We start from the raw sequence: 57,671 nt of genomic DNA on the forward strand, positions 1-57,671 counted from the left end.
GCATCGCTGGGGACCGTCCGCCTGACCACTGGCTTGCCTTGCCTCTACCGTCAAGATGGGATGGCTGGCCGCTTACGTACTCCCAGCGGATATCGACCTTGTCGTTGTTCGAGTCAGGTTCAAGTGTGACGGCAGACCAAGTTGTGTCCGTCCACAATGAGTCGAGCAGGCATATGAGAGTCTGCACGGCAAAGCCGCGAATAGCTTCTCGTCCCCCCATGGCTAGGTCTCAACTTCGAAAAAGTCCATGGCCATCCGGCCCCACTGATTGCGGGTATCTTCTAGGACTCGCAGTTGCTTTTCACTGCCTGCTTCATCTTCCATGCGGGCCCAGGCCGCCACAAGAGAGAGGACCTCTCTCGCATACTTCCCTTCAGGCCCGTCTTCTTCTGCTCTCAGGGCCTCGAAGAGCCTGGCGTGAACCGGGTGACGGGTGTTGAGTGTGATTAGGATGACGCCGCCGGCCGTAGAGACGTCGAAGATCAGAGAGCCAGGCAAATCGGCATGCCGAAAACGGAACTTGATCTTCTTGCTGACGTAATCGACGGCGATTGCTTGTGCTTTCGCCTCTTCAACGCCGTCCTGAACGATGCCAGCGGTCAGTGCCGACGCGCGGTCGCTTGGAGGCGCATGCTCCTCTTTGTCACTTTTGCCAGTGTCGCCGACCCGCTCTCGACGCCTCGCAACCGAGTCAGTAGCCGCTTTCTCAGCTCTGTTCTCTGGGCGCTCCCTCTTCGTGTGGAGGCGCTCGCCCTCTCGCATCGTGGCCACCAGCGTACGCATTGACTTCAGGACCTTGTCGATTTCAAGAGTAATGCGATACATGGCAAGCCTCGGATCACGGTCCTGCTCCAGCCGCTCTTGGTAATCCTTGACGCTAAGCCCTTCCTCAAAGGCGTCATCCTCGAGGCTCAAGCGTGTGAATCCTGTGGCCGTTTGCTTGTTGTTGGTGACGCCGAAAACGTCATCCAGGCCTGGCTCGAATTGAACCTCAACCCCCCACCACCTTTCGCGGGTGTCGTAGGAGTTCGTGAAGCTGAGATTGAGCTCCAGTTCTCGCCTAGCTCTCACGACGGATACGCCCTGATTCCTGTGCGCGTGCTGCCCGATGGCTTTACTCCCCCCTTCCCGTCTCGTCTCCGGTTTGCAGATCGAAGCGACGATGGTCACAGGGTGCTCGGCACCACCGTATGCCACATTCAAGATAATTGGCTGGCCGAAAGGCACGAAGGCAGGGTTCTGGTTGAACGGTTCGGGCGCATTCGTCCCAGACATGAGGTAGAGCGGATCGTTCTGCCGGACGTAGCTTTGATAGAGGGTCAAGTTCGTTTTTCTCTCGTACGCGGCGAGACGGATTCGAACGGATTCGTCGTTCAGGAAGTGCCTATAGACCCGACCACTGATGAATTCGGTGTGTCTAAGCAAAGTCGTACTCTGCTTCCAGGAGATACGGTCCAGCTCACTCCAGACGACCAAGGTACCATGCTCTTGGATATCGCCAGCGATCAGCGTTAGCCAGTCTTTCGGGATCTCGGAAACCTGCGGCTCCGGAACATCAACCAAGGCGCCGGCCTGAATCTTCTCCACGTCCAGGTAGGCATGATGGACTTCTCCGCTCTGCCAAGTCCAAACATCCACTCTCTTGCACTGGGATATCGAGGAATTGGGGAGCCCCATACCAAACTTGCCAATGCCCTTCTGGTTGGCCTTGTCTAGCCGCGATCCGTTGCCAAACTGAAGAGCCTTCCTAAGAGAGCTCTTACTCATGCCACAGGCGTTGTCATATACCGCGATGCGGGAGATTTGACGACGCCCTTTAGCCGAAGCCTCCTCGATGCAGAGAACCTCGACCTCAGTTCGGATTCCGGTTTCTTCTCCTGCTTGGATCGCGTTGTCGATTAGCTCCGCTAGCGCGTGTGCCGTGTCCCGATAGCCGGAGCTTCGCATTGCCGAGATGGAAAGATTCTGAGGAATGATTGGGAAAGTCATTGGCGTCTTATGGGTTCAAAGTTGACCATGTGTTCAGAGCCTCCACCCAGGCCACATCGGCTTGTGAGTCGGCTGTCACGATCAGTTTGAGGGGCGGCAGACTGGGGGAACGGCCCTGAACAAGCCTTCCAATCGTCGAGATCATTGCTGCGCGTGACTTTGTCGGCGCGGCCATCACACAGGCTGAAATTGAGATGTGCTCGTTTGCGCTTCCAACAAGTTGAAATCCATGAATGCACAAGACCTTTCCATATCTCCCGACGAACCTCTGTAAAGCTAGATCGCGGGCCGCAGCAGACGACTCTGACGTGATCGCTATAGCCTTTACGCCGTGGACGAGCAGAAGACCGGCAAACAACCTTGCTTGCTTGGCCGTTGTCGCATAGAAGACAACGTGCCCTGGGCCGTTGCCCTCCCGCTCCAAGATTTCCAGCAAACGCTCGTTGCGTTCGACGTTGTCGGCGAGCTCGCTTGCATAGGCTGGATCCACTTCAAGAGCGCATTCATCGATTAGCGCTGCCGGGGGGCTTTCAAGAACGCTGGTCCCCGATGGCCCCGTCAAGTTCACGACCGAGCCGTCAATGGCCCTGAAATCTCCAGCAGTGCGGAGCAACTCCAAGTCGTTCCCGGGTTCGACAGTGATGCTTTCGTCGGGAAAGGCTTGCTTCAAGGAAGTCCGCACAGGTCCCTCAGGAAATGCCGCTCCGGGCGTAGCGAGCAAACCGACCAGGCTAAATCTGCCACCGGATGACATTCCTTCGACGATTTCCTTGCCCACAGGGTGGACTCGATTCTCGGCATCGGCAAGGATGGCGACCGATGTGAAAGAACCAAGCTTTACGAGTGCGGGATCATCCTTGCTGAGGCGGTGAACATCGATGACAGCGATCGAGCCGCCGAGCTGGTCCAGGTCGCGCGCTGGATGATCACCATAGAGCTGGTGGATCGTGATGTCACGCGATCCCAGCTGATGCCACACCTCCTGCAGCTCCATGAAGGCGTCCTCGCACATAGCTGCACCTGGTGCTAACCAAACAATCGACCTGTCATCAGGTTCTGACCGATAGAGATCGAGTGCGGCCGTAGCAACTAGCCGAAGCTTCCCTGCGCCAAATGGCATATGCACCAAAACCGATGCTGGCGGGCGCTCAATCGTCCGACGAAGCTTGCGAAATGCCTGCAACTGATGGTTGTGCAACCTATGAGACGCGAGGGCTCGTTGGGATCCTTCGGAGGGACTGGCCCCCTCCTGCGGTCCAACAGCTTCCACCCCGTACCAGCGATCCAGATGTTCGAAGTATTGCGGTGCGGCGTTGAAATCAATGGCCTTAAGGGTTCGAAGCGGCGTGATAACTGGCAACTGGAGAAGCTCGCACAGCTCCGTAGCCTCGGCACCTTCAAGCTTGGACAGCAAGAGGGAGCGAACGTCCTGTCGACGCAACGCTTCGCGTTCGCCATGCACATTCACAACGAAATATGCCAAGCCCATTTGGCTGGTCACGTCTGCTCCCAGCCTGCTCAGCAGTCCCATGATTGAGGGGTCAAGCAACTGACTGAGTGCAGCGGTGTCGCTTCTCGCAAGATGAGTGGCGAGCCGCGTCACCTTGCCCACATTCAGCGCCTCTCCCGGCACGGAGCTTTCCGGAGCGTCAGGAGGTGCCATGCGCTGCTCCTGAAACGTTGTCGAGCGATATCGCCATCACAGCTTCTGTTATCTCATCGTCGGAAAGAAACGGCGCTTGTGCAAACACTAGGCCCTGCTCACCGTTGAGCTTGGCGGCCAAGTGCCCGCGGCCCAGCAGCAGCTCGGCGCCCGGCCGATCCAGCGCGATTTTGGAAGTCGCTTCGCTGGATACCTTCAAGATCAACCGGTTACCCAGGTTCTCGCGAAGCTGCATCGGCATCACGTCCTTGTCGGGGCGCTGCGCCGCGAAAATCAGATGGATGCCGGCCGCGCGCGCCTTCACGCCCAGCCGCTGCACGGCCGCTCCCACCGCGCCCTTGTAGGTGTCGTCGAGCATCCAGTCCGCGAACTCGTCATGGACCAGAAAGACCATGGGTAGGCGTTCTTCGGCCAAGACTTTGGCGTTGTAGGCCGCCAAATCGCGCGCGCGGGCCTTGGCAAACGCGCGATAGCGGTCCTCCATCTCCTGCACCAAAGCCTCGAGCACCTCGCCTGCCTTCTCCTTGGTGGTGACTATCTCGTCGCGCATGTGTGGCAAGTCCGCCAATGGTGCGTAGTCGACGCCCATCTTGGGGTCAATCAAGATGAGCTGCGCCAAGTCTTTGGAGTTTGTCGCAGCGATGTCCAATATCAACGCCTGGATCAGGACCGACTTCCCGCTGCCGGTCGCGCCGGCCACCAACGAATGCGGCTCGTGGGACGAGAGCCCGCCGAACTCCGCGCCGAGGTTCAGATACAGCAGCGAGCCGTTGATCTCTTGGAGGCCCAAAAGGAAGGACGTGTTGATGCCGGCGACGTTGCGGTTGAGCTCGCGACGCGACCAAAGCTCCCAGAGCGACACGGCCTGCCGTTTGGAGCCGGCGACCGTCACCACAATCTCTCCGGGTTTGGGCTGGACAGTGACGAGGTTGATCGCGTGCGTGGTTAGAAGCTGCGTGCGCTTGTTCTCGATGTCCTCAACGCGCAGCCGGTCGGAGCCTGCTAGGCGCACCAGGCAGCCATTGGGCGTCAGCCGAGTTCCAAGGATTGCCGCCTGCAGCCCGTAGCTGTTGAGCGCGGCCTTGAGTTTCTTGGTGACATCTTGGGCCCACTCCTCGCGATCGGCATCCGACTGCGCGCCGCCAGCGAATTTGGAAGCGACGAGCTCGGATAGCGCGGCCCCGAGGCTGGCGGATAGGGCGGGCGCCGGCGCCGAGCCCTGGGCTGAAGCGGGCTCCGCGGCGTAGGCTTGGGCCGGGCTTTGCGCAGGAGCCGCATGCTCTTGCGCTGGTTTGCTGGCCGGAGACATCGCGACGACCCCTTCGGGCTCCGTAGCAACTTCGATGACGGCGTCGGCAAGGCCGTTGGCGAGCTGGCCCATGGCAGCGAGCCAAGGAACGCGAGGCGCTGGCTTCTTGAAACCGTGCCCTTCCCAGGGTTGATAGGGTCCCAGCCCCGCGCGGGCATCGAGCCCCCCCGCTCCCTTGGCGTAGGCCTCGACGAGCTTGCGAAGGTCTGGGCGGTCGAAGACCTCCTGCCAAGCATTCACCCCGTCGGACTCCTCCAACAGCTCCTGCTCGGAAGCCGAGGCCGAACCGGCGTCCGAGGTATGGACGTAGACGTGGGAGTAACCGCGCAGCGAGATCTCCATATCGCCTTCGCGAAGCTTGGCGCGGGCGCGCTCCATCAGCCCCGTCATCCCTGGCGGGATGTCCGCGTCGATGAGCATGTCGGCGAGGCGGGCGAGCCACACGTCGCGGTCCAACCGGCCGGGGTCTCCGAAGAGCGCCTCGCGGAACATGCCGAGCGTGGCCAGCAGTTGATCCTTGGAGTCGCGGCGCGCCTTGGACAGCCCGTCGGCGCCAACGTATTTCGATTCGACGATGGAGATGACCACGCGGACGCCCTCCTCCCGCTCCTCGACGTTGAGAGCAAGGATGTCGGCGATGCGGCTCTCAGGCTGCGAGAGCCAACTCGCGTAGTCGTCGAGTAGGAAGTAGGCGGTCAAGACCTGGCCCCCACCCGCGGCGGCCCTGAACTCTTCGGCGAGCAGATGGCGGCTGAGCACCAAGCCGATCATTTCGCCCGCCGAGACGCCGCGCTTGGCCGCCCGCAGCACGATGTCGCCGGAGACTGAGAGTGCATCGCGCTTGGCCTTGTCGGCGGCGGCTTGGACTTCGGCGGCGTCGAGCTGCAGATTCAACTCATCCAGGCGGCGGCGCACCAACACGCCAAGCAACCGGAGCTCGGAGGTCGAACTCACGATCATGTTGCGTCCGTTGGTGGAGCCTCGGCGATAGCGGACGACGGTGATGTCGTTGTGCTGGAGCTGGCGCTTGTCGAGCAACTCGTCGTAGGTAGCGACCCATTCGGCCAGGTCGTGAGCGTCTTTGATCATGCCGGCGAGCGCCGGGCTTTGTAGCGAGATGCGCCGGGCTGGCAAGTAACGCTCGCCGGGCAACGCATCAAGCTGGCGGCAGACGGCGGCCACCGCGGACATATAGGCCCATCCGGAGGATGTTTGCCACGGGCAGGCCAGGAACGTAGTGGACTTGAGCTCGTTCTCGCCCGAGACGCTGCGATAGGACCATCGCGAGGGGGCGTGCTCCAGGTTCGGCCGATCGTTCGTCCAAGGCACAGAGAGCCATTCGGACTGCGCGGCCCGAGAAACCACGTCATGCAGGAAGGCCACATCGAAAGCTTTAAAGCCCTGAACGCTCTCGCCGGGGGTTGCCGATATCGGCGTTACTGAGATGCGCAGCTTCGAGATGAAGTTGTCGCTGGTCTCGCTGACCACCGGCAGGTCCGGGTCGTCGCCGGCCTTGTTGACCAACTCACCGTACACCCTTCGGAGCTTCGCTGGGTCCGAGTGACGCACCGACACGCTGCATTGGAGCTTGCCATCCTCCTGAATCGCGGAGAGCTCGCGAACGGTCGCCAAAGGCAGCTCAGCCGCGTCGGCGTTGTAGAGCACGACACTGAGATTGGAGGCCTCGTGAGGCTGCAAACCAACGTAGCGCTCCAAGAGCTCGCGCGCCTGCTTGGCAGCGGCGGCCGGATCCACGTCAGTCATTGCGTCCTGGTTTCCGCGCGTTGGCGACTCCAAGAGGCTGTAACCGTTGACCGTGCTGCTCTCCGACACAAGCATCGGTGCACCGGCCCGGTTGAGAACGGCGATCTCCGGATAGAACGGATGGGCGATCTCGTCTGAGAGCTCGCGCATGAATATCTCGCGATCCCCATAGAGGATGTTGCCGCTCGATAGCAAGTGGGTGGCGAACCCCGCAACGCGGCGCGACTTAACAGCAAGCGCCTTCATCCGCTCAGGGTGCCAGGGTGGAACGATCAGCGCGGGGTTGTCTCCGGCCACGCGGGCAGTACCTACCGTGAGGATCTCCGAGACCAAGCGGGAACGACACACATCGCCGCGGGCTTGGGTCCCGAGGGTCGACATCAGCGCGCCGAAGGACTCCGCCTGCTGCAAGACGGCTTCGCCGTGCAGGCCGGTGGAGATGAAGTCCTCCATCGCCTTGATGTAGTTCTCCTCGAACTTGTCCCACGCATTTCGGACCTCATCGCGCTGCGACGGGGTCAGGTAGCCGTCGTCGGCAAGATCCTTGATCCGCGTCTTGATATCGTGTCGCAGGCTGCGCAGCTTGTTGGCCGCCGGCACGAGGGAACCCGCGTCGGTCGAATAGGTCGCCTCCAAGGTGCCGGTGTCGAGCAGAGAGACGTTTTGCACCCCACCCTTCTTGCTCACCAGGCGGCGCGGAACTTCCGTGCAACCGACCGCGCCTTTATCCAAGAGGCGACGCATGTCCGCGACCATCGACAGCCCGATCGAGGTGGGCTTGTAGCTCCATAGCAGCTGGGTCTTGGCCAGCACCGCCTCCTTGCCCTTGACAACCTGGATCAGCGCCACGTCGAACTTGATTTGCAACGCCACGCGCGAGAGCGACGAGCTCGGTCGGACCTTGTTCTTCTTGTCGTTGCGCAGCTCCTTCTCCTTGGCGAAGAAGGCTTCGTAGTCGAAGAGCGGATCAGGCAGGCTCGCGTTGCCCAAGCGCTCGACCTTCCAATCGACCTTAGAGCCCATGAGCTCCTTCAAGCCGCGGTACATCGCGGAGAAGTAGCTGCCGGCGTCGTAGTTGAAGCGCTCGCGCCATTCCTTGCGGCCCTTGGTCACGGTGAAGCGCAGGATCCGCTCGCCGTCCGCGTCGCGCAGGCCAGCATGGAGGCTGTTGACTACGCGGGCGAAGCCGTCGAAAAAGTCGTTGCACTCGATGGGCTTGCCGTAGAGGGCCTTCTCCCAACGCGCACAGAGCTTGGCGTCTTGCTCGAGCAGCCGGCGGCGCTTGACAAAGAACTCCTCGTCCTCCTCGGTGAAGTCGGAGCGGCGCTCGCGCGACTTCAAATCCTCCAAAAGCTTGCGCCCCTCTTGGTCGAGCGAGTTCTCCTGATCGCAGTCGTGATCGAAGAAACGGACCGTCGCATCAGCCAAGCCTAGCTGTTTCTCCTTGGGCTTGTCGAAGGCCAAGTAGACGCCATCGGCTTCCCACTCGAACTGCGCCAGGGCGGAAGCGGCCTCCTGGTCTCCCGCGGGAGCGGTAGCGAAAGCGTCGAGTGCTAGGCGAGCAGCCTCGGCGATCTCCGCCGCGTTGGCCTCAATGCGCTCGTTCAACTCCTCCGGATCCAGCGGCTGGCCGTTCTGGCGAAGCTTTTTCAGAAGCGGCGCGCGCTGAGTCAAGAGCTTGGCGAAGGCCTTCTGCCAGGGCTTACGAAGCGCCCCGAAGCTTCTGGCGTTGGAGAAGAACGCGCTGTCGCGGGGGAGCCCCGCGCGCGGTAAAGCGAATCCAACGGCGTCGCGGATGGCCAGCCCTCGGGTGGACATCGCCTCGACGATCTCGGAACAAAACTCGCCGAGCTGCACGAGCGACAGCTCGGAAGACGTCAGCAAGCCGCCCAGGGCGGCATGAAACACCAAGCGATCCTCCGGCACAGGCGACTGGCCGCCCGCATGCAAGGCCGCCTCGACCCAAGGCTCGGGATCAGCGCGCATCTCCTTGGCGCCAATCGCCATCACATGCCCCAGCGTGTCAGCCAAGTTGTGCTCGTTGCCATTGGCGGTGAGGATTGCCACCTTTGCAGTCGCAGCGTTGTTGCGAACGTAGCCTGCGTTGTGCGAAATCAGGATCTCGGTCGGCAGGCCTTGGCCGTCGACCAGCGCTTCCGGGATCATCAAATCCACCCGAGCACGAAGCTCTGGGTTAGCGAGGATGGCACGCGCGACGGCGGCAATTTGGCTCGACGAGAGCTTGTCAAGCCGAAAAAGCGCCACGGAGTCGCCTGGCTGACCTGGATTAGAAATGCGCTTGGCGAGGATGTCAGCACCGACACGCCCGATGATGCGGTCGGTCAGCATGTGGACTCCCCCTTGAACGCGAACGGGTTTTCAACGAACGAACAGGAGTCAGAGAGTCTACGCACCAAGCCCAATCCGACGAGTCGGGCTTCGAGGTTGTCACGATTTTCGCTGAGCTCCTCTTGGTCGACGAGCTTCGCATCGACTAGGCGTGCTCCTTCTGCATCGCCGAGAACCAGGCCATAGCGCTTCTTGGCTTCAGCCAAGAACTCGTCGAATTGCATGCGATCGTCGACGATGGTGACAACCAGCGACTTCAACAGCCGGTCGTTGGGCGCGTAGCGGGTACGCCGTGAGAGGCGGCGGGAACTCAGCCCGATCGCCCGCGACCAGGAGGTATGGATCTTTCCGACGTGCTGCTCGTGGCGCGCAAGCGCAAGCTCTGTGAGCCTGAGTAACAACGCATCGGGGTTTTCGCCTGAGTAGTCCTCGTCGTCGCCCACGTCAGCCGAGGGCCACTGGAAGCGCTCGCGCATGAGCCTCACGCGTTCTGCCTCAGGAAACTCGCTTGAGGCGGCCTCGGCCCAGCCGGCATCCATGCGAATCCCCTCGACATGGGCGCGCACCGCCTTCGCGGGCAGGCCTTGGTTGAACTGGTAGCTGTCGCCGGAGAGCACGCGAACTTTCGTGCGCTCCTTCGAGACTATCTCGCAGACGATCTCAACTGGATCGTCGTCGCCGGCAACGCGCTTGGCCCGCTCTAGGAAATAGAGCAGCATATTGAGGCCAGAAATGGCGATAACGTGCTCCAAGGCGTCATAGATCGGCATGTCTTTGGCCAGGATAGATAGCCAGTCTTCGCAGATTTGGTCGAAGCGCGGGTTGGCAGCCTCGGGTAGATAGCCCGATTGCCTAGAGTCGTCGGCACGTTGCGGCAAGCCTTGCATCGCACGGGCGAGCCGATTCATTGGCGCCTCGCGATCGAAGAGGCGCTTAGCCAGCAGGTCGCCGAGCTCTGCGCCGCGCTTGGCCCGCGTGAGCATCATGTAAAGCAGTTCACCGGTGCGCGCGAAAAAGCGCCGGTCGTTGCTCATCTTCCCCTTGGAATCGATCTCCAGGTCCTCGTAGAGGGCATCGGGACCGAAAGGAAAAACGAACTTCGAACTCCAACGTTTGTTGCTACGCGACTCAAAAGACGACGAGCGCAGAAGCTCCACAGCTTTCGCGAAGTCATCGAAGCTAGCGAACGAGTGGCGCAGGTAAGCCATATCGTCAACGCCGTCGCCATTGCCAGTCGAGCCCAGGGCGAAGCGCTCGAACCACTGTCGCCATTTCTCTTCGTTGGACTGCGCACTCTCGGAGATGGACTCAACGTAAGGGTTGTTGAATAACAGACCGCGAAGACGAATTTGGCGCTGCGGCCGGAATTTAAAGGCTCCGCCAAGGCCTTCGTGAGGGCGCAGCGGCTTATCAAGGTTTGCACCCAATGCGCCGAGGAACTCAAGCACGGTCAAATGCGGGAGCTGTTCGTCGTAGAGGCGGTGCCCCCAGATGTTCTCATCGACACAGAAGTCGACGCTTTTGATCTCGGGGCGTTTGAGGACGGCGCTCATGAAGGAGCCCTCACGGTCACTGGGCGGGTGAAGCCGCGGCCTCCTGGTTCGATGTCGATGAAATTCAGCGTCAGGGCCGAGGCTTCTCCGCCAACCTCGTCGTCGTCGCCGGCAAAGCCGGCCTTGCGCACGTTCTCGGCCTTGCGCAAGAGCTTCGCCTTGAATGCAAGCAGGTCTTCGAGGCACTCATTGGAAAAGCTCGCTGGTAAAGCACCGTCAGCTACGCGCGAGAGGAACTCATGCCGGATCGGCGTGAGATCGAAGGTGACCGAGTTGCCGGAGCCTGGCGAGAGCGACACGTCGAGCTGCGGGCGGCCGGTCTCGTCGTCGAGCTTGATGGCCATGCCCATACCGCCTTGCCTGCGCGAGGGCGTCTCGTGGTCGCAGAGCACACTCACGCGGCTTTGTGTGAAACCTCCAGAGCTGGCGATGAAGATGCGGTCAACGTTTTCCAAGAGCAAGCCGGTCATGACCCGATTGAGTCCGCGGGCGATACGTCCACGCGTGGCGTCGCTCACGGCCCTCTTGTCCCTAAGGGATTCAATAATGTCCAGGTAGTCGCCTGCAAAGCGGAAAGCCGTCATCGACCAACGAGGGTAGCCCGGCTCGGCTTCGGGCAACGAAAAGTAGAGCCTGCGGCGCTGGTCCTCCAGCATCTCCATGAACTCAGTGGAGCCACCCTCCAAGCGGGCGCCTTCATAACCTTCCAGATAGGCGTCTTGGGCAGCTTGAAAGTCCGCCGTTGCGCCATACACCGGATCGATAGATACCAAGCGCGCAAAGTCAGCTTGCAGTCTCACATCGTCCTTGCCATAAACCAGCAGACCGTCGGCGGCATTGGTTGTCTCCTCGCCGACGCCAAAGCTCGCCATCGCCTTGAAGACGGGGCGATCGGAGGCCCGGCGTTTGGGCAGGTTAGCCCCGAAAACGTTGGCGTAGATGCTGGCCTTTCCGATCTGCCCTACCTCTTGGATCTTGGCGACCTCGGCGCAGGTCATCAGGTTTTCCTTGGCCAGCTTGGCATCGGCATAGCCGAGAACCATGTTGGAACAGAGGGCAAGCAGGTCGCGCACAGGAAGATGCAGCCCGTTAAGGCGCGCGATCTCAACCAAGTCGCCGAGCCGGCGCGCGAGCTGCCCGCCATCACCTTCACCGAGCAGGCGGCGACGGTTCTCGTCTATTGGGCAGATTTTGCCATCGGCCTTCATCGTGCAGCGCGAGCAGTTGCTCCATTCGGGATGCCCGGCCACGGACCTGGCGACTTCGTCGAGCGTCTTACGACTGGTGGAACGGCTGAGGTCAAAGACAGCCAAGCGATCGGGAGCGGGGCCGGCTTGCAGAAATCGCTCCTGCAGGGGTTTGCGGAGAGGATGGACACGCTCCTGCCTTTTACCCAGGTCGCGCAGCCGGTCAAGGAGCTGGCCGTGGTTAGCGGCCAAGATCACGAGTTCGGAGTCGTCACCTCCTAAGACCGACTTTTCAAGGCGCTGCAGCGGCAGGTCACTCTCCTCGCCGTTGAATTCGGAAAGATCTTTGATGAAAACCGCCAAACGCCCGTCGGGTAGCTGATGCTCCTTTACGTTTTCCTTGCTCGCCCAGACTTTAGGGTCACCGCCAATGCGCGCCCAAAGCGCTCGGCAGTGGTAGGTCTTTCCATCACCCGCAGTTCCCGCGATCAGAAGTGAGCCCGGCGCCTTGGATTCAATATGCTTGACCATGTCGTCAAGCAGCGGCGTCGTCAAGCTGATCGGCTGAATCTTGGCTCGGTCCAATGCGCCTGACACGTATTCGTCAAACATCGTCAGGTTGTTCGGCGTCGGACCATAGCTGCGAAGGAAGCGAACCCATGCATTGGTCGGAGCAGCTTCAATACCGCCCTCGTTCGGCAGACTATTTTTGTTCATCGCGGACTCCCCATCTAATTTTTCCTTCTACGTAGCTCGCTCTTGCCCTGGATTTCGACGAGCCCAGTCGACCTTGTCTTCATACGCGACCGTCGCGCCCAGCTGTAGCACGGAACGCGGGTGCACTATTGTGCGAGCCGAACGCGCGCGTCCTGATACACCTGACGTGGATACCTGCCCGCCACCACATTTGCGACGTGCCATTGCGTAGCTAATCGCTACCCACACGAAGCCGCTCCCCCAAATCGACAGTAGCAAACTGCAGCCCACTATGACTACAGTTGAACGCGCTCCCCCCTCGCGCAAAACCGTGGATTGATGTTTGTAACATCATTGCACAATCATCCGGCTCTCCGATTCCGGGTTTACTTTTGAGTTGAGCTGTACAGCCGTGACTTTTTTCGCTCCGGCTGCCGATTTGGACAGGTAGATCCCGCCGTCGACGACTTGCTCCCCTCTCCGAAGGAACAATTCTCTGCGTGGGCCATCAGGACATTGCACGATCGGTGGAGCAAGGGTGGGATTCGAAAACTCCAATCCGATCGAGAGGCGCAGAAGGGCTCTTCTGTTGTCTTTCTTTCCGGCGTCCAGAGAGCCGTTGGCGGCCAGTTTTTTTGAAGGTATGGTTGGCGTCATCCGGCGCAAAAAAAGCAAGCGCCTTGTGTCCGTCACCGACGAAGGCGTCTTCTATTAGGAGCCTGCAAAGGCCCACCGCCAGCTGCCTCCGGTGATGCCTAGCGCTTCAACAAAAGCCCCTACAGAAGCGCTCGCTCCGATCTCCGGCCAGAGATCGATGAAATCAGCACCGGTAGCGATTTGCCGGCACCTTTCGAGACAGACTAGGGATGACATTCTTCCGGGCGGACTCAAACGCCTCCCAGTCAGCAACCTCTAGGAGTGACGGAATCGTGATCTGCTCTCCGATGTCCAGCCCAGCAAGTGCAGCATCCACGGATGTTGTCGGCGGCAATTGGAACGGCGATATACCGGGCATCAATGCACGTCCAGCAGTCGCGAAATAGGTGGCATACGCAAGATCCATCCCCAATTCTGAGGATGATCCATATCAACTTGGCTGTTTTCCCCCTTCGGCACCCCTTTACGGGGGGCGTGCATAAGCTAACAATGGGATGAGGTGTGAGGAAGGGTACAGGATGTCAAGGGCCTTTTCAGAACTTGAGATAGTGGTCCAGCGCGATGCCACGGACGCGCTTCAGGTGACCGCGCAGCATCGGATCGATACGGCGAGCAGCATCACACCCATCACGCGCATCGACCTGGACCCGCAGGACCCCGTCCTGTACAGCGGCGACCCGGCCGCAGCAGGTGCGCTTCTTTCGAAGGCCATCTTCTCATCGCCTCACCTGCGCGAAGCGTTCACCATGGCGAGGGCCTACTGCGCCACGCAGAACCTGTTTTTGCGCGTACGGATGCGCGTGGACCCGTCTGCCTCGGCACTGCACGCAATTCCCTGGGAAACCATCACGCATCCGGTGGACGGTACGCCGCTTCTGCAGGACGCAGACTGCGTTTTCTCTCGCTACCTGTTCAGCCGCGAGTTTCGCCTTCCCAACCTGCGAGCTCGCCAGCAGGTGCAGGCGGTCATTGCCATTGCCAATCCCACAGGCTTGGACGCGGCTTTCGACCGGGTACAGGTCGCGATGGAACGAGACGTCGCGGCCACTTCACTCTTCGGGGTGAATGCCGCGATGCTGGCCACGCCCGGCGCCGCGACGCTGGCCAACATCCTTGACAAGCTGCGGGAAGGTGCGGACATCCTGTACCTGGTGTGCCACGGCGCAATTGGCCCCCCGGGTCCGGCACTGTGGCTGGAAGACCCGGACGGCGGCGCTGCCCTGGTGCCCGCGCAGGAACTGGCCGCGGGCATTGGCGCTCTCGACCGATCACCCAGCTTGGTCGTGCTGTGTTCCTGCCAAAGCGCGGGCACCGGTCGCAACCGCAATACGCTCTCGGCCGTCGGACCGATGCTGGCGCAGGTAGGCGTGCCCGCGGTCGTCGCGATGCAGGGCAAGCTGTCGATGGCGACAGCACAAGGTTTCATGCAGGTGTTCTTCCGGGAGCTCTCGGACCATGGGGAGGTCGATCGCGCGGTTTCGGCCGCTCGCACCTCGGTCATGAACCAGCCGGACTGGTGGCTGCCGGTGCTCTTCACGCGGCTGGACAGTGCGCGCATCTGGTATCCGCCCGGTTTCGGTAAGGTGGTGGACGGCCACGATCCCTGGCGCGGTCTCATCGACAACCTGAAGGCCGAACGCTCTACCCCGATCCTGGGGCCAGGCATGTGCGAGTCATATTTCGGCACGCGCCGCGAGACCGCAGCGCTCTGGAAGGAAACGTACCGCTACCCCATGAACGGAGCCGATACCGAGGATCTGCCGCGGGTCGCGCAGTACATGGCCGCCACACGCTACCGCGCCTTCCCGCGTGACGAGTACATGAAGTACCTCTACCGTCGAATCGTGGACAAGCACAGTGCGCACCTGCCTCCAGAGCTCGCCGCACTGTCCCCCGCGCAGATGACCGAGCGGCTGGTGGAAGTGATTTCCGCCGTCGGCCAGGCCCTGCGCCAGGGGCCGGGCGGCGATGACGATCCTTATGCCGTGATGGCCAGCTACCGCCTGCCGGTCTATGTCACGACGGACCCGAGCGACTTGCTGGTGGATGCGCTGGCCGAGCGCGCCGGCGTGAGGCCGCGCGTGCGTTTGCTGCGATGGAACGACGCGTCTTCCCGGCGCGACCAGGAGTACGTGGACGCCACGCCGAAGGACGCGCCGACGAAGCCCACGCCCGATTTCCCCATCGTGGTGAAGCTGTTTGGCGACCTCGCCGAGCCGAAGTCGCTGGTGATCACGGAGGACCATTTCTTCGACTACCTCACCCAGGCTGCATCGACCCGGGACGCCGTTCCTCCGTCAGTGCGCCGGCGCCTGTGCGACGGCCCGCTACTCTTCGTGGGTTTCCAGCCCGATGCGTGGGACTTCCGCGTTCTGTTCAGGAGTTTGCTGCAGATCGACGGTATGGACTTGAGCGCGGATTACGAGCACTTCTCGGTACAGGTGGACCCCAACAGCATCCTGGACCCCGCGAGCGCCCGACGCTACATCGAGAAGTACCTGCAAGCCAACGGCAACCTGCGTCTGTATTGGGGCGACGTGTCGACCTTCCTGAGCGAGCTCCGGAACAACTCCGGCGACTGAAATGAGCGTGCCCTTCATCGGCCCTGCACCCCTGGGAAGGGACCAGCAGCTCTTCGGTCGCGATGCCGAAGTGGAGGAACTTTCCTGGCGAGCGGTCGCGGACCGCATTGTCGTGCTCTATTCGCCATCGGGCGCGGGTAAGACTTCCTTGCTCACGGCCGGCAACGGCCTGCTCGCGGACCTGGGTCGGCGCTTCCACACGCCCGCCGTCCTGCGCGTGACTGGCTCACCTCATCAAACGCTGGCGCAACGCCTCATGAGCCAGCTGCAGGCCGCCGGAAACGGGGACACGTGTGAAGGCGACACGCTCACGGACTACGTGGGGCGCATCCAACTGCCCGCGGCCGATCCGCCACTGCGGCTCCTGCTGGTGATCGACCAGTTCGAGGAAGTCTTCACCTGCGGTGCAGACGTGTCCGCACAGGTTACTTTCTTCCGCGAGCTGGGTGAACTGCTGCGACGCGAAGGCAGTCCGGTGTGGCTGATCGTTAGCATGCGGGAAGAATATTTTTCGTGGCTCGACCCCTTCCGCCACCTGGTGCCCTCGCGACTGGCGAACACGTTCCGCCTGGACCTGTTGACCACCGAGGAAGCGGTGAAGGCGATCCGCGGGCCGCTGCTCCAGCACAAGGTCGAGATGGCCGAGGCCGGCACGCCCGCGGATGCGGCGATTTTCATCGTCAGCGAACTGAGCAAGGTGCGTGCACGCGGCGCAGACGGCAAGCTGACGCTCGTCGACGGCAGGACGGTGGAACCCGTGCAGTTGCAGGTGGCTTGCGCCAACATCTGGCAGCGCCTGAGTGCGTCCGGCCCTGTGCGATCGCTTTACACGAAGGATCTGGAGGGCTTCAAGGTCAACGCCGCGCTACAGGACTATTGCCACGCACAGCTGGCCAGATGCACACCCGATCCCAAGCGCGCGCGCGTAGTCATGGACTGGATCGATCGTCGCCTTCTTACGCCCAGTGGCCTGCGGTCGCCCACCCTTGTCGATGCGTTCGATGCAGGTGAGCCCACGGCAGAAGAGCTGCGCATGTTGCAAGAAGCACACCTGGTTCGGCGCCTGTCGAGGCAGGACGGCGAGTGGTACGAACTGTCGCACGACAGCATGGCGTTGCCCATGCGCGATTGCATCGAGGCGTGGCGAAGCAAGAACCTGGCGATATGGCAGCAGCTTGCGCGGTCGTGGCAGCTGGATGGTGAGAAAGATGCCTACTTCAAACGCCTGAGTCCGGCTAGCCGGGACAGCATTCCACTGGAAGAATCCGAAGCGTGTTCGGACGTGGAAGCCCGATTCATCGATGGATTCCGGACCTATCGGGGTCTCGCTCGTGAGACACGGCGCAAATACCTGTTGTTGGCGCTGCTGCTCGCGATAGGCCTGCCCGGGGGCGCTTGGATGCACTGGAACCAGCTGCAACTGCAGGCGAAACTTGTCTGGACCCGGGACATCACCGCAACGCAGGCGAATCTGTTGGCCGTACTCGGCAACAAGCCTCAACTCGACCTTGCAAGCCTGGCCGCGGTCGCGGGCACGCACCTAGAGCAGAGCGACCCCGCACTGATCGCGTTCGACTTCCAGGGCATGCTGGGCGAACTGCTGTACCGCAGCCGTCATGTCGAAGCCATAGAGAATCTGGGCGGCGGCAAGTCCATTTACCTGTCGTCGGACGGCTCGTTCAGAGCCGTGGCAGAAGCGGGGACTGGCCGCTACGACGTGCGCATCTTCGAAGGCAGCAGCGACGGCGCCGTACTGCAGCGGGTAAAAGAAGTGCACCCCCTCGGGGTGCGATCCATCCTCATGCTAGGTGACATGCTTGCCACTGGCGGAGACGAAGGCAGTGTCGCGCTGTGGGATGCGCGTACGCTCTCCTTGTTGAAGCACGCAGTGCCAATGACGGGCAGGTCCGATCACCTTCCGCTCATGCGTTCGCCCGTGCGTTCGCTCGCGTGGGCGGACGGCATGCTCTATGCGGGAACGGAAAAGGGGATCGTTTCGGCATGGACGGTGGATCCTCGTAGCTCGGTTGAGCCCGTGCTGTCGTGGACGCACCGCGTCCCATCTCGGGTGACGGGGCTGGGGATCCTGAGGTCACCGTCGCTGCCCACGCGCATTGTGGCGGCCGACTTGTCCGCCAACGAACAGGTCGTGATCATCACACCACCGGCGCAGCCCGGCGGCGTGACGAGCGGGAGACAACTTGCTGCGATGCCTCGGGAGGAGAGCGCCAAGGGCGCCTTCTACAGTGTCGTGGTCAGTCCCGACCAGAAGGAGATTCTTGCCGGTAACCGAGGGGGCAAGATCCACGTGTGGGACGCGGCGACAGGTGCGCATCGGCGCAGCTTCGTCGCGCATACGGATGCCGTTTCCGACATGCGGTTCCTCAAGGACGGACGGCTGCTGTCCGCTGGCTGGGATGGGCGACTGCGCGTCTGGGACTGGAGGTCAGGTGACGTCGGAGCACCCACCTCGCTGACCATGCTAGAAGTGCCGCGTCAGCTATTGAGTATCGCCTTGTCGGCATCTGGCGCACCGGCATATGTTTCGACTGAGAACGGCGATATCTACCGCATAGCGCTTGGGAAAGAGAGGCATCCGCTGGCCCGCGAGATACTACCCGGTGCTTCGAATGGCAGCATGGACTGGGCCGGCAAGGGCTTCGTCGCTTCGCGTGGTGGTGAGTTCATCACCGCACGACTGACGGACGGGCAAGGAGAAACAGCCTACACGTACCAGGCCCGGGGGCCGATCGAGACCCTGGTGCGCGCGCGCGAAAGGGGTGTGGTGTTTGCAGCCGACAAGAAAGGCGTATTCGCGTCAGACGGTCAGGCGACCACGCTCGCTGCGCTGGAAGGGCTCGACCTCGGGTCTGGTGAAATCGAGTCCATCGCCGTGTCTGACGACGCATCAGTGCTACTGGCGCTCACACAGATCACCCAGCCGCTATCGCGCTCCCAACTACTGATCTGGTCCATCGACGGATCCGCAAAGCGTGCAAGCCCCTGTCCGCAAGTTTCCTTCCCCGGGACCTTCCCGTTCCGCTCGACACGACTAGCCGCGTTCCGGCCCGGGACGCGGGAGTTCGCCACTGTTGCTTCGGATGGCGTGCGGTTCTGGCGCGTGGGCACCCAAGGCGGCTGCGCCGTTGAGTCGATCGAGGCTCTTGTGCCCAAAGGCCTGCCATCCAACGAAATTGGTGCCATCGCCTTCAACCCGCAGGGTGACACGCTGTGGGTGGCCAACTTCTCTGGCCATATCTTCAGTTTCCCGCTGGTAGGCGAACAGAAAATCAAAGTATGGAAGAAAGATCCGGCGAGCGTGCCCAAGCGGCTTGCTGTCAGCCGCGCAGGAGATATTGCCGTCAGCGACGACACAGGACGGCTCTACGTCATCCGCCCCCACAAGCGAACGCCACTGCAAATTGCACAAGGGTTTCACAACTCGGCCGTTGACTCGCTGGAAATTTCGCCGGATGGGGATTGGCTTCTTTCTGCGGGTGACGGCGGTCTGGCGCTGTGGAGCCTCAAAGCGGACACCTGGATCGAGAAGGCCTGCGAGATCGCCAAGCGCAAGACATTCAGTGATGAAGAGACGCGCGACCATTTCAGCAACCAGGCCACTGCTCCGCGCAGTTGCGGCCGCCCCTGATCCGACGTCCAAGGAGAAAAATCCATGCCCAAGAGAGACCTCCCCGCCATACCTGCCTCTTACTACCTCCTGAGCGTCGATGCGGACGCGCGCGAGGTGCCCGACCCGCAACTCCCGGGCGGCGAAACGAGCGATGCCGTGATTGAGGCCGTCAAGGCATCGGCCACCACCGACGTGTTCATCTGGAGCCACGGCTGGAAGGGCGACGTCCCCGGCGCGTACGAGCAGTACGACAAGTGGGTCGGCGCATTCTGGAGCCTGCCCACTGACCGCGAAGCGATGCGCAAGGCGCGGCCGGACTTCAAGGATCTTCACGTGGGCTTCCATTGGCCAAGCCTTTCATGGGGCGACGAAAAGCCCGTCTCGGGCGACAGCTTCGCCGCGGGCGGGGTGGGCGTGCAGGCGATGATGGCGGAGTACGCGCAGGCTCTCGGCGATACCCCAGCCGTGCGCGCGGCGCTGACCCAGCTGTTCGATGAACTGCGCACAAACGCGGCAGCATTCGTACTCACGCCGAAGATGCGGGAGGCCTACATGGCGCTCAACGAGGCGCTCGCGCTTGGCGCGGGCGGCGCGCCTGGCGCGGGTGCCAGCGATCGCGAGCCCTTTGACCCAGACAACGCACTTCAGGACGCGCCCGATGGCGTTTCCTTCGGCTTAGGCGGGCTGAGCTTGTTGCTCTCTCCCCTGCGGCAGCTCACGTTCTGGACCATGAAAAAGCGCGCCAACCAGGTCGGCGAACACTATCTGCACGGGTTTATCGCGCGGCTCATGGCGACATGTCCTGGTGTGCGCGTGCACCTCATGGGCCACAGCTTCGGCTGCATCGTCATGAGCTCGGCGCTGGGCGGCCCGGGCGCCGCGGCGTCGCTGCCACGACCTGTCACCTCATGCGTCCTGGTGCAAGGCGCGATGTCGCTGTGGGCATACGCACCAAAAATTCCGTTCAAAGAGAAGGTCGCGGGGTACTTCACGAAGGTGCTGGTCGATGGAAAGGTATCGGGACCCATCGCGACCACAGTGTCGAAACATGACCACGCTGTTGGCAAGCTGTATCCATGGGCCGCGGGCGTTGCAGGCCAGGTCGCGTACATGGAGAACCTTCCACAGTTCGGTGCCATTGGTGCGTTCGGCATCCGCGGCACCACGGCGGCGCATGAGCGCATGCGCCCAGCGAACGAAAGCTACGGCTTCAAAGCCGGTCACATCTACAACGTTGAAAGCAGCGAATACATTGCCAAGGTCGACGGCGCGTCGGGTGCGCACAACGACATCGCGGGACCGGAGGTCGCACACCTCATCTGGCAAGCTGCACTTGCGGGGTAGTCATGACAGACGACACCACCCACGAGAACTTGTCGTTCGGCATTGATGCGAAGACGTGTCGTCCGATCCAGCCGCCGCAAACGGCCGACATGCTCGGCCTATTGCAGGCCGGCGAACAAGGGTTGGCCGCTGCCGTGGGCGCGCCGGTTCCTGCCTTGGAGGTTTTCGGCGTCACGTTCGGCAACAACGCGTCGAACCTGGACGAAGTCGGCTGGGGCCTCGTATTCGCGGTCGGAGTGGACCCAGCGCCCCGGCTTGACGCGCTTCACGCCCTCGTGGCTTTGCGAAAGGCGGAAGCAGGCACAAGGTTTCGCGTCTTCTCCGGCGCGGACGGCTGGCGGCCTGGCGAAAGCGCGAGCCATTGGCTTGTGCGGCACGGCTCATCGCTGAACATCATCGACCCCGACGACGGCGTGCCTTACTACCTCGTCATCATCGGGCCGCCGAACGAGGTTTCTTTCGAGTTCCAGTACTCGCTGGACCTCTCGGCGGCTGTGGGCCGGATCGACTTCCCGACGCTGGAAGAATACAAGGCGTATGCAGCCAGTGTCGTCGGATTCGAGACGGATGCGGCGAAGAAGACCGCGCGAAGGCTAGACATCTTCGCGCCCTGCCACGACTTTGACCGCGCCACGCAGCTGTTCACATCGCAGGTTGCGGGCCCATTCTGCGAGGGGGTTGACAAGCGCCCGCCGCTGGGACAGAAGTTCGGCTTCGGGATCCATCCCGTGCTGGGAGACGACGCGACCAAGGACGGGCTCATCCGCACCTTGCGGCAAGGCGATCCTTCTTCCATCCTGCTCACCGGATCGCACGGCATGGCATTCGAAGCGGACGATGCGCGCCTGCCTTCTTGTCAGGGCGCGCTAGTGTGCCAGGACTGGAACGGCTACGGCGCGATCGACGAGCGACACTGGTTTTCGGCGACGGACGTCCCGGGAGATGCGAACGTGCACGGCCTCATTCATTTCTACTTCGCTTGCTATGGAGCCGGATCGCCCGAGTTCGACAACTTCAGCATGCCGCCCGGCTCCAAGCGCAGCGCCCCCGCGCCGATGACGGCAAGACTTCCGCAGCGGCTAATGACATTGCCGCAAGGCGGCGTACTGGCGACCCTGGGCCACATAGACAAGGCCTGGGCGTCGAGCTTCCAGAACGACAAGGGTGTGGCCCAGACTCAGCAGTTCCGCGAAGTGCTCGAGAAACTGCTCGCGGGCCTTCGTGTGGGCGATGCGGTGGACCGGTTCAACCTGCAGTGGGGTGTGTCGGGCACGAAGCTGACGGAAATCTTGACGAGAAAGGTCTACGGTGGCGCCGTGCTTGACAGCGAAATGCTCGCTGCACGCATCGCGCGGGACGACTGCCGCAACTACGTGGTGCTGGGAGATCCGGCTGTACGCTTGCGACCGATGTCCGCTTTAGCCTCAGCGAAGTGACCCCCCGATCGACTCGAGCGTCAAGCGATCCTGCAAGAAATGATGAATGTGATTTGATGGACACCGGGAGGCAATCGCTCATTTATTCGGCCGACGTTGTGAAGGCAGCCTCTGCCAGCGATCGGTCCAAAGACGTCCACAAGCGTCCAGGACAACCCCCTAAAAGCCCCGTAAACACTAGCGTTACGGGGCTTTTTTGTTTGCGGACGTCCAAAAGCGTGCGTTGACAGCCACAAGTTTCTGTTGGTATGGTTTTGGGTATTGATGAGGGTCGGCAGGGATTCATGTAAAACTCAGCAGAAACAGACCTAAGTCCCTGTCACGGTGGGATTTTTTGTCATTTTCCTCCCGCCCACTTCGACATCCTTCACAGTAGCCAAATCGGGCTCGACCGGCATCGCAGTCAGCCGCTCCAGCATGCTGGCCACGACCTGCTCTTGCGCGGTGACGCTGGACCTGGCCGTCGCCAGCGCCAGTTCCAGCTGCTGCTTCGCGGTGAGCAACTCGTCGACCTTGGCCTGCAACTGCTCATTCGAAGTGCTGAGCTGCTGGACCGCTGCATCCTGCTCCACCAGGCGCCGACCCAACTCCTCTATACGCCTTTGCGCAAACCCCAGTTCATCCTTTAGCGGCCGCAGGCCCCGCGCCTCTTCCCTGACCTGATGCAAATCACCCTGGGCACGCGACAGATCGCCCAGCAGGCGCGCGTTATCCTGAAGGGCGTGCACGCCTTCCTGCTGCTTGGTAGTCAAGGTCTCGTTCACGGTGCGCACCTCGGCCTGCAGGTACTGCACCTGCTGCTCCTGCTTGCGCTGGTCCTGGTCGCGCTGCTCCTTGCTGGATTGCCGGAAATGCTCCAGCGCCTGGCGCGCATGTTGGTGCTTTTCTTCCAGGGATTGGCGATGGCGTTCTTCGGCCGCGAGCCGCTCCTGCAGGTCGACCACCTGCTGCGTGAGCTGCGTGCATTCCAGGGTCTTGTGGCTCAGCGCTTCGCTGGTTTTGCCGTGAGCGGTCTTTTCCTCGGCCAAGGAGCGCTGGGTGTGCTCCAGTTGCTGGCGGGTGGACTGCGCTTCGGTTTTCAGGGCCGCGGCGACTTGCTCGTGCTGCGCGAGCTGCTCGGCGTGCCGGGCCTGCGCCGCAGTGACCCGCTCCTCCGCTTCCTCGTTGACGCGCTCGGCCAGGCGGCCCACCAGATCCTGGATCGCCTCGCTGATGGCTACTCGGGTGCCGGTGGCCCCACCTTCCTCTTCCTCGATCTCCTTCAGGTAGCGATGGATTGTGCTCTTGGAGCCGGTACCCAGCTCTTCGCGCACCGCATCGATGGACGGGTTGCGCCCCGTGGCCCGCAATTTATCGCGTGCGCGCAGCACTTCAGATTTGTAGATCCCGGCTCTGGCCATGGCTTAACCTCTTTTTTCGTACTACGGTATGTACCATGATATTACATACTATTTTAGGACCTCATGAATTGAGGGGTTATCTACATCTCACATTGGGTAATGGGAGATTATCCAATGTGACGCCAGTTTTGCGCTGATCCGGCCTGCGCCCTGGTATGCGTGGGCGTAGATCGGCCCTTGTAGACGTTAGCGAAAAAATCAGCCCTGCGGCCCCCAGCCTGGCGACGTGGGTTGACGGAAATATGTCTAAATAGGCATAATCGAGGCGATGTCGAAGCAAACCCGCAAGCCCGTGAAATGGGTCAGTTCCGCCAAGCGCGACCTCGATGCGATGCCGGAGGATGTCAAAGACGTTTTTGGCCATGCCATCGACCTGGCGCAGGCCGGCGGCAAGCACCAGGATGCAAAGGTGATGACGGGTTTCGGTTCGGCCGGCGTGCTGGAGGTGGTCGAGGACCACCAGGGCGACACCTACCGGGCCGTCTACACCGTCAAGTTCGCTGGCTGGGTATATGTCCTGCACTGCTTCCAGAAGAAGTCCAAAAGCGGCATCGCCACGCCCAAGCCGGACTTGGATTTGATCAACACCCGTCTGAAGGCCGCGAAGCAGGATTTCGAGGTTTGGCAGGCACAGCAAGGAGCACGCAAATGAATGAACACACAAGCATCACCATCGAAGCAGGCAGTACCAACGTCTATGCCGACCTGGGTTACACCGACGCGGCCGAGATGCAGCGCAAGTCCCAGCTCGCCGGCGAGATTGCCCGTGCGATCAAGGCGCGCCGCCTGACGCAAGAGGATGCGGCGACGTTGCTGGGCATTGATCAGTCCAAGATCTCGCGCATCACGCGCGGCCAGTTCCGCGGCGTCAGCGAAGCCAAGCTGCTGGAGCTGGTGGCCAGGTTGGGCCACGACGTGAAGATCGTGGTCGGTCCGGTGCGGCGCCGCGCCGGCAAGATCGAACTGCAATTCGCTTGAAGCGGTGCTGTGACTCCAGTTTAGAACTGACCGGATAAGGGGGGAGACGTCACCCTGCATTGACGAGCGACCATGTCTAGCGCCCTAGGTTGCTCGATTCCCACCGATTCAACTGCTGCTGATCGCGAGCGGCCTCGGCCTCTATGGAGTCCTGGGGCAGTAGCTTGAGGCATTCCTTCAGGGGGAGAGGGTCTGGGCTCTCTTTAGCTGTCGCATCGGCATGAACTGGCTGACCCTGTCCACCCCACGCAAACCGGTTGAGGAACGTTGGCGGGTCAGGGAGGCAGTCGTCCCTGTAGATTGGCGGAATATCCGACACGAAGGGTGAGAACGAGATTGTCTTCTCAAAGATCAACGGCTTGCCAGTAGGAGTCGGTGGCAAAGGCGGCATGCTCCCGATGGCCTCGCGAGCTAGCTGTTCGGCAGATGCGGATGTGGTCCACAACGTCTCCAGCTTGGCCATGGATCCATTGGGAGCAATTTCAACCCGGAATCGGACCACGCCCTGGTCTGAACCTTCGAAGGCTGTGCCCATCATGCTGCGGACCTGTTGGCCCCAGGTGTAGCGGTAGCCCTTGCTGTTCTTGAGCGTGTACTTGGCAGCGAAGGCCCACTCTTCTGCGGTTGGTGCAGGGGGTGCCGTCATGGAGATGGGCTGGCGCTCTGAGGCAGGTGTTGCAGCAGTGCTGCTCTGGGTGACTTGGATATCGGTAGCGACGGACGATGATGGCGCTGGCGTCGCTGCCGGCTGAACCGTCTCAGGGGCGATCTTTTCAGGAGGGGCCTGTGAGAGCTTCACGAGGATGATTTTGGCCTCTGGCTGCGGTGCGTCCGGACGGTCGATGAACCTGAATGGATGGTCGCTGACCAGAACCAACGCCAGGGCATGCAGTGCCACTGACAGGAAAATTGCCAGGAGGATTTTGTCGCTATCGTGTTGCATGAAGGCTGTTCCTGCCTATTTATTGGCCCTGGATGCTCTGCTCGAGCGCCTCGAAGCTGCTCTTGACGGCAGACGTCATCAGCAAACTCGACTTGTCCTGCTTCGTTACCCCTTCAACCACGAACCAGTCGTCCAGTTCGGTGTGCGAAATCATCCCGTTGGACCTGCGGCCACTCTGCGCGATGTTCTCGCCGCCGAACCGGATCATGGGCGCCTTTGTGTCGGCAGGCATAAAGGACACTGGGTAGATTGGGATGGGCACTTTGTAGGTGTTGGCCAGTTCGGCGGCCACCTAGATGTTGTTGTTGCAGCAGACCCGGCTGGTCGTTGCTCACCAGCGTGAGCACCTTCCTGCCGTCGATGTCGAGGGGACCGGATGCGTTCTGCAGCGTCGACACTGCTAGCATTTAATTCATAAATGCGAATATACGGATTTTCGGTGCCTGTCGCCAGTTGATCCATAGCGCCTGGTCATTTATGCATGCCCATCCTATTCGCGCAAACAGCAGGCAGGTACTCAATCAGCCACTTCATCTGCGTGGCGTCGTACCAGTTTGCACTGTCCAGGACCGGCGTACCTGACGTAGGCGGTTCGCTTGGAGCGTGGGCGAACACCGTGTGGGAATCGGGCTCAGGTTCGTCTACCACCGTGGCCTCGACCTTCCTCGCGAGCACGGTTAGCACCGTCGTTCCACCGGCCAGGGCGCGAGACTCAATGTGCAGGCTGCATCCTCTCACTCCCGACGGTTGAACATGTCGATCCGGACTATTTCAAACAGCTACTGCATGTCCATGAAGAGTTTGTGCACATCACGATTGAGGTCAATCGAAACAAGGGTCCGGTCATCCCATCCCTGGTGATGCAGGCGTAGCCGCAACGATGGTGTCCACCAACCATTTATCGCGCGCCCGTTACACGGAGGAGAGAACCCGTGCGCGCATCGAATATGCCTACATCGATCACGATGCCTGGGCGACGTTCGTCATACACAGTTACTTCGATCTCTTGCCGGCGAGGCCCTGGTGAGAATACCCAACCACCTGGCTCAACCCGACCCGGTGACAGGCCGCACTTGAATGGCGGGGGCTGCTGTCCGGCGGGACGATTCGGGTACCAGACACGACACTCGCCCGGAGGCGGCAGATGCCCATTGGGAATTCGAGTTTGGCCCTGACGATGGAAGTGCGAGTTGCCATCTCGATGGTCGCGATAAGAACGTTCGGAGCGTTCGCCGCGCTCAGAACGCTCGAAGCGCTCCTCGTATCGCTGCTTGCCCTTACCGGACTCATCCTTGCCTTCATCGGCACGAGCACCCGCGCCGAGCAGCAGCAGGCACGTAAGGGTCGTCAATGCAATTCGTGTGTTCATTCGGGTCTCCTAGACCTGCTTGTTATATCGCGCACCGATGAACACGGTTGTTGTCGTTTTGTAAAAGCGGGATGGCCGGACGCAGACCCATCAAACGGCATTGACTCAAAAGGCACTTCTGCCGAGGGGCCAATGAGCGAGCGCGAAACCACAGAAATGGCCTCTCCTGGTCGGGCATGTGCAGGGCGTCGTTCAGGCAGTTCGGCCGTTCAAATAGCACGGCTCGTTCGTCTTCCGATTTCTTTTGCGAGACGTGTTGCGGCTCGAAGGCCCGTATCTAAACCCGCGCAAGCGGTCTGGTTGCCCCATACCCCTAAGCCGGGGGAGCCAGCCCTCTATGCAATTGTTGTTGCAAATAATGTGATGTATATTTCAATGCATGTTCTCGATGCTGCTCGTCACCCTGCCCACCCAGCCCAGCGCGGTGCGGGTGCGCGTCTGGCGCGCGCTCAAGGCCATGGGCTGTGCGGCGCTGCGCGACGGGGCCTACCTGTTGCCCGAGGCCCAGCAGGCGCTGTTCGAGCCACTCGCAGACGAGGTGCGCGAGCACGGGGGCTCGGCCATGGTGTTGCGGCTGGATGCGACCGACGAAACCCAGCGCATCGAGATGCTGGGGCTGTTCGATCGCGGTGAGGCCTATGCGGCGTGGCGCGCCACGGCCGATGCGCTGCATGCCGAGCTGGGCGCGCTCGGCGAAGCGGTGGCGCGCCGGCGCTGGCGCGGCCTGGCGCAGGCGCTGGAGGAGGTGCAGCGCATCGACTACTTTCCCGGCGAGGCCTCGCTGCAGGCCCAGGCCACGCTGGCCGACCTGCGCGACGCGCTGGATGCGCACTACTCGGCGGGCGAACCCCGGGCCTTGCCCGAGCACGGCATCGCGCCGCTCGACGCGCGCCAGTTCCAGGGCAAGCGCTGGGCCACCCGCGCACGCCCCTGGGTGGACCGTCTGGCCAGCGCCTGGCTGATCGCGCGCTTCATCGATGCGCGGGCCGAGTTCGTCTGGCTCGCCGATGTGGCGCGCCTGCCGCGCGGCGCCATCGGTTTCGACTTCGATGGCGCACGCTTCAGCCACGTCGGTGCGCGCGTCACTTTTGAAGTGCTGCTGGCCAGCTTCGGGCTGGACCAGGATCCCCGGCTGGTGCGCATCGGCGCCATGGTGCACTGCCTCGACGCGGGCGGCATCCCGGTGCCCGAGGCGGTCGGCCTGGAAGCCGTGCTGGCCGGGCTGCGCGAGATGCACAACGACGACGACCGCTTGCAGGCCGCCGCGGCCGGGGTGTTCGACGCGCTACTGGCCACCCCCACCGAAGGAAGAAAAACATGAGCACCCCAGCGCCCAACGAACGGCCCGCACCCGTGGGCTTCATGGAGGCCTTCCGCTTCTGGCTCAAGCTCGGCTTCATCAGCTTCGGTGGTCCGGCCGGGCAGATCGCGATCATGCACACCGAACTGGTCGAGCGCCGCCGCTGGATCAACGAGAAGCGTTTCCTGCACGCGTTGAACTACTGCATGCTGCTGCCGGGCCCCGAAGCGCAGCAGCTCGCCACCTACATCGGCTGGTTGATGCACCGCACCTGGGGCGGCATCGTCGCCGGTGCGCTGTTCGTGCTGCCCTCACTGTTCATCCTGATCGGACTGTCGTGGGTCTACATCCGTTTTGGCGACGTGCCGGTGGTGGCCGGCATCTTCTATGGCATCAAGCCGGCGGTGACCGCGCTGGTGCTGCACGCGGCGCACCGCATCGGCACGCGCGCGCTGCGCAACCCGTGGATGTGGGGCATCGCGGCCGCGGCCTTCGTGGCCATCTTCGCGTTCAACACGCCGTTCCCGGCCATCGTGCTCGCCGCCGGCCTCATCGGCCACTTCGGCGCGCGGCGCTGGCCGCAGGTGTTCGCGCTCGGAGGTGGGCACGGTGCGCAGGTGGCGGGCTATGGCCCCGCGCTGATCGACGACGACACGCCCACACCCGCGCACGCACGCTTTTCGAAGCGGCATCTGGTGAAGGTGCTCGCCGCCGGCCTGGGCCTGTGGCTGCTGGCCATGGCCGCCTTGCTGGCCACGCAAGGCCTGCAGGGCACGCTCACGCAGATGGGCTGGTTCTTCACCAAGGCCGCGCTGCTCACCTTCGGCGGCGCCTATGCGGTGCTGCCCTACGTCTACCAGGGTGCGGTGGACACGCACCAGTGGCTGAGCGGCGCGCAGATGATCGACGGCCTGGCACTGGGTGAGACCACGCCGGGGCCGCTGATCATGGTGGTGGCCTTCGTGGGCTTCGTGGGCGGCTGGGTCAAGGAAGTACTGGGTTCGGACGCGCTGTTTCTCGGTGCCGCACTGGCCGCGAGCGTGGTGACCTTCTTCACCTTCCTGCCCTCGTTCATTTTCATCCTGGCCGGCGCCCCGGCGGTGGAGGCCACGCACGGCAAGCTGGGCTTCACCGCGCCGCTGTCGGCGATCACGGCCGCGGTGGTCGGCGTGATCCTCAACCTCGCGCTGTTCTTCGCGTACCACGTGCTGTGGCCGCAGGGTTTCGACGGCGCGTTCGACGCCGGCTCGGCCGTGATCGCTGTGGTCGCGGCGCTGGCGCTGTTCCGTTTCAAGCTGGGTGTGTTGCCCCTGCTCGGTGCCTGCGCGGCCGCCGGGCTGGTGGTGTCTCTGTGGCTGCGCTGATCGAGAACTTCATGAACCATGTGAATGCATTGCCTTTGCCGTTTGCCGCTGGCGCGGTCGCGGGCTTTTCGGAGCGGCTGCTCAGCAGCCACCACCAGAACAACTACGGCGGCGCGGTCAAGCGTCTCAACGCCATCCGCGCCCAGTTGGCGGGCATGGCGTTTGGCACCGCGCCGGGCTACGCCCTCAACGGCCTCAAGCGCGAGGAGCTGATCGCCACCAACTCCATGCTGTTGCACGAACTCTATTTCAGCGGCCTGGGCGGTGACGGTCAGACCATGGAGCCGGCGATGAAGCTCGCCCTTGATGCCAATTTCGGCGGCTTCGAACGCTGGCGCGAGGAGTTCTCGGCCTGTGCCAAGGCGCTGGGCGGTGGCTCGGGCTGGATGCTGCTGGTGTTCCAGCCGCGTGAAGGCACGCTGGTCAACCAGTGGGCCGCGGACCACACCCACAGCCTGGCCGGTGGTGTGCCGCTGCTGGCACTGGACATGTACGAACACGCCTACCATCTGGACTTCGGCGCTGCGGCGGGTGCCTACGTCGATGCCTTCATGGCCAGCATCGACTGGGCCGGCGTGTACGCGCGTTACCAGTCGGCGGTGCACGCGGCGAGCGAACCCTTCGGCTGTGGCCACTCGGACGTGTCGGGCGCTCTGGTGCTCGACGTGCGCCGGGCCGGCGTGTTCGAGCAGGCCACGCAGATGATGGCGGGCGCGCGCTGGCGCGACCCCGCCGCCGTGGCGCAGTGGGCCGCCGACCTGCCGCACGACCGGCCCGTGGTGGTCTATTGCGTCTACGGCCATGAAGTGGGCCGCTCCACGGCGCTGCGCTTGCGCGCGGCCGGCGTGGATGCGCGCTACCTGCATGGTGGCCTCGACGGCTGGCAGGCCGCCGGGCAGGCCCTGGTGGCGAAGGAGAACGCACCATGAAATGGGTCACCCGCGAACGCCCCAAGATCGACCGCATTGCCTGCCCGTGGCTGATCCAGCGCTTCATCGACCCGGCGGCTGAATTCCTCTACGTGCCGGCGGGTGAGGTGCAACGCGTGGCCGCTGCGACGGGTGCCACGCCCTACGACATCCCGGGCGTGGAGATGAGCCACGTGGGTGAGCAATGCAGTTTCGACGCCTTTCTGGCGAAGTACCGGCTCGACGATCCGGCGCTGGCCCGGCTCGCCGGTATCGTGCGCGGTGCCGACACCTCGCGGCTCGATCTCACACCGCAATCGGCCGGCCTCTACGCGATCTCGCTGGGTCTGTCGCGGGTGTTTGCCAATGACCACGAGATGTTGCGCCACGGAATGGTGCTCTACGACGCGCTCTACGCCTGGTGCCGCGATGCCCAGGAAGAAACCCACGCATGGCCACCGGTCATGCAATGAGACTGAAACATGATGATGAAAAAGACAATTCTTGGGATCATCGCGCTGTGCAGCATGACGATCAGTCATGCGCTGGAAGTGAAGTTCGAAGCCGTCGCGCAAGGGGTCTACGCCCACATCGGGGACATCGGAGGACGTACCGCCGAGAACGAAGGCCTCAATGCCAATATCGGACTGGTGGTCACCCCTGCAGGCGCGGTTCTGATCGACAGTGGGGCCTCATACGCCAGTGCGAAAGCCATCCATGAGGCCGTGAAGAGGATCACCCCGCAGCCGGTGCGCTGGGTCATCAACACCGGGGGTCAAGACCACCGATGGCTGGGCAATGGCTATTTCAAGGAGCAAGGCGCTGAAGTGATTTCCCATGCCGCTGCGGCGGCGGACATGCGGGTGCGATCAGGAGACCAACTGGCCGCGTTGCGGCCGATTCTGGGTGACAAGCTTCAGGGGACCGTTCCGGTCTATCCCGTTCGTGTCGTTGACACCAATGATTTACGGATGGACTTTGGTGGCCGAACGGTGGAGTTGCTGAATCGCGGGGGCGGGCACACCCCGGGGGACATGATGGTGTGGTTGCCAGATGTCAAGGTCCTGTTCTCTGGGGACATCATCTACGTGGACCGATTGCTGGCAGTCATCCCGGTCAGCAACACGCGGCTGTGGCTGGTGGCATTTGCCGAAGTGGAAAAGCTCCAGCCCTTGCGTATCGTGCCAGGACACGGCCGCGTCACCGAATTGGCCACAGCGAAAGCGCACACTCAGGTCTACCTGCAAGCATTGCGGGCGCACATGAAGGATGCCGTTGAACGCTACGAGGACATCAGTCAGTCGGTGCTACGCTTCGATCTTTCGCCATTCAAGACGCTTGCGAATGCAGACGAATTGCACCCGGGCAACGCAAGCAGGACCTACTTGGAAGTTGAACGGGAATAGAGAGCATTGGGTACCGAGCCTCGCTCAGCAGGAAATGGATGAGCGACTCGCCATTGACCTCGCCCGCATCGCGGTATGAATCGCCCAGGCCCCAACAGTCAAGCGTCGCGCTACCTGCCGCGCGTAACCGGTCATTGGGCCGGGGCCGGTGCAACCCTGCAGCAGAATTGAGACAGTCTGACGACAGTGTGATGACCCGTCTTGCCCAATACATCGAGGCCGCCGAGAGCGACAACACGCGCCGGAGCTACGCTTCGGCGATTCGCCATTTTGAAGTTGAGTGGAAAGGTTTGCTGCCTTCCACGGCGGACGCCATTGCCCGCTACCTGGCCGACCACGCGGCCACCCTGGCCATCAACACCCTGCGCCAGCGGCTGGCGGCGCTATCAAGGTGGCACAACGACCAGGGCTTTCCCGACCCCACCAAATCGGCCTTGGTGCGCCAGGTCCTCAGGGGCATTCGCTCTGTTCACAGCGTGCAAGAAAAGCGCGCCCGCCCACTGGAACTGGCCGTGCTTCAGCAAGTCGATCAGTGGCTCGATACCGCCATCAGTCATGCGCAGCGGTCCGGCGACCAGCAAGCCGCACTGCGCCACGCGCGCGACCGCAGCCTGATGCTGCTGGGATTTTGGCGCGGCTTCCGCTCCGACGAACTGGTCAACCTGCGCGTTGAGAGCATAGAGGTCACCCCCGGCCAAGGCATGACCTGCTACCTGGGCCGCAGCAAAGGCGACAGGCAGCGTCAGGGCCGTGTTTTCAGATGCCCGGCGCTGTCCCGCCTGTGTCCCGTTACGGCCTTCAATGCCTGGATTGATCTGGCCGGATTGACCGAGGGACCGGTGTTTCGCAAGATTGACCGCTGGGGACATGTGGCCGACGAAAGCCTGCATGCCAACAGCCTGATCCCCTTGCTGCGCAGTGTGCTCGCCGAATCCGGTGTTGCGTCGCCCGAGGACTACAGCAGCCACTCCATGCGCCGCGGCTTTGCCGGATGGGCCCGCGCCAGCGGCTGGGACATCAAGGAGCTGATGGAGTACGTCGGCTGGAAGGATGTCAAATCGGCCATGCGTTACCTCGATGCGTCGGATTCCAGCCTGCAAGCCCGGTTCGAGCAGGGATTGCCTGCGTTGGCGCAGGCAGCTCCGCAGTCCCCGCCGCCTTTGTTGTTACTGACCGAACAGGTCGAAGGCCCCCGCCCGCCAGCCGAGGGGACGACGCCCGTGGCGGTCCTGCGCGTCACGATGGTGCTGTCCCGTTTCAGCAAGCAGTCACGCGGCCTGGCCCGCGGCCACCGGCTGATCGAGCAGACCTGCTTCGAGCGTTTTGCCATGCAACGCCTGAATACCGAGGGCACGCTCTACGAGTTGGTGGTTCCCTACCTGACCCGCGACTTGCTGGACGAGGTTATCGCCTCGTTGCTGGATGACATGTACCGCATCGCCGAGGACAACCAGTGTCTGCTGGAAACCTCGTTTCACGAACCCGCCACCGACACCCATTGGGATTGAGGCGATGGGTAGCAAAGACGCCAGGCGGGGTAGTCCCCGCGCATGACCACACTCCATGAGACGGCCTATCCCAGCCTGAAACCCGATCCGACACCGCGTGAGCTGGCGGAGCTCTACACACCGACCGAGGATGAAAAACTCCTGGCTGCAGGTGTCGGCAAGCGCGCCTTGCCGTGCATGGCGGCGCTGATCCACTTGAAACCGAGGCGCCCCCGGTTATCCGAGAGCACACTGCGCTGCAGCCCGAGGGCAAATCACTGTTGTCGATAGGTCTGAATGAGTTCTTTGGCCTTGGCGAATGCCGCTTCGTAGAGATCTGGCGAGTTTCGCTGCAGGTTGTTCACAACGCGACCGTGCGCCTCGCGACTGAGCCGGAACTCGACGATTCCGAATCGTTGGGCGATGTCCCTGACATCCACCTTGCCCCAGCTGTCTTCCCCCAACCCGTCTGGATGCAGAACGAAGCTGTGGACATAGCCATCTGCGCCGCGCTCGGTTCCTTCCGCGCCCTGCTCGAATCGGATGGCCAGCAGCGCCACGGGGTCCAAACCTGCCAACTCACGCATCGCTTCCGCGAACGCGGAACACCTGCCGAATGTGTATTCAGCCGCCTCGGCGGCCGGAATGCAGGGTTCCAGCCGTTTGGGGATAGAAGCCAGATAGGCTGTGTTGGTCTCGATCGCTTTGACTGCGCTACTGATCTTGGCCGGGTCGGGTACGCAACGCAGAGGCAGTGTCGCGAGCGTGCTCTCAGCGTAATAGCGCGTCCGGACACCACCCATGCCGTGCCGCACGGCCATGGGCCGAATCGTTCGGTGAATGAAGTCACCGAGAGACCGGTTGCCTCGCACATCAAAAATCCGGGTTCCGTTGTCCGCCACGTAGACGCGCAGCGGCCTGCAAGCCTCAAGAGAGATGTTGTTGTCCGGATCAAGCGATGGCACCCACCAATCCACGTGAAGCAGCCAGCCCGTCACTCGCGCGAGCGCCACTGCAAAGTTGACGCAATCTTCCGATTCCCACTCATCGACCAACACCGGCGCAAAGGCCGCGCGCTGCTTGAGCTTGGCTTGTCCCATCGTTCTTCTCCGTGATGACCAATTGTCAGGTGACAGACCATTGTCAGTGCCAAAACCTAACCCGGTGAATCGCACGGGAAAAGAGCTGGCTGTTTTTTCGGAAATCCGCTAAGTCATTGATTTCATTGATCAAAGCAAGCCGCTAACCCGGTGAATTGCACATGAAAAGAGCCGATTCCGAAAATCCACCCTTCCCGAACATGTGCCCCTCGACACCGGCCGACAGGTGCCTCGACCTCCCCGTATTCCGGACGACCTGGATCAAACCCGGCGCGCGCGCAGCTTGGACTGACGCTGAATCAGGGCGTCTGCGTACGAATCGATCTCGAAGGTGATGGTGCCCTTGAAGTTCACGTGCTCAAAATGGACCGGCCCGATGCGCCTGATCCAGTGGTCCTCTATGGGGTGCTTGAGCGCCTTCCAGCGGTCCACAACATCTTGCATCTTCATGGTGTTCCAGGCGATCACAACGTTGGTCAGCAGGGTGTGCGACGTCGAGATGGCGCGCAGTTCATCGGCCCGCCGGCCGCGCGAGACGCCCACACGCCCGTGGTACACGGCGCGCTGCAATTGATGGATGGACTCGCCGCGGTTCAGCAGTGCGTGCATTTCGCGGCGGAACTCAGGGATGGTGAAGTAGTCGCACAGAAAAATGGTGCGAAGAAGCTTTCCCAGCTCATCTGCGGCGGCATGCACAGGATCACCCCTGGCGGCGCTGCCCAGGCGGGCGATGGCCTCTGCGGCCGTGAGGCGGCCCTGGCGGATGGAGGCGATCAGGCGAAGCAGCTCCATCCAGCCGGCACGGATCTTTCGCAGCGAGACCTTGCCCACGATCAACCGCTCCAGCGATTCAGGCGGCGCAGCACCCCAGGCCATGAACATCTTGCGCTCGGACAGCTGGCGCAAGCGAACACACAGGTCGAAGCCCAGCAGCTTGGCGATCGCCATGGCTGCATTGGTGTAGCCGTGGGTGTCGACGGCCAGCAGGGACAGGCGGATCTGATCCTCGCGCCGCGTGCAGTTGTGCGCTTCAACGCCGTGCACCGCGGGCGCTGCCTGCCGGTCGTTGATGACGATGGGCTGGTCGTGAAACAGCGCCCAGGTGTCGAGCATGTGCACATAGATGCCCACCCCATGCTGTTTGCGGCGGTACTCCATGCGCGCCGAGTGCAGGTGCCGCGATGTATCGAGCGTCATCGAATCTGAGGATGCTTTGTCGCCTTGGCCCCAGAGCATCGCAATCGGCATGCTCTGCTGGAAATCGATGATGCGCGTGTTCGCCTCCCTCAGGCGCCCGCTGGCCTCCAGAGCGCGCATGGCCATGGAGATTTGTGAGACTTGCAGGCCGGGGATCATGGCGCAGACCCCCTTGGCGTTGTTCTCCGTCCCATGTGCGTACAGGGCGCCGTAGACCGCCTTCAGCTCACCAATGTCCTTGGCCATCCGGCCCAGCAGCGCCTGGCTGAAGCGGGTTTTGGCATCCACCTCAACCAGCATGTCGGCAAACTGCGCGCCGCCGATCATGTTGAACATGCTCTCTCGGGTCTTCGTGACCTGGGGTTCGACTTCAAGCGTCTGGATGGGTGCGATGCTGATGTGGCCCTGGTTGTCGATGGTGAGCGCGCCTTCCTCGACAGCTTTGGCAAGTTGGGCCAGGCCTGCGTCGACGCGCTCCAACACCCGATCCAGGAACTTGTCCGGATCGTCGGTGAGGCTCAGCGCGCGGATGAGTGACTTGTTCTTGTCCGCCCATTCCTGCTCAGACATCAATTGATCGGCGCGGCTGCGGTGGCGGCTGCTGTGCGCCAGCCAGAGTTTGCCGCCCTTGATGGCCTTGCGCAGTGCTGTCGCAGCACTGACCTTCAGTGCAGCAAGGGCGAGCTTGCGGTCTGGGCCCTGCAACAACAGATGCCAGCCGGGATCGGCAAAAGACACGTCAAGTCCCTCAGGCAGGCTGGTTTCCCCTCGTTTGGCCAGATCGCGCAGCAACTTGAGTTGCCTCAGCGCCTTGTCCGACGCCTCGCCTCTGATCTCCAGGATGCCCAGTGAGTTGAGGAGCGCTGAGACACGCGGCGCTTCTTCCTTCACCAGTGCTTCGCGGACCAATTGGGCACGCGTGCCCGCAAAGTCGGGCTCGTCTTGGGGCACCAGCTCGCGCATCGCGGCGACGATTTGCGCGGAGGTCAGCTTCTTGTCGTAGAGGACCGCCTTGAGCTTCACACGCTCAGCGCGTAAATCGACGGAGCTGTCCGCTTGCTTCTTGAGCACCTTGCCGGAGGCCTTGCGGTAGAGATCGGTGAGGCGTCGCGCGCCCATCTCCGCAGCCAGGTCGGTCTGTTCCAGCAAAGTCACGTGCAGGAATGAGACCATCTCCAGTTCGCGCTGCTCAGGGGACAGGTTCTTCGTTGCTGAGGGAGGTCGATTGACCACCTCCTGGCTGTAGGCCTTCAACCGATTCAGCGCAATCGCCGACAGCTTCCACTCGTGGACGTGCAATGCCTTCAGGCACTCGATTTTTTTTGTGACCTCACTCAGGGTGAGCTGACCATGCTTGCCCGGTGGCGTGCGCAGCCACTCCAACACGGTGTGCCCGCCCGGTCCAGATCGTTTTGAGAACGCGTGCAAAAGTGCCCTGTGAATGTGCTCGCGCGGCACGCCTGCGCGAATCGCTTCGAGCGCCGCATTCTCCTGGTCGGCAAATGCCGTGCGGGCCACGTCCCTGAGGGCCCGATCGCCAGGCAGCACGAGGCGGCGGTCGAAAAGCCAGTGCTCCGACTGTTGCACCAGATCGTTCACAGAGACCGCAGTGGTGCCAAGCTCGCGGAGGGCATCGGCAAGCAGCGCTTTTGTGGTGTCGTCCACGACCGCGAAGCCAACGCGTTGCCGCGCCCAAAGCTGATGCTCGAAGCGGGTGTCCCGGTCCTTGTACAGCGACGTCACGGATGCGATGTCCGTCGCTCCCATGCCCAGTGTTGATGTCAGGTGCCGCAGCAGCACAGGTGGCAGGCCCGAGAGGGCATCTGGGTGGCGTCCGGTGGCGCGCAGCATCACCAGTTGAACGGCCGCACCCAAGCGAGCTGTACCCCGGAAGCGGGGCGGGCGAAGCTCGTGGATGTCTTCAGCGCTCAGGCCAAAGCATTCTTCGACTTCGCGCCTGGACAGAGACTTGGGAAGGGTGTCGGATCCGACAAAACGCAGATAAAAGCTTGGCAAGCTGGTTCCCCCCATGGCCTGCGCAGTTCCAAGCCTTGCCGGAGTCTACGGAGTTGTTCTCGTTGGTTCCAGAAAGTTTGAGGGATCGCGGGTTAACCCTTGGCGGCTAAACCGGCTTTCTGCACCGGAAATGAGGTCACCCCGAACCGGATGGTCCTCTCCTGTGCGATGCCTTTTTGCTAAGTCTTGTGTGGGCACTGGTGCCTGACGCGCTCAGGCCGACGCTCGGGCGGACGGGCGCCGCCGCGTCGGAGGCGCGAACAACTCATTGCGTGCCGCCTCGGTGATGGCGGTCACACACGGGTGAGTGATGCGGCGTTCGACGGAGATTGCGAAGAACTCCTCAACGACTTCGTGCGTCGCGCCGATCGCGCGAACGCCGTATTGCTTTTCGATGTCTCGTTGGAGCACGGTTGGACCCGCGAAGATGCCCATTCCTCGTCGCCCAAACTCCTTGGCCAGGGCACTGTCATCGCACTGGCCCACCACCCTGGGGTGCAGCGACCGCGCATGCAGCCAGGCACGAAGGCGCTGGCCAACTGCGGATTCCTCCGCTGGCATGATCAGGGGTGCGCCGTCCAGACAGCCCGGAAATCTTCCGGTGCACCACGCGAGTATCGAAGGCGCTGCGAAGAAGCTCACTCCGCAGCTGCCCAGCTTGTGATTGAAGGCGCGGATGCTGACGGTGGAGGGAATCGGCGCATCGGAGATCACGAGGTCGAGACGGTGCAAGGCCAACTCGCCCAGCAACGTGTCCAGCTTCCACTCGCGGCATACGATGCGAACCGGCTCTGGCAACTGAGAGGCTGGCTCGATCAGTCGGCAGGCGATCGTCTTCGGTACAGCGTCTACCACACCCACTCGAAACTCAAGCAGCATGTCTTTGCGGGGGTGCTCACGCACGGCTTCCTCGAGCTCGGCCCCCGTCGAGAAGATGTCCTCGGCATAGCCAAGCGCCACACGTCCGACATCGGTAAGCACCAAGCCGCGTCCGCTCTTGGAAAACAACGGCTTCCCAAGCGCCTCCTCAAGCAACTGTATCTGCCCGCTGATGGTCTGCGGTGACAGGTGCAGCCGCTCGCTGGCACGCTGCACGCTGCCGAGTTTGGCGACCTGCAGGAAGTAGTGGAGGTGCTTGTAGTTCATGATCCGGGCCCGGACGCTTGCTGACGCAATTGTGCCGTTTTTTCGGATGATGGCTACAAAACAATCTGATTTTCAAGCGCAACGCCCGGCCCTAAATTCTGGGCATCTTCACTAACGACGAAACGCGAGGTGCAAATTGATGGTTGACATTCATTCTCAAGGATTTGCGATGACGGATGCGTTGGCCCAGCACGTGCGGCGTCGGCTTGGCTTCATGCTGACACGCCACAGCCACCGCATCAAACGGGTCCTGGTCCGTATCGGGGACGAGAACGGGCCGCGTGGCGGGCCCGACAAGTTCTGCCGAATGCAGGTCTACCTGCTCAATGCGTCGGCCGCCGTGGTCGAAGAGGTCGGCGTCGATCTTTACGCCACCATCGACCGGGCCGCCGAGCGCGTCGGGCGGGTGGTGGTCAAGCACCTCGATCGCACCCATCCGCTGCGAAACACTTCACGCCAAGGTCCTCGGCCCTCACGCAACCGGTACGTGCCCCTTGATACCGTCTACCTCCAAGGAGACAGGGCATGACCAGTGAGCGCGCCCAAACTTTGGTTGTTTCCCGGCAGGACACGCCGAGCCTGATCAGCACGCATGCCGTGCTGCGCAACACCTACGGCCTGTTGTCCCTAACGCTTATTTTCAGCGCCGCGACGGCTGGGGCAAGCGCGAGCTTGGGGCTCCCGCACCCCGGCCTGATGCTGACGCTGGTTGGCTTCTTCGGCCTGCTGTACCTGACCAACAAGCTGCGTGCCAGCGGCTGGGGTGTGCTGTCGATGTTCGGGCTCACAGGCTTCATGGGCTACACCCTGGGTCCGATCCTCGGGCAGCAGTTGGCGTTGCCCGACGGGCATCAGGTAGTGATGATGGCCATGGGTGGCACTGCGACCATCTTCCTCGTGCTGTCAGCCTATGCACTGATCACCCGCAAGGACTTCAGCTTCATGGGTGGGTTCCTGCTGGCAGGCATCGTGGTGGCATTCCTGGCTGGCCTGGGAGCACTGCTTCTTGACGTGCCAGCGCTGTCGCTTACCGTGTCAGCCGCCTTCGTTCTCCTGATGGGCGGTCTGATCGTGTTCGAGACCAGTCGCATCGTCCACGGTGGCGAAACCAACTATGTCCTGGCCACCGTCGGGCTCTATGTCGCCATCTTCAACCTGTTCACGAGTCTGCTTAGCCTCTTCGGCATGGGTGGCTCGAATGAATGATCCCTCCAGAAGGAGTGTTACTTGAAATGCGCAACCCGCCCTGACACGGTGCTCACACAACTGCCGTTCGCGGATTCTTGCTTTGAGCACCGCCGAAGTCGGCAGGACAGCGCAGGCATTGCTGGCTGAGCGACACATTTCTTATCTGCGCCGTGACAGATGGGTCCCTCGCATACTGGTGTGCGCATATCGCGGGTGCAACCCAAGAGTCAGCGCTTGGGCCACGAACCTGCATAATCGCCCGCCCTGTCCCCGTCGTCGTTCTCAAATCTGGGCGACTCTCTGCAACTCACTTCAATGGCGGTCATGCAATCTATCGGCTCTCCACTCATGTGGTCCTTGTTCACGGCTTTTGTGCTGGTCGCACTGCTGGTCGATTTCTTTGCGATGAGCAAACAGGGCGCACACCGCGTCAGCACCCGCGAGGCTGCCATCTGGTCGCTCGTCTGGGTCGGCGTGTCTTTCGTCTTCATGGGATGGCTGTGGTGGCACCTTGGCGGCACCGGAACGGATGAGGCCGCGCGCTCGCTGGCCAATGCCAAATCGCTGGAGTTCCTGACCGGCTACTTGATCGAAAAGGCGCTTGCTGTCGACAACATCTTCGTGTTCTTGATGTTGTTCACCTACTTCGCAGTGCCGGCAGAGTTCCAAAAGCGCGTACTCATGATCGGCATCCTCGGCGCGCTCGTGCTGCGCGCGGTGATGATTCTCGTGGGCGCCTGGCTGATTGCTCAGTTCCATTGGATCCTGTATCTGTTTGGCGCCTTCCTGCTGTTCACTGGCATCAAGATGTGGTGGGCCGCCGGCCAAGAGCCCGACCTGGACAACAATCCAGCTCTCAAGTGGATTCGCAGCCGCTTCAAGATTGCGCCGGACTATGACGGCGAGAAATTCTTCACCATGTTTGGCGGCGTCAGGATGGCCACGCCTTTGCTGGTGGTGATACTGCTCATCGGTATCGTTGACATTGTGTTCGCAGTGGACTCGATCCCGGCCATCTTTGCGATCACGACCGACCCATTCATCGTGCTCACCTCCAACGTGTTTGCGATCCTGGGCCTGCGCGCGATGTACTTTCTTCTGGCCAACATGCACGAGCGCTTCCACCTGCTCAGCTATGGGCTGGCGATCGTACTGGTGTTCATCGGTGCAAAGATGTTGTTGATCGACGTCTATAAGATCCCGGTGGTTTTTTCGCTCGGATTCACCGCAGTCACGCTGGCAGTGACGATGATCCTGTCACTCAAGATTCCGCCCAAGGGGACACCAGGCGGCGCCTATCCGTTTGATGTGAAGAAGCGGGATGACCAGGCATAAGAACCGACGGACGCGCGGTAGCGTTCGTGACGCGCGCGCATCCTCCATGCTTGACATGAGCCGCCAGCAGCCATGTCGCGCAGCCACGATTGATGGCTCTGCTTTTTCGGATACTTGCATCAGAACAATCTGATTTTCATGATCCCCCGATCACATTAAATTCAACCAGACAGCACAGTCAACAAATCGCAAGGTGTAGAGAGACGATGAACACTCAGGCTCACGGTTTCACTGACAAGCGGGCGCTGCCCCAGAACCTTCGGCGACAGCAGCAATTGGATGCCTGCGATCACGCTGCCAATAACGGCGGCGTGAGCTCACCTACAGCGATGGGATCGTGGGGCAAGCACCCAACTAAATAAACAGCTTATGTAAAGATCTCCATGGCCACGCTCCTGCTACCTTGCGACGGAACAGCCAGCGCGCTGCTTGCCGTGCGGCATGTCATATCTGCATACTCTTGCGGCGAAGTGAGGATGATTCACTTGCTGAACGTGCAGCCGCCTTTCTCTCCCAACGTTGTTCGCCACATCAGTCGCGATCAATGCGCTGAATTCCAGCAAGAGCGCGCGGATGAGGCGCTCGCCGTCGCGCGGCAGCTTCTCGATACTGCCGGCGTCCCTTACCGCGCTCATCTGGAAATTGGTGACAAGGCTCACTGCATCGCCGCCGCCGCCCGCCACCTGTGTTGCCACCGCATCGTCATCGGCACGGCGCGCAAGAGTGCATTCGTGCGCGCTGTCCAGAATTCGCTCACCAGCCAGCTCATGGAGAACTGCACGGTGCCTGTCGAGGTGATCAGCGGGGCACCCGCGGGACTCCTGGAGCGAGTCGGGATCCCCGCCAGCGTGGGCACAGGCATGGCATTGGCATGGGTGGGTGAATCGTGAACCCGCGTCTCGCCTCACGGGCCGTTATCTTCCGATCCCAGTCTTCACCATCTTCGCCTCCCATGTTCTCGTACAGCTTGATAGCTACGAAGTCGCTTCACCCCGACTCGGAGGCCTACATAGTCGCGTATCTCGGCATCTTGCCGGTGCTGATCGCGCGTTGATCGCTACACGATGCCGCACTTCGAACCCGTTATCCTTTTCTTCCTCCTTGGGGTGCTGGCCGGTTTCGTGCGGTCGGACCTGCGCATCCCTGGCGTCCTCTACGAGTCGCTGAGCATTTTCCTGCTCCTGGCCATCGGCCTGAAGGGCGGGGTGGAGTTGGCGCGCCATCCGCTCTCTTCCGTTGCGCTGCCCACCCTGGTAGTGGTCGCTGCGGGCGCGCTGATCCCGCTGGTGGCCTACCCGGTGCTGCGCCGCCTGGGTCGGCTGTCCCGCGCCGACGCCGGTTCGATCGCCGGCCACTACGGATCCGTTAGCGTGGTCACGTTTGCAGTCGGCACAACCTACCTCGCCCGCCTTGGCCAGGAGTTCGAAGGCTACATGACGGTGCTTCTGGTGTTGTTGGAGTTTCCGGCCCTGGTAATCGGCGTCCTGCTCGCGCGGCGCGGCGAGCTTGGCACACCCTGGGGCAAGGTGCTTCATGAAGTGTTCGCGGGCAAAAGTATTGTGTTGCTGCTCGGCGGGTTGGCGATCGGCTGGATCGCTGGGCCAGGTGGCATCGAGCCACTGGACCTCTTGTTCTTCGACCTGTTCAAAGGCGTGCTCGCTTTCTTCTTGCTCGAGATGGGCTTGGTGGCAGCGAGCCGCTTCGGCGAGTTGCGCCGTGCCGGGCCGTTCCTCCTTGTTTTCGCGACCGTTATGCCACTCTTCTCCGCCGGCCTGGGACTGGTGACCGGCACGTTGCTGGGCTTGTCCGTCGGTGGCGTTACGCTGCTGGCCACGCTTTACGCCAGCGCGTCCTACATCGCAGCACCTGCTGCCATGCGTCTGGCAGTTCCACAGGCCAATCCAGCCCTATCAATCGGTGCGGCGCTGGGCATTACCTTTCCCTTCAACCTGTTGGTCGGCATCCCTCTGTATCACCGGCTCGCACAGCAAGTCGTACAGTGAGGACGCACGGCCAATTGAGGAGACTTGAATGATCAAACTGGTGACCGTCGTGTGTGAAGCCACGCTTGAGACCACACTCCTGCGCGACTTGGAGACGTTGGGTGCGCGTGGCTACACGGTGACAGAGGCTCGCGGCAAGGGAAGTCGAGGCCGGCGCGACGCCACCTGGGGCCCGCACGCCAACATCCGGATTGAGGTGCTATGCAGTGCGCACATCGCCGTCGCAATCGGCGAGGCACTGCGGGAGCGCTACTACGACAACTACTCGATGGTGATGTTCATCGCCGACGTCGAGGTGCTTCGACCCGAAAAATTCTAGGCCGTCCATTCCATCCAATCAACCAAAGGAGTTCCGATGCGTATCCTCATGCCTGTCGATGGCAGCGAGTACAGCAAATCTTCCGTAGCGTTCGTCGCGTCGCGCACCACCTTGCTAAAAACGCCTACCGAAGTTGAACTGGTCAATATTCAGTATCCCGTGCCCCCACGCGCGGCGCGTGCACTGGGGCGAGAGATGGTGCACTCGTTCCACGAGGCAGAGGCCGCTAAGGCGCTGAGATCCACAGTAGCGACACTAAAACGCGCCGGCGCGAACGCCACGGCACGGTACGTTGTTGGCAACGTCGCGCGGGAGCTGACGTCAATCGTTGCAAACGACCGGGCCGATCTGATCGTGATGGGATCACACGGCGATACAGGGCTGAAAAAGCTGCTGCTAGGCTCGGTGGCTAGCGCGGTGGCGCTCTCGTGCACCAAGCCGCTGCTCATCATGCGCGGGGCCGCAATGAACAAGCGCGATTCACTCAAAGTCGGCATTGCGCTGGATGGTAGCCCCTACGGACTGGCCGTCGCGCGCTTTGTGGCCAGCAACCGCGACCTTTTCGGCGCGTCGCCCTCGGTGAGCCTGATCCACGTCGTTCCTGACCTGACGAAGATCACTGTGCCAGGGTGGATAGAGCGGGAGGTTCCGACCGGCATCAAGCCGGAGCAGGTCAATGCCATGCAAATGGCTGCGTTCGAGAATGTATTCAAGCCGGCCCATGAACTGCTTGCCCGCGTCGGCATCACGGCGGGAGAAGTGCGATTGATCGGGGCAGATCCAGGCGCTTCAATTGCCGCACAGGCCGGCAAAAGCAGATGGGATGTGCTGGCGATGGGCTCACTCGGCTTTGGAACAGCACGGCACACCTTAATGGGCTCGGTTGCATCACGCGTGGCCTCACGTTGCAAGACGGCGCTTCTATTGGTGCGGGAGAAGTAGCGGAATTGGCCCCAACTCATGACCACATGAAGCCAATGCAAAGTTGCGTGGTTACGCCTTGCTTCGGCAAGTGCGCTCCATAGCCTGATGCGATGGCTCCGCAAAAACCATCGACAGGCGCCGGACGTACTGACGGAGCAACATCCCTGACGATGGGTCTTGCCCAATACATCGAGGCAGCCGAGAGCGACAACACGCGCCGAAGCTACGCCTCGGCGATTCGCCACTTTGAAGTCGAGTGGAAAGGTTTGCTGCCATCCACAGCGGACGCCATGGCCCGCTACCTGGCCGACCACGCGGCTACCCTGGCCATCAACACCCTGCGCCAGCGGCTGGCAGCGTTGTCGAGGTGGCACACCGATCAAGGCTTTCCCGATCCCACCAAATCGGCCTTGGTGCGCCAGGTCCTCAAAGGCATTCGCGCTGTCCACAGCGTGCCAGAAAAGCGTGCCCGCCCGCTGGAACTGACCGTGCTTCAGCAGATCGATCAGTGGCTCGATACCGCCATCAGCAATGCGCAGCGGTCCGGCGACCGGCCAGCCGTTCTGCGCCACACGCGCGACCGCAGCCTGATGCTGCTGGGATTTTGGCGTGGGTTCCGCTCCGACGAACTGGTCAATCTGCGTGTGGAGAACATCGAGATCACCACTGGCCAGGGCATGGCCTGCTACCTGGGCCGCAGCAAAGGCGACAGGCAACTGCAGGGCCGTGTCTTCAAATGCCCGGCGCTGACCCGCCTGTGTCCCGTGACGGCATTCAATACCTGGATCAGTCTCGCTGGATTGACCGGGGGCCCTGTGTTCCGAAAGATTGACCGCTGGGGTCATGTGGCCGAGGGGAGCTTGCACGTCAACAGCCTGATCCCCTTGCTGCGCAGCCTGTTCGCCGTATCCGGCGTTGCGTCGCCAGAAGAATACAGCAGCCATTCCATGCGCCGCGGCTTTGCCGGATGGGCCCGCGCCAGCGGCTGGGACATCAAGGAGCTGATGGAGTACGTCGGCTGGAAGGATGTCAAATCGGCCATGCGCTACCTGGATGCATCGAGCTCAAGTCTGCAGGCGCGTTTCGAGCAGGGACTGACTGCATTGGCGCAGCAAGCTCAGTTGCTACCGCCACCATTGCTCCTGGTGACTTCGCAAGCGGGCGCTGCACACCCACCCGCCCAAGAAGCAATGCCTGTGGCTGTCCTGCATGTCACGATGACCTTGGCTCGGTTCAGCAAACACTCGCGCGGCCTGGCCCGCTCCCACCGGCTGATCGAGCAGACCTGCTTTGAGCGTTTTGCGATGCAGCGACTGAACAAGGAAGGCACGCTGTACGAGCTCTCGATTCCTCATTTGTCCCGCGACGCACTGGACGAGGTCATCGCCACGCTTTTGGACGATATGTACCGCATCGCCGAAGACAACCAGTGCCTGTTGGAAACCTCGTTTCATGAGCCGGCGACCGATTCGCACTGGGATTGAGGCGATGGGTAGACAAGCATCCAGGCGGGGCAGTCCCCGCCCATGACCACGCTCCATGAGACGGCCTATCCCAGCCTGCGGCCCGATCCGACACCCCGTGAGTTGGCGGAGCTTTACACGCCGTCCGCAGAGGAACAACGCTTGGCTTGCGACATCGGCAAGCGCGCCTTGCTGCGCATGGCGGCGCTGATCCACCTGAAGGTATTTCAGCGTCTGGGATATTTCATCCCACTGACCGAGGTGCCCCAGGTGATTCGAGAGCACATTGCGCTGCAGGCGGGCGTGATTCGGCCACCCTTGATGGCAGACCTCAAGCGCGTAGAGGCCTCGGGCGCTCGCTCGGCGCTTTTCATGGCGTTGCGCCGCCACCTGAATGTGAGGCCGCTGGACCCTGCAGGCCATGACTGGTTGGCCGTCGTGGCGGACGCAGCGGCCGAGACGAAACATGCCGTGGCCGACATCATCAACGTGATGCTGGAGGAGTTGGTCCACCATCGCTATGAATTGCCCGCCTTCTCGACGCTGGACCGGATGGCGTTTCGCGCCCGGGAAAAGAGCAACAACCAGTATTTCTCCGCCATCGCGGGTCAGCTGACCGCACAGACCAGGGCCCTGATCGACGGTTTGCTCAAAACTTCCACGGGCGAGTCGGTGTCTCCCTGGCAGATGCTCAAACGCGAGCCCAAGAGGCCCACCAACAAGGAGACGCGTACCTACATCCAGCACATCCGACGCTTGCAGCACCTGGTAGAGCAGCTTCCAAAACCCGACGTGCCGGTGCCCAAGCTCAAGCAGTTCCGACTCCTGGCGCGTGCCCTCAATGCGACCGAGATGGCCGAGCTCAAGCCACAAAAACGTTATGCGCTGGCGGTAATCTTGATCCGGGCTCAGCATGCCCAGTCTCTGGACGATGCCGCAGACCTGTTCATCCGCCTCATGCAGAACCTGGAGAACAATGCCAGGCAGAAACTGCTGTCGTTCCAGCAGGAGCGCGTCCACAAAACCGACATGCTGGTTGGCCAACTCCGGGACATCCTGGGCGCGTATCAGTTGAAGGGCTCGGACGAACAGCGCGTGCAAGCCATCAGCACGGCCTTGGTGGGCGAGGTGGACGAGTTGCTCAACGAATGCGACCAGCACCTGGCCTACGCCGGACGCAACCACCTACCGTTCCTGCTGCAGCCGTTCAAGATGGTGAGAGCACAGTTGCTCAACTGCATCGACATCGCCTCCCCCAAAGCCAGCAGCGAGGACCTGGTGGTTGAGCGTTTGATTCAGGCCCTTGCCACACTGCGCGACAACCGTGCTGACACCGTGCCCCTGGCCATGCTGGGCCTGAGCGAAGAGAAAGATATTCGCTGGATGTCAGCGCAGTGGAGAAAACTGGTGTTGGTCAAGCCAGTCGGCAAGGGCCGGCCCGAGGCTGTCCACCGCCGGTATTTTGAGCTGGCGGTCATGCATGCGGTCAAGGACGACCTGAAGTCGGGCGACCTCTTCATCAAGTACGGGGAGCGCTACGACGACTACCGCGAGCAGTTGGTCGATGACGAAACCTATGAAAAGGAAGTGGGCGACTATGGTCAGGTTACGGGCATCGAGACAGATCCCAGCGTCTTTGTGTCAAAGCTGAAATCAGCCCTGTCTCAGCGAGCGAAGGAAATCGATGCAAATTTTCCGGAGAACGCCCATGCAGAAATCGTCGATGGACGTCTGATCCTCAGCAAGCCGCCGCGCTCCGACATCGTCGAGGCGGCCGCGCGCATCGACGGCATGATCACCGAAAGGATGAAAGCAGCCAGCATCGTGGACCTCATGATCGACACCGAGCGCTGGTTGGACCTTCACAAGCTGTTTCGCCCACTGGCGGGGACCGACAGCCGCCTTGAGGACTTGCGCATGCGGGTGATCACGACCTTGTTCTGCTATGGCTGCAACCTGGGCCCCGTTCAGACCGCGAAATCGATCAAAGGGCTGAGCCGGCGCCAGATCTCCTGGTTGAACCTGAAATACGTCAGCGAAGACCTTCTGGACAGTGCCATCGTCAAGGTGATCAACGCCTACAACAAGTTTGAACTGCCCGGGTACTGGGGCACGGGCAAACACGCATCGGCCGATGGCACCAAATGGAACCTGTACGAGCAGAACCTGCTGTCTGAGCACCACATCCGCTATGGCGGCTACGGCGGCATCGGCTACTACCATGTCTCCGACAAGTTCATCGCGCTCTTCAGCCACTTCATCTCGTGTGGCACCTATGAGGGCATCCATATCCTCGACGGACTGATGAGCAACGAGTCCGACATCCGGCCCGACACGATCCACGGGGACACACAGGCCCAGAGTTACCCGGTTTTTGCGCTGGCTCACTTGCTTGGCATCCAGCTCATGCCGCGCATCCGGGGCATCCAGGACCTGAAATTCCATCGCCCGGAGTCGAGCGCCGCTTACCAGAACATCAATGCGTTGTTCAGCGACGTGATCGACTGGGCGCTGATTGAACTGCATTTGCCGGCGATGTTGCGAGTGGCTGTGTCCATCAAGACCGGCAAGATAACGCCGTCGGCCATCCTGCGCCGGCTCGGCACTTACAGCCGCAAGAACAAGCTGTACTTTGCGTTCGTCGAACTCGGCAAAGTCATCCGCACCATGTTCCTGCTCAGCTACATCGGCGATGTCGGATTGCGCAAGGTGATCCACGCCGAGACCAATAAGAGCGAGCAGTTCAACGGCTTTGCCGGCTGGTCCTTCTTTGGGGGCGAGGGGATCATTGCCGAGAACATCCGACACGAGCAGCGCAAGGTGATCAAGTACAACCACCTCGTGGCCAACATGATCATCCTGCACAACGTGGTGGGCATGACACGTGTACTGCGAGAGCTTCGCGACGAAGGTACCGAGATCACGCCGGAGATCCTGGGTGGTCTCGCTCCGTTCCGCACGGCACATATCAACCGGTTTGGGGACTACACGCTCGACTTCCGGCGGAAAATCGGGCCGTTGGATTTTGATGTCAGCATATTTCCAATGAAATCATAGAGTTATATCCATTTCTGCTGTCTTTTACATGAATCCCTGCCGACCCTCATGTAGTAACGCGCGTACAGCACCACCAGCGCACCGATGCCCAGCACCAGCAGGGAGAACATCCACGCAAACCCGTCCATGCGGAACACGAGGTTCAAACCCAGCGAGGGCAACCACACGATCTCTTCGCGCACCACACCGCCGGCGGCCATCTCGGGAAACAGCAACGCGGCCTGCACGGCGCAGAACAACGCGATCGCGCCGGCCAGCGTGGACTCGGCGTTTCGGGCGTTCGACGGCAGCAGGGCGGCAACGAGGCTGCCCACGAATGGCAAGAGGACGAGGCTGTAGAGCGGCAGGGTCATGTGGCTTTGAGTTTATCGGCTGCTGAAACATGGCTGAAAGCTGACGCTTGGAGCTCGAAGGAGTTCAAATTCTGTGCTCGCGGGCAATCTCGGCATTGCTCAGCACTGAATAGGAGTCTGCGCGTGGGAGGCCACTATGTAGCTATCGTTCCGTGCCTCATACGCGAACATTTGCGCCCGTAAATGCTGCGCTACCTTCGTGAACAAGGTCTTGCCGAAGCACCCGCAACGGATATTGAGCTGCGGTCTGGAAATTAGGCGCAGGCTGCCAGGATCGTTCGATGCCAACGGTGCGGGAGCAGCTCGGCGATGTGGCTATTCGGCTGGGTTGGCAGACGCCTGAGCACGTCATTGATGTATGCCCACGGGTCGTGCCCGTTCATGCGCGCCGACTGGATCAAACTCATCACCGCTGCCGCCCGTTGGCCCGCGCGCAGGCTGCCAGCGAACAGCCAGTTGTTGCGGCCGATGGCGATGGGCCGGATCTGGTTCTCAATCCAGTTGTTGTCCACGGGCAGGTGCCCGTCATCGACGAAGCGGACGAGAGCGGCCCAGCGCTTGAGGCTGTAGTCCAGCGCCTTGGCTGTGGCCGATCCGTCGGGAACCTTGCGCCGCTGAAGCGTCATCCATTCGTGCAGGGCGTCCAACAGCGGCTTCGTTCTCTCCCGTCGGACTGCCAGGCGCTGCTCGACGCTTAACTCCTTGACCTCACGCTCGATCTCATAAATGCGGGCCATCTGCTGCAGCGCGATTTGGGCGATCTGGCTTTGGTTGGCCGCGTGCAGATCGAAGAATTTGCGCCGCGCGTGCGCCAGGCAGCCCACCTCGGTGACGCCGGCCACCAGAAGCGCTTTGTACCCGCTGAAGTCATCGCACACTAGGCTGCCCTTCCGGGTGCCCAGGAAGGTGCGAGCGTGCTCGCCAGCGCGGCTCTCGCAGAAGTCGTAGACCACCCCCCTCTTGTTCTCGAAGGCCCCGGTGGCATAGGCCCAGAGGTAAGCCCGGTGTGTCTTGCCGTTGCCCGGCTTGAGCATGGCCACCGGCGTTTCGTCGGCGTGCAGCACGCGGTGCTGCAGCAGCTCGGCCCTCAGAGCATCGACCAGTGGCTGCAACTGCACGCCACAGGAGCCCACCCATTGCGCCAGTGTGGAGCGGGGGATGGCCAGACCGGCGCGGCCGAAGATCGCTTCCTGGCGGTACAACGGCAGGTGGTCGGCGTACTTGGCCACCAACACCTGCGCCAGCAGCCCGGTGGTGGGGATGCCTTTGTCGATGACGTGTGGATCGACCGGCACTTGGGTGAGCGTCTCGCACTTCGCGCAAGCCCACTTCCCCCGGATGTGGCGCTCCACAGTGAACACGCCGGGCACGTAGTCCAGCTTCTCGGCCACGTCCTCGCCGATACGCTTCATCTGGCAGCCGCAACCTGGGGTTTGGCAAGTAGTAGACTCGGGCTCGTGGCGGATCTCTCTTCGCGGCAGGTTGGCCGGCAGCGGTGCGCGTTTGGGGACTTGCTTGTCTTGGCGGCTTGCCACTGGAGGCATGGCCTGCTCGATCTCTTCCGCCACGGCCTGCAGGTCCTCATCCAGGGATTCATCGATCAGGCTCTTCTGCTCGGCGCTGAAACGCTCCGACTGCGCGGCAAACTTCATGCGCTTGAGCAGCGCGTTCTCGTGCGTGAGCTTGTCGATCAGGGCCTGCTTGAAGACCACCTCCTGGCCCTGGCGTGCGATCACGCCGTCTCGCTCGGTCAGCTCACGCATCAACGACAGCAGGGCCGCTCGCATCTGCTGCGGCTCCAGGGTGTCAAGGTGGTCTGCGGTGATCACGGGAGGAGATGATGCGACGAACATCACAGTCGCGCATCGGTGCAAGCTCTGATTGCCTGGCCAGCGACCGGAGCACTCAAAGCACGGTGATGATTCCAGCCTCGCCGACGTTCTTCCATGGCAGACCCAGAACGAGCGCATCGAACTGCGTGCGGCTGAGTGTGGCGGTGGTGGCGGCATCGCGCGGCCAGACGAACTTGCCGCAGTTCAGGCGCCGGGCCGCCAGCCACACACCGATGCCGTCGTGCACCAGCACCTTCATGCGGTTGGCCCGTCGATTGGCGAACAGGTAGGCGTGGTGTGGGCGCGCTGCGCCAAAGACAGCCACTACGCGGGCCAGCGCCGTCTCGGTGCCAGCTCGCATGTCCAGCGGCTCGGTGGAGAGCCACATTGCATCAATGCGGATCATCGGAGCCAGTCGCGCAGCCAAGCAGCACAGGACGCTGCATCCTCCAGTGGCCAGTTCACGGTGACCACGCCGGCACTGCGCCGAACCTCAACTTGGATCGCACGCGCCAGGGGCTGCAAGCTGGTTTCAGTTGCTGGGACCTGTTCAACTGGTGGAGGCAAATTCAACGCCACGAACTCGTTCCGGGGCGCTGGCAACAGGGCGTCCGCTTGCTCGCGCATCCAGCGGTGAACGATGTTGGCGTTGACCCCGTGTGCGAGTGCCACGCCGGCCACTGACGCGCCAGAGACTTGGCATTCGGCCACGATCTGGCCCTTGAGTTCCGGGGAGTAGTAGCGCCGCTTGGGGCGTTGGGCGATCGTGTCGTTCGCCATGGTGTGCATGATCTTCATCGTGCACACGATGCCTCGGCGCTGGGTCTATCTCAAGATGGGGTTGCCGGACGCATACGGACTTTCCTCTCAAAGTCGCTGTTCACCGCGAGCGCGGCATTCTCGCATTACTTTCAGGCAGCGCGCGGAGAACGCGGTCCCAGTTGGGCACACGAGGTCAAGCGTGGATCAACGCTTCAAACGCTCCTCAAGGAAATCCAGTCGATCCTGCCCCCAGAACCGCTCGCCTTCCACGATGAAGGTCGGCGCACCGAAAACACCGGACTGCACGGCCCGCTGATTGTTCTCCTCAAGCTTGCGGATGGTTTGAGGGAGCTGAGCCTGTTTCACCAAGCCCTCACCGTCCTGGCCGAAGTGGTTGACCAATTTAACCAGGGTCGGCCAGTCCGCGATGTCAAGGTCTTCACACCAGATGGCCCGCAGCACCGCGTGCGATAGCGTCAGCGTGTCCAAGCCAGCGTCTCCCGCTGCGATCAGCAGACAGCTCGCGGGCACGCGGTCTACCGGGTAGTACCGAGGGGTAAGGTTGAGGGGAATCCCCAACCTGCTGGACCAGCGCGCCAGCTCCAGTTGCCGGTAGCTCTGTCGCGCGGGCGAGCGCTGGGGAAACGGCGTACCGCCAGTTGTTGCGAAGACCTCAGACAGGTCCATCGGCATCAACTCCACCTGCGCACCGCTGCGCGCCAGCAGATCCCTGAACCGAGCACTGCCCAGCCAAGTCCAGGGGCTGGCTACGCTGAGCCAGTACTCGACACGCAACGTCATGCTGTCTCGTGCACAGCGTCTTTCACCTCTTCGCTGAACAGTGGCATGCCCAGCGCCCGGAGCCGCTTTTGAACCTCGGCCACCGAAACCTGGCGTACCGTGGTGCCGCTTTCAACTGCCACCGCTGCGGCAACGCCTGCTGCTTGGCCGGTGGCCATGCAGGCGGGCATGTTGCGCGAGCGTGCGTGTGCCGCATGGTCGGCAGAGATGCAGCGACCGGCCACCAGCAGCTGCTCCACACCTTGCGGCAGAAGACAGCGGTAGGGGATTTCGTATGGACGCAGACCCTGGAAATCCACATCCGCGCCCTTGGGGTCGTGAATGTCAAGCGCAGACGCATCGGCTGCAATGCTGTCCTCAAAATGGTGGCCGTTGAGCGCGTCGTCGCCCGTGAGCGTGTAGTCACCCACCACGTGGCGGGTTTCCCTCACACCCAGCACGGGTGCGATCTGCTCGATGCGCGCATTTTCGAATCCGGGGATGCGCTCGCGGAGGTAGCGCGCCACGCCCTCGATTTGGCGGTAGCACTCCAGTACAGCATTGGTGAACTCCACCGGGGAGAACACATCGACTCCCATCACACGTGTGGCATTTACATACATGCGACCACCCGCCGTCTTCAGCGTGATGTTGTCCCTCTGCAGCTGGATCCCGGTGTCGCGCTGGAATTGCTTCAACGAAGTGTTGAACCCAGTGAGCCAAAGACCATACGCCAGACCTTCGATGGTGTCGGGGATGGCGCGTGCCGGCACATCGTCGGTGGTCCGGGCCCAGTCAGCGAGGCGAACGAGATCCACCCGATCCATGGTGAAGTACATCGACACAGGCTGCATCACCTTCTCAGCAGCGCCGTCGCCCATCACGGAAGAAGCGCCCGCACGGGCGGCTATATCGGCATCAGCCGAACAATCGATCACGACCTTGCCGGAGATGTATTGGCGCCCGCTTTTGCTCTCGATAACCACACCAGTGATCACGCCGTCTTCCATCAGTGGAGCAGAAACCACCGTTTCGAAAAGAATCTGTACGCCCGCTTCGGCGCAAAGCCGCGTGAGCAGCATCTTCATGATCTCCGGGTCGCACGGCGAGGCAATTTTCACGCCCCCGGTCTTCACAACCGCCATATAGTCATCGCCCGCGCCGCCGATGCTTCGAGCCAGATTCCAAATCTCGAGCGGCAGCCCGCCGACCAGCGCGCCTGACGGTTTGGTGTTGAGGCCCAGTGTTAGGTTGCCGCCGAGCGAACCAAATCGTTCGATCATGACGACTCGCTGGCCCTGGCGTGCTGCCGCGATGGCGGCCAGTGGTCCAGTGGTGCCGCCGCCGACGACGATCACGTCGGTGTCCAGAAGCAAGGGAATTTGGCGGGCAGGTTCGGTAATGTAAGTAGTGGACATTCGGTCTTTCATTCGATGACGATCTTGGCCCGTTGCACGACGGGGACCCATTTGTTGATTTCCGCGCCCATGAAGCTGCGGAAATCGGCGGGCGATGTGCCCACCACGTTAGCCCCCATGGACACCAGCTTGGCATTCACCTCTGGCATCTGGAGCACAGCGTTGATCTCACGGCTAAGCTTGTCCACGATGGGTGCTGGCGTACCGTTGGGTGCGAGCACACCGAACCACGCCACCGCTTCAAAGCTCGCGTAGCCTGACTCGGCCATCGTCGCCACATTGGCCAACGCCGGTGCGCGCTCTTTGGTGGTCACGGCAAGGGCTTTTAGCTTGCCAGTCTGAATGTGAGGCGTCACCGGGACGATGTTGTCGAACATCATGTCGACTCGACCGGCCATCAGGTCCAGATGGGCAGGGGCGCTGCCTCTGTACGGGACATGCAGGATGTCCACATCTGCGAGGGCCTTGAGCAGCTCGCTGCTGAGCTGGTGCGAAGTACCCAGCCCAGAAGACGCGAAGGTCAATTTGCCTGGGCTCTTGCGAGCCAACTCGACCAACTCCTTGACGTTGGTCGCCGGCAAGTCCGGCCGTGTGACCAACACCAGTGGGGTGACGGTCATCAGCGTGACGGGCTCGAAGTCCTTGACCGGGTCGTATGCCAGCTTTCGATAAACGAGTTTACTGATGGGCAAGGCAGCCGTAGCGATAGTGATCGTGTAGCCGTCGGCGGGTGCGCGTGCCCCCTGTTCAGTGCCGAGGTTGCCGCCGGCACCCGGCTTGTTCTCGACGACGATCGGCTGTCCCAGACGACGACCTAGGTGATCGCCGACCAGCCGTACGATGGTGTCGGACGCCTGACCTGCCGGGAAAGGCACGATCACCCGGATGGGCCGATTTGGGTAATCATCGGCCATGGCGGATGTGGCCACTCCGAATGCTGCAGCTATTGCCAAGAGTGTTGTCTTCATGTCGTTTGTCTCCTTTGTAGTAAGCCCTGCCCGATCGGACAGGTGCGGGGTGCGCTTTTCAGCGCAAATTGCATGCAAAAAAAGGGCGCCTCGCCGCTCAGGCGGTTTTCTTTGGCGCAAATGCCTCCGGCTCTTGCCCCCTTAACGTTGCCTGGTAGGAATGGCGTACGTGATCTGCGGCCGCCTTGTGGGCGGCGGCTTCGTCGCGCGCTTTGATGGCGGCGCAAATGGCACGGTGATCCTGCACAGCGGTCTCCCGCCAAGCCGGTCCGCCATAGATCACAGACCGCCGCGACAGGTCGATCTGTGTGGTCAGCGAATCCATCAAATTGGCCAACCTTTCGTTGCGACACGCCCGGGTAATCAGCGCGTGGAACTGCGCACCCAACTGCTGCCAACGCGCGAGGTCTTGTTCGCCCTCGTACTGGTCGCAAACCACCTGCAGTTCAGCGATTTCTTCCGGCCGGGCCCTCAATGCGGCGTAACGCGACGCGGCAGCCTCCAGCACCTCGCGCAGCTCGAAGAACTCACGCAGGTCATCTAGCGAACGCCTTGGGATCACGTAACCACGGTCGGGCAGTTCATCCAAATAGCCATCGTTCACGAGGCTTTGCAAGGCCTCGCGCACTGGGGTGCGGCTCATGCCCAGCGATTTCGCCAAGTGAATCTCGAACAGCGGCTCACCAGGGCGGAGCTCACCGCCGAGGATGGCATCACGCAGCTGCTCATACGCGCGATTGGAGAGAGGGAGGGTTTTGACCATGTTTATCCGTGTACTCTGTGTATACACAACGTACGCAGTATCATTTTTCGACAGGAATCCGGTCAACCGGGTAAACCCGGATGACGGGTCCATGCTCCAAGCCGGCCCAGTGAGGCCGCAGGCTCAGGCACACTGAACTGCTTGATTACGCAAATAGAAGAACTGGGTCCGATGCCCCCTGCAGCCCTCCCCCACCTCCTCGTGCAGTTCAGCGATACGCACATTGCCCCACCCGGGGGGCTCGCGTATGGCCGCGTTAACACCGCAGCCCACCTCGAAAAGGCGGTGGCGGCGGTCGACAGACTCTCCCATGCGCCGCTGGCCGTGCTTGTGACGGGCGACTTGGCCAACCATGGCGACGATGAGGCCTACCGTCACTTGCGTGTGTTACTCGCACCCTTGCCGTGCCCTGTTTACCTGATGCCGGGCAACCACGACGACCGTGCCGCCCTGCGCCGGGCCTTTCCGGAGCACGCCTACCTGCAGTCAAACAACTCGACTGATGCGGATGGATTCATCCAGTACGACATTGGGTTCCCCGGCTTGCGTCTGCTCACCCTCGACACCGTGGTACCGCACGCCTCGCATGGAAGCTTGTGCGCCAAACGCATTGATTGGCTGGCAGACCGATTGGCCGAAGCCCCCCAAACACCAACGATCGTGGCACTTCACCACCCGCCGTTCCGGGCATTCCTGGACTACATGGACGGAATTGGGTTGCGCGAGGGCAGCGACGCCTTGGCCGACGTCGTTTCACGACATCCACAGGTATGCCGCATCCTGTGTGGACACCTTCACCGCAGCGTTCAAACCCGCTGGGCAGGTACCTTGGTGCAAACCGCACCGTCGACTGCCCACCAAGTCTGGCTGGATTTGTCATCGGGAGGCGCCAAAGGCTTTGGCATGGATCCGCCTGGATTCCTGGTGCACGCCTGGGCCAATGGTGAATCCCTGGTCACTCACCTGATGTTCAATGAACGCTTTGAGGGCCCCTACCCGTTTCGCGGTGAGTGAAAAACGCGAGTTGAAGCGCTATTGGAGTGTCTTGACATGCCCCCACGCCCCGTCAAAACCATTCACCTGTACTAAAAACCTGGTCAATTCAACGTGGTGGTATTTTTGGTGGTACTGGAAGACTTCAAATCAAGAAAAACCAGTATTTATGCGCCATACAGCTCTAGATGTGAACGACGCCCTCCCGCCATTAATGAGTCTCGGACCCTTTCAAAGGATCTCAGGCAACACCCTAAAAGCCCCGTTCTTCATTGGAGAGCGGGGCTTTTTTTGTCTTTGCAGTTTTCATGCGTTTACTGCCATCTCTGGTTTTTTAGAAACACTTTTGGCTTGGCGGACACGAATGGCCAGATGTGCATTTCAATCGTGTGAAACCTCACGCTTTGAAATTTTGATCGACTTCCTATCGCCCAATTGCCTCCATTTAGCCGGCCCCGATTGACCACCCCAGCGATCGGATAGCAGCATGACCGCCCTGATTCATGGGAGAGGTCCATGCCGCCGCAATTGCTCAGCAAGCGAGACACATCCGTAGCGCCTATCGCGAATCGCAGCGCTTCCGACTTTATAAAAAAGTGGCAGACAGGAAGCAAAGCGAGTCAACTCGGAGAGCGGGCAGGCGCCCAAGCGCATTTTCTGGAGTTGTGCGAAGTCCTCGGCGTAGAGACACCGACTGACGCGGACAACTATTGCTTCGAGAAGGGCGTCAAAGGATTGA

General features: G+C 61.7%; 43 protein-coding genes and 1 pseudogene (1 of these 44 running past the window's edge). 23 read left to right on the forward strand and 21 right to left on the reverse strand.

All coding sequences use genetic code 11. The features are described from left to right. Positions 1-222: 222 nt before the first annotated feature. The 6 genes from AC3WPZ_RS06110 to AC3WPZ_RS06135 form a co-directional block, all read right to left on the reverse strand. Positions 223-1,989 carry an ATP-binding protein gene (locus AC3WPZ_RS06110; RefSeq protein WP_492438637.1) on the reverse strand — a complete coding sequence of 589 codons (1,767 nt, stop codon included), beginning with the start codon at positions 1,987-1,989 and terminating at the stop codon, positions 223-225. A 7-nt stretch (positions 1,990-1,996) separates the two neighbouring features. Next, positions 1,997-3,652 (reverse strand): DEAD/DEAH box helicase, encoded by a 1,656-nt coding sequence (locus tag AC3WPZ_RS06115; protein ID WP_492438639.1) that lies wholly within the window; start codon positions 3,650-3,652, stop codon positions 1,997-1,999. Continuing rightward, on the reverse strand, positions 3,639-9,074 hold the full coding sequence (locus AC3WPZ_RS06120; protein ID WP_492438641.1) for an FtsK/SpoIIIE domain-containing protein: 5,436 nt from the start codon (positions 9,072-9,074) through the stop codon (positions 3,639-3,641). The genes AC3WPZ_RS06115 and AC3WPZ_RS06120 overlap by 14 nt, the downstream gene beginning before the upstream one ends. Beyond that, the gene (locus tag AC3WPZ_RS06125; RefSeq protein WP_492438643.1) at positions 9,068-10,627 is read right to left on the reverse strand and encodes a hypothetical protein; all 1,560 of its coding nucleotides are present in this window, start codon (positions 10,625-10,627) and stop codon (positions 9,068-9,070) included. Before AC3WPZ_RS06125 ends, AC3WPZ_RS06120 begins: the two co-directional genes overlap by 7 nt. Then, positions 10,624-12,531, reverse strand: coding sequence for a hypothetical protein (locus AC3WPZ_RS06130; protein ID WP_492438645.1), 1,908 nt, complete (start codon positions 12,529-12,531; stop codon positions 10,624-10,626). The genes AC3WPZ_RS06125 and AC3WPZ_RS06130 overlap by 4 nt, the downstream gene beginning before the upstream one ends. A gap of 330 nt (positions 12,532-12,861) precedes the next feature. Continuing rightward, complete coding sequence (locus tag AC3WPZ_RS06135; protein ID WP_492438647.1) at positions 12,862-13,185, reverse strand: hypothetical protein; 324 nt, start codon at positions 13,183-13,185, stop codon at positions 12,862-12,864. 530 nt (positions 13,186-13,715) lie between these two features. Here AC3WPZ_RS06135 and AC3WPZ_RS06140 point away from each other — a divergent pair. The 4 genes from AC3WPZ_RS06140 to AC3WPZ_RS06155 are packed head-to-tail and all read left to right on the forward strand — an operon-like array spanning position 13,716 to position 22,160. Further along, a complete protein-coding gene (locus AC3WPZ_RS06140; protein WP_492438649.1) occupies positions 13,716-15,749 on the forward strand; it encodes a CHAT domain-containing protein in 2,034 nt (677 codons plus the stop codon). A gap of 1 nt (position 15,750) precedes the next feature. After that, entirely contained in the window at positions 15,751-19,398 is a 3,648-nt protein-coding gene (locus AC3WPZ_RS06145; protein WP_492438651.1) for a WD40 repeat domain-containing protein, read from the forward strand. A gap of 24 nt (positions 19,399-19,422) precedes the next feature. After that, positions 19,423-20,724 (forward strand): hypothetical protein, encoded by a 1,302-nt coding sequence (locus AC3WPZ_RS06150; protein ID WP_492438653.1) that lies wholly within the window; start codon positions 19,423-19,425, stop codon positions 20,722-20,724. A gap of 2 nt (positions 20,725-20,726) precedes the next feature. Beyond that, a complete protein-coding gene (locus AC3WPZ_RS06155) occupies positions 20,727-22,160 on the forward strand; it encodes a C25 family cysteine peptidase (protein WP_492438655.1) in 1,434 nt (477 codons plus the stop codon). Between the two features lie 308 nt (positions 22,161-22,468). On the opposite strand, the gene AC3WPZ_RS06160 is transcribed toward AC3WPZ_RS06155, so the two are convergent. Further along, positions 22,469-23,560, reverse strand: coding sequence for a DNA-binding protein (locus tag AC3WPZ_RS06160; RefSeq protein ID WP_382157933.1), 1,092 nt, complete (start codon positions 23,558-23,560; stop codon positions 22,469-22,471). 268 nt (positions 23,561-23,828) lie between these two features. On the opposite strand from AC3WPZ_RS06160, the gene AC3WPZ_RS06165 reads away from it, so the two are divergent. Then, entirely contained in the window at positions 23,829-24,212 is a 384-nt protein-coding gene (locus AC3WPZ_RS06165) for a type II toxin-antitoxin system RelE/ParE family toxin (RefSeq protein ID WP_382157931.1), read from the forward strand. Next, positions 24,209-24,538 (forward strand): helix-turn-helix domain-containing protein, encoded by a 330-nt coding sequence (locus AC3WPZ_RS06170; protein WP_382157929.1) that lies wholly within the window; start codon positions 24,209-24,211, stop codon positions 24,536-24,538. The genes AC3WPZ_RS06165 and AC3WPZ_RS06170 overlap by 4 nt, the downstream gene beginning before the upstream one ends. Before the next feature lie 76 nt (positions 24,539-24,614). On the opposite strand, the gene AC3WPZ_RS06175 is transcribed toward AC3WPZ_RS06170, so the two are convergent. From AC3WPZ_RS06175 to AC3WPZ_RS06185, 3 genes are all read right to left on the reverse strand, one after another. Continuing rightward, the gene (locus AC3WPZ_RS06175) at positions 24,615-25,481 is read right to left on the reverse strand and encodes an energy transducer TonB (protein ID WP_492438658.1); all 867 of its coding nucleotides are present in this window, start codon (positions 25,479-25,481) and stop codon (positions 24,615-24,617) included. Positions 25,482-25,500: 19 nt separating this feature from the next. Beyond that, on the reverse strand, positions 25,501-25,773 hold the full coding sequence (locus tag AC3WPZ_RS06180) for a hypothetical protein (RefSeq protein WP_382157925.1): 273 nt from the start codon (positions 25,771-25,773) through the stop codon (positions 25,501-25,503). A 606-nt stretch (positions 25,774-26,379) separates the two neighbouring features. Then, positions 26,380-26,850: a hypothetical protein gene (locus AC3WPZ_RS06185; protein WP_382157923.1), complete on the reverse strand. Its 471-nt coding sequence runs from the start codon at positions 26,848-26,850 to the stop codon at positions 26,380-26,382. A gap of 379 nt (positions 26,851-27,229) precedes the next feature. On the opposite strand from AC3WPZ_RS06185, the gene AC3WPZ_RS06190 reads away from it, so the two are divergent. The 6 genes from AC3WPZ_RS06190 (at position 27,230) to AC3WPZ_RS06215 (ending at position 33,336) form a co-directional block, all read left to right on the forward strand. Then, complete coding sequence (locus tag AC3WPZ_RS06190) at positions 27,230-28,171, forward strand: chromate resistance protein ChrB domain-containing protein (protein ID WP_382157921.1); 942 nt, start codon at positions 27,230-27,232, stop codon at positions 28,169-28,171. Continuing rightward, complete coding sequence (gene chrA, locus AC3WPZ_RS06195) at positions 28,168-29,514, forward strand: chromate efflux transporter (RefSeq protein ID WP_382157919.1); 1,347 nt, start codon at positions 28,168-28,170, stop codon at positions 29,512-29,514. Before AC3WPZ_RS06190 ends, chrA begins: the two co-directional genes overlap by 4 nt. Positions 29,515-29,525: 11 nt before the next feature. Beyond that, on the forward strand, positions 29,526-30,443 hold the full coding sequence (locus AC3WPZ_RS06200; protein WP_382157917.1) for a Fe-Mn family superoxide dismutase: 918 nt from the start codon (positions 29,526-29,528) through the stop codon (positions 30,441-30,443). Continuing rightward, positions 30,440-30,895: a chromate resistance protein ChrB domain-containing protein gene (locus AC3WPZ_RS06205; RefSeq protein ID WP_382157915.1), complete on the forward strand. Its 456-nt coding sequence runs from the start codon at positions 30,440-30,442 to the stop codon at positions 30,893-30,895. The genes AC3WPZ_RS06200 and AC3WPZ_RS06205 overlap by 4 nt, the downstream gene beginning before the upstream one ends. Before the next feature lie 9 nt (positions 30,896-30,904). Continuing rightward, a complete protein-coding gene (locus AC3WPZ_RS06210) occupies positions 30,905-31,828 on the forward strand; it encodes an MBL fold metallo-hydrolase (protein ID WP_382157913.1) in 924 nt (307 codons plus the stop codon). A gap of 191 nt (positions 31,829-32,019) precedes the next feature. Next, positions 32,020-33,336 (forward strand): site-specific integrase, encoded by a 1,317-nt coding sequence (locus AC3WPZ_RS06215; RefSeq protein ID WP_382157911.1) that lies wholly within the window; start codon positions 32,020-32,022, stop codon positions 33,334-33,336. 254 nt (positions 33,337-33,590) lie between these two features. Here the strand turns inward: AC3WPZ_RS06215 and AC3WPZ_RS06220 are convergent, their stop codons facing one another. From AC3WPZ_RS06220 to nhaR, 3 genes are all read right to left on the reverse strand, one after another. After that, positions 33,591-34,415: a hypothetical protein gene (locus AC3WPZ_RS06220; RefSeq protein WP_382157909.1), complete on the reverse strand. Its 825-nt coding sequence runs from the start codon at positions 34,413-34,415 to the stop codon at positions 33,591-33,593. Between the two features lie 261 nt (positions 34,416-34,676). After that, a complete protein-coding gene (locus AC3WPZ_RS06225) occupies positions 34,677-37,643 on the reverse strand; it encodes a Tn3 family transposase (protein ID WP_382157907.1) in 2,967 nt (988 codons plus the stop codon). A 198-nt stretch (positions 37,644-37,841) separates the two neighbouring features. Continuing rightward, positions 37,842-38,774, reverse strand: coding sequence for a transcriptional activator NhaR (gene nhaR / locus AC3WPZ_RS06230; RefSeq protein ID WP_210931560.1), 933 nt, complete (start codon positions 38,772-38,774; stop codon positions 37,842-37,844). A gap of 139 nt (positions 38,775-38,913) precedes the next feature. On the opposite strand from nhaR, the gene AC3WPZ_RS06235 reads away from it, so the two are divergent. The 9 genes from AC3WPZ_RS06235 (at position 38,914) to AC3WPZ_RS06275 (ending at position 49,063) form a co-directional block, all read left to right on the forward strand. Beyond that, the gene (locus AC3WPZ_RS06235; RefSeq protein WP_382157905.1) at positions 38,914-39,303 is read left to right on the forward strand and encodes an HPF/RaiA family ribosome-associated protein; all 390 of its coding nucleotides are present in this window, start codon (positions 38,914-38,916) and stop codon (positions 39,301-39,303) included. After that, entirely contained in the window at positions 39,300-39,980 is a 681-nt protein-coding gene (locus tag AC3WPZ_RS06240) for a Bax inhibitor-1/YccA family protein (RefSeq protein WP_210931556.1), read from the forward strand. The genes AC3WPZ_RS06235 and AC3WPZ_RS06240 overlap by 4 nt, the downstream gene beginning before the upstream one ends. 306 nt (positions 39,981-40,286) lie before the next feature. Continuing rightward, positions 40,287-41,297, forward strand: a complete 1,011-nt coding sequence (locus AC3WPZ_RS06245; protein ID WP_210931554.1) for a TerC family protein — start codon at positions 40,287-40,289, stop codon at positions 41,295-41,297. 383 nt (positions 41,298-41,680) lie between these two features. Beyond that, positions 41,681-42,187, forward strand: a complete 507-nt coding sequence (locus AC3WPZ_RS06250; RefSeq protein WP_210931552.1) for a universal stress protein — start codon at positions 41,681-41,683, stop codon at positions 42,185-42,187. 174 nt (positions 42,188-42,361) lie between these two features. After that, the gene (locus AC3WPZ_RS06255; protein WP_210931550.1) at positions 42,362-43,300 is read left to right on the forward strand and encodes a sodium-dependent bicarbonate transport family permease; all 939 of its coding nucleotides are present in this window, start codon (positions 42,362-42,364) and stop codon (positions 43,298-43,300) included. 28 nt (positions 43,301-43,328) lie between these two features. After that, positions 43,329-43,619: a P-II family nitrogen regulator gene (locus AC3WPZ_RS06260; protein ID WP_210931548.1), complete on the forward strand. Its 291-nt coding sequence runs from the start codon at positions 43,329-43,331 to the stop codon at positions 43,617-43,619. A gap of 36 nt (positions 43,620-43,655) precedes the next feature. Beyond that, positions 43,656-44,561, forward strand: a complete 906-nt coding sequence (locus tag AC3WPZ_RS06265; RefSeq protein ID WP_382157903.1) for a universal stress protein — start codon at positions 43,656-43,658, stop codon at positions 44,559-44,561. A 152-nt stretch (positions 44,562-44,713) separates the two neighbouring features. After that, positions 44,714-46,027, forward strand: coding sequence for a site-specific integrase (locus AC3WPZ_RS06270; RefSeq protein WP_210931542.1), 1,314 nt, complete (start codon positions 44,714-44,716; stop codon positions 46,025-46,027). A 42-nt stretch (positions 46,028-46,069) separates the two neighbouring features. Beyond that, positions 46,070-49,063 (forward strand): Tn3 family transposase, encoded by a 2,994-nt coding sequence (locus AC3WPZ_RS06275; RefSeq protein ID WP_488929673.1) that lies wholly within the window; start codon positions 46,070-46,072, stop codon positions 49,061-49,063. Positions 49,064-49,110: 47 nt separating this feature from the next. Here the strand turns inward: AC3WPZ_RS06275 and AC3WPZ_RS06280 are convergent. From AC3WPZ_RS06280 to AC3WPZ_RS06315, 8 genes and pseudogenes are all read right to left on the reverse strand, one after another. After that, positions 49,111-49,410, reverse strand: a pseudogene (locus tag AC3WPZ_RS06280) (monovalent cation/H+ antiporter subunit A); the annotation flags it as partial. Between the two features lie 260 nt (positions 49,411-49,670). Then, positions 49,671-51,203, reverse strand: coding sequence for an IS66 family transposase (gene tnpC, locus AC3WPZ_RS06285; RefSeq protein ID WP_492438686.1), 1,533 nt, complete (start codon positions 51,201-51,203; stop codon positions 49,671-49,673). A 118-nt stretch (positions 51,204-51,321) separates the two neighbouring features. Continuing rightward, positions 51,322-51,654: an IS66 family insertion sequence element accessory protein TnpB gene (gene tnpB, locus AC3WPZ_RS06290; protein WP_492438668.1), complete on the reverse strand. Its 333-nt coding sequence runs from the start codon at positions 51,652-51,654 to the stop codon at positions 51,322-51,324. Continuing rightward, a complete protein-coding gene (gene tnpA / locus AC3WPZ_RS06295; protein ID WP_492438670.1) occupies positions 51,651-52,046 on the reverse strand; it encodes an IS66-like element accessory protein TnpA in 396 nt (131 codons plus the stop codon). Before tnpA ends, tnpB begins: the two co-directional genes overlap by 4 nt. 168 nt (positions 52,047-52,214) lie before the next feature. Next, positions 52,215-52,811 (reverse strand): 2-hydroxychromene-2-carboxylate isomerase, encoded by a 597-nt coding sequence (locus tag AC3WPZ_RS06300; protein ID WP_492438672.1) that lies wholly within the window; start codon positions 52,809-52,811, stop codon positions 52,215-52,217. Beyond that, positions 52,808-54,220 carry an FAD-dependent oxidoreductase gene (locus AC3WPZ_RS06305; RefSeq protein ID WP_492438674.1) on the reverse strand — a complete coding sequence of 471 codons (1,413 nt, stop codon included), beginning with the start codon at positions 54,218-54,220 and terminating at the stop codon, positions 52,808-52,810. The genes AC3WPZ_RS06300 and AC3WPZ_RS06305 overlap by 4 nt, the downstream gene beginning before the upstream one ends. Next, positions 54,217-55,176, reverse strand: a complete 960-nt coding sequence (locus AC3WPZ_RS06310) for a Bug family tripartite tricarboxylate transporter substrate binding protein (protein WP_492438676.1) — start codon at positions 55,174-55,176, stop codon at positions 54,217-54,219. The genes AC3WPZ_RS06305 and AC3WPZ_RS06310 overlap by 4 nt, the downstream gene beginning before the upstream one ends. A gap of 97 nt (positions 55,177-55,273) precedes the next feature. Beyond that, positions 55,274-55,939 carry a GntR family transcriptional regulator gene (locus tag AC3WPZ_RS06315; RefSeq protein WP_492438678.1) on the reverse strand — a complete coding sequence of 222 codons (666 nt, stop codon included), beginning with the start codon at positions 55,937-55,939 and terminating at the stop codon, positions 55,274-55,276. 171 nt (positions 55,940-56,110) lie between these two features. Here AC3WPZ_RS06315 and AC3WPZ_RS06320 point away from each other — a divergent pair, with 171 nt between their 5' ends. Further along, positions 56,111-56,953, forward strand: a complete 843-nt coding sequence (locus AC3WPZ_RS06320; RefSeq protein ID WP_492438680.1) for a phosphodiesterase — start codon at positions 56,111-56,113, stop codon at positions 56,951-56,953. Positions 56,954-57,448: 495 nt separating this feature from the next. Continuing rightward, on the forward strand, positions 57,449-57,671 hold the start of the coding sequence (locus tag AC3WPZ_RS06325; protein WP_444686667.1) for a class I SAM-dependent DNA methyltransferase. 2,735 nt of this gene lie beyond the right edge of the window; the window shows 223 of its 2,958 coding nt (coding positions 1-223); the start codon lies at positions 57,449-57,451; its stop codon lies off the right edge, out of view.

Source organism: Hydrogenophaga sp. FW305-3-2-15-A-LB1, assembly GCF_058787875.1.

Coding starts and splice junctions, on each gene's coding strand:
- AC3WPZ_RS06110 (WP_492438637.1), bottom strand. CDS start 1,989: ATGACTTTCCCAATCATTCCTCAGAATCTTTCCATCTCGGCAATGCGA.
- AC3WPZ_RS06150 (WP_492438653.1), top strand. CDS start 19,423: ATGCCCAAGAGAGACCTCCCCGCCATACCTGCCTCTTACTACCTCCTG.
- AC3WPZ_RS06220 (WP_382157909.1), bottom strand. CDS start 34,415: ATGGGACAAGCCAAGCTCAAGCAGCGCGCGGCCTTTGCGCCGGTGTTG.
- AC3WPZ_RS06185 (WP_382157923.1), bottom strand. CDS start 26,850: ATGAACACACGAATTGCATTGACGACCCTTACGTGCCTGCTGCTGCTC.
- AC3WPZ_RS06250 (WP_210931552.1), top strand. CDS start 41,681: ATGGCCACGCTCCTGCTACCTTGCGACGGAACAGCCAGCGCGCTGCTT.
- AC3WPZ_RS06300 (WP_492438672.1), bottom strand. CDS start 52,811: ATGACGTTGCGTGTCGAGTACTGGCTCAGCGTAGCCAGCCCCTGGACT.
- AC3WPZ_RS06245 (WP_210931554.1), top strand. CDS start 40,287: ATGCAATCTATCGGCTCTCCACTCATGTGGTCCTTGTTCACGGCTTTT.
- AC3WPZ_RS06165 (WP_382157931.1), top strand. CDS start 23,829: ATGTCGAAGCAAACCCGCAAGCCCGTGAAATGGGTCAGTTCCGCCAAG.
- tnpB (WP_492438668.1), bottom strand. CDS start 51,654: ATGATCCGCATTGATGCAATGTGGCTCTCCACCGAGCCGCTGGACATG.
- AC3WPZ_RS06190 (WP_382157921.1), top strand. CDS start 27,230: ATGTTCTCGATGCTGCTCGTCACCCTGCCCACCCAGCCCAGCGCGGTG.
- AC3WPZ_RS06240 (WP_210931556.1), top strand. CDS start 39,300: ATGACCAGTGAGCGCGCCCAAACTTTGGTTGTTTCCCGGCAGGACACG.
- AC3WPZ_RS06170 (WP_382157929.1), top strand. CDS start 24,209: ATGAATGAACACACAAGCATCACCATCGAAGCAGGCAGTACCAACGTC.
- AC3WPZ_RS06145 (WP_492438651.1), top strand. CDS start 15,751: ATGAGCGTGCCCTTCATCGGCCCTGCACCCCTGGGAAGGGACCAGCAG.
- AC3WPZ_RS06200 (WP_382157917.1), top strand. CDS start 29,526: ATGAACCATGTGAATGCATTGCCTTTGCCGTTTGCCGCTGGCGCGGTC.
- AC3WPZ_RS06270 (WP_210931542.1), top strand. CDS start 44,714: ATGGGTCTTGCCCAATACATCGAGGCAGCCGAGAGCGACAACACGCGC.
- chrA (WP_382157919.1), top strand. CDS start 28,168: ATGAGCACCCCAGCGCCCAACGAACGGCCCGCACCCGTGGGCTTCATG.
- tnpA (WP_492438670.1), bottom strand. CDS start 52,046: ATGAAGATCATGCACACCATGGCGAACGACACGATCGCCCAACGCCCC.
- AC3WPZ_RS06175 (WP_492438658.1), bottom strand. CDS start 25,481: ATGCAACACGATAGCGACAAAATCCTCCTGGCAATTTTCCTGTCAGTG.
- AC3WPZ_RS06115 (WP_492438639.1), bottom strand. CDS start 3,652: ATGGCACCTCCTGACGCTCCGGAAAGCTCCGTGCCGGGAGAGGCGCTG.
- AC3WPZ_RS06235 (WP_382157905.1), top strand. CDS start 38,914: ATGGTTGACATTCATTCTCAAGGATTTGCGATGACGGATGCGTTGGCC.
- AC3WPZ_RS06225 (WP_382157907.1), bottom strand. CDS start 37,643: ATGGGGGGAACCAGCTTGCCAAGCTTTTATCTGCGTTTTGTCGGATCC.
- tnpC (WP_492438686.1), bottom strand. CDS start 51,203: ATGCGAGCGGCCCTGCTGTCGTTGATGCGTGAGCTGACCGAGCGAGAC.
- AC3WPZ_RS06130 (WP_492438645.1), bottom strand. CDS start 12,531: ATGAACAAAAATAGTCTGCCGAACGAGGGCGGTATTGAAGCTGCTCCG.
- AC3WPZ_RS06255 (WP_210931550.1), top strand. CDS start 42,362: ATGCCGCACTTCGAACCCGTTATCCTTTTCTTCCTCCTTGGGGTGCTG.
- AC3WPZ_RS06275 (WP_488929673.1), top strand. CDS start 46,070: ATGACCACGCTCCATGAGACGGCCTATCCCAGCCTGCGGCCCGATCCG.
- nhaR (WP_210931560.1), bottom strand. CDS start 38,774: ATGAACTACAAGCACCTCCACTACTTCCTGCAGGTCGCCAAACTCGGC.
- AC3WPZ_RS06320 (WP_492438680.1), top strand. CDS start 56,111: ATGCCCCCTGCAGCCCTCCCCCACCTCCTCGTGCAGTTCAGCGATACG.
- AC3WPZ_RS06205 (WP_382157915.1), top strand. CDS start 30,440: ATGAAATGGGTCACCCGCGAACGCCCCAAGATCGACCGCATTGCCTGC.
- AC3WPZ_RS06155 (WP_492438655.1), top strand. CDS start 20,727: ATGACAGACGACACCACCCACGAGAACTTGTCGTTCGGCATTGATGCG.
- AC3WPZ_RS06160 (WP_382157933.1), bottom strand. CDS start 23,560: ATGGCCAGAGCCGGGATCTACAAATCTGAAGTGCTGCGCGCACGCGAT.
- AC3WPZ_RS06260 (WP_210931548.1), top strand. CDS start 43,329: ATGATCAAACTGGTGACCGTCGTGTGTGAAGCCACGCTTGAGACCACA.
- AC3WPZ_RS06265 (WP_382157903.1), top strand. CDS start 43,656: ATGCGTATCCTCATGCCTGTCGATGGCAGCGAGTACAGCAAATCTTCC.
- AC3WPZ_RS06310 (WP_492438676.1), bottom strand. CDS start 55,176: ATGAAGACAACACTCTTGGCAATAGCTGCAGCATTCGGAGTGGCCACA.
- AC3WPZ_RS06315 (WP_492438678.1), bottom strand. CDS start 55,939: ATGGTCAAAACCCTCCCTCTCTCCAATCGCGCGTATGAGCAGCTGCGT.
- AC3WPZ_RS06120 (WP_492438641.1), bottom strand. CDS start 9,074: ATGCTGACCGACCGCATCATCGGGCGTGTCGGTGCTGACATCCTCGCC.
- AC3WPZ_RS06125 (WP_492438643.1), bottom strand. CDS start 10,627: ATGAGCGCCGTCCTCAAACGCCCCGAGATCAAAAGCGTCGACTTCTGT.
- AC3WPZ_RS06210 (WP_382157913.1), top strand. CDS start 30,905: ATGATGATGAAAAAGACAATTCTTGGGATCATCGCGCTGTGCAGCATG.
- AC3WPZ_RS06215 (WP_382157911.1), top strand. CDS start 32,020: ATGACCCGTCTTGCCCAATACATCGAGGCCGCCGAGAGCGACAACACG.
- AC3WPZ_RS06305 (WP_492438674.1), bottom strand. CDS start 54,220: ATGAAAGACCGAATGTCCACTACTTACATTACCGAACCTGCCCGCCAA.